48 protein-coding genes (1 of these 48 running past the window's edge) are annotated in these 57473 nt (G+C 67.0%); 20 read left to right on the top strand and 28 right to left on the bottom strand.

The annotated features are described in order from the left end of the window. Positions 1 to 226 precede the first annotated feature (226 nt). Positions 227 to 1690 (top strand): ribonuclease G, encoded by a 1464-nt coding sequence (gene rng / locus L540_RS02235; protein WP_032964397.1) that lies wholly within the window; start codon positions 227 to 229, stop codon positions 1688 to 1690. A gap of 15 nt (positions 1691 to 1705) precedes the next feature. Here the strand turns inward: rng and L540_RS22055 are convergent, their stop codons facing one another. The 3 genes from L540_RS22055 to msbA all read right to left on the bottom strand — a co-directional run bounded on the left by L540_RS22055 (position 1706) and on the right by msbA (position 6890). After that, a complete protein-coding gene (locus L540_RS22055; RefSeq protein ID WP_257784712.1) occupies positions 1706 to 1837 on the bottom strand; it encodes a hypothetical protein in 132 nt (43 codons plus the stop codon). 183 nt (positions 1838 to 2020) lie between these two features. Then, positions 2021 to 4771 (bottom strand): autotransporter family protein, encoded by a 2751-nt coding sequence (locus L540_RS02240; protein WP_043213024.1) that lies wholly within the window; start codon positions 4769 to 4771, stop codon positions 2021 to 2023. 343 nt (positions 4772 to 5114) lie between these two features. After that, the gene (msbA, locus tag L540_RS02245) at positions 5115 to 6890 is read right to left on the bottom strand and encodes a lipid A export permease/ATP-binding protein MsbA (protein ID WP_109842447.1); all 1776 of its coding nucleotides are present in this window, start codon (positions 6888 to 6890) and stop codon (positions 5115 to 5117) included. Between the two features lie 94 nt (positions 6891 to 6984). Between msbA and L540_RS02250 the strand changes: the two genes are divergently transcribed. From L540_RS02250 to L540_RS02260, 3 genes are read left to right on the top strand one after another with little or no spacing between them, the layout of a single operon-like run. Beyond that, on the top strand, positions 6985 to 7941 hold the full coding sequence (locus tag L540_RS02250; protein ID WP_109842448.1) for a glycosyltransferase family 9 protein: 957 nt from the start codon (positions 6985 to 6987) through the stop codon (positions 7939 to 7941). A gap of 12 nt (positions 7942 to 7953) precedes the next feature. Continuing rightward, positions 7954 to 8718, top strand: a complete 765-nt coding sequence (locus L540_RS02255; protein WP_043213017.1) for a YdcF family protein — start codon at positions 7954 to 7956, stop codon at positions 8716 to 8718. A 13-nt stretch (positions 8719 to 8731) separates the two neighbouring features. Beyond that, positions 8732 to 8989, top strand: a complete 258-nt coding sequence (locus tag L540_RS02260; RefSeq protein ID WP_043213013.1) for a zinc/iron-chelating domain-containing protein — start codon at positions 8732 to 8734, stop codon at positions 8987 to 8989. Here the strand turns inward: L540_RS02260 and L540_RS02265 are convergent. Genes L540_RS02265 through dnaE form a run of 7 tightly spaced genes read right to left on the bottom strand, consistent with a single transcriptional unit; the run spans position 8986 to position 18207 of the window. Next, positions 8986 to 10149 carry a glycosyltransferase family 4 protein gene (locus L540_RS02265; RefSeq protein WP_043213011.1) on the bottom strand — a complete coding sequence of 388 codons (1164 nt, stop codon included), beginning with the start codon at positions 10147 to 10149 and terminating at the stop codon, positions 8986 to 8988. The genes L540_RS02260 and L540_RS02265 overlap by 4 nt on opposite strands. Further along, positions 10124 to 10852, bottom strand: coding sequence for a polysaccharide deacetylase family protein (locus tag L540_RS02270; RefSeq protein WP_109842449.1), 729 nt, complete (start codon positions 10850 to 10852; stop codon positions 10124 to 10126). Before L540_RS02270 ends, L540_RS02265 begins: the two co-directional genes overlap by 26 nt. A 48-nt stretch (positions 10853 to 10900) precedes the next feature. Continuing rightward, the gene (locus tag L540_RS02275) at positions 10901 to 12016 is read right to left on the bottom strand and encodes a glycosyltransferase family 4 protein (protein WP_043213009.1); all 1116 of its coding nucleotides are present in this window, start codon (positions 12014 to 12016) and stop codon (positions 10901 to 10903) included. Then, entirely contained in the window at positions 12013 to 12771 is a 759-nt protein-coding gene (locus L540_RS02280; protein WP_043213008.1) for a glycosyltransferase family 2 protein, read from the bottom strand. Before L540_RS02280 ends, L540_RS02275 begins: the two co-directional genes overlap by 4 nt. Beyond that, positions 12768 to 13619 (bottom strand): polysaccharide deacetylase family protein, encoded by an 852-nt coding sequence (locus L540_RS02285; protein ID WP_043213005.1) that lies wholly within the window; start codon positions 13617 to 13619, stop codon positions 12768 to 12770. The genes L540_RS02280 and L540_RS02285 overlap by 4 nt, the downstream gene beginning before the upstream one ends. Then, positions 13616 to 14716, bottom strand: a complete 1101-nt coding sequence (locus L540_RS02290) for a glycosyltransferase family 4 protein (protein WP_043213002.1) — start codon at positions 14714 to 14716, stop codon at positions 13616 to 13618. Before L540_RS02290 ends, L540_RS02285 begins: the two co-directional genes overlap by 4 nt. Next, positions 14716 to 18207 (bottom strand): DNA polymerase III subunit alpha, encoded by a 3492-nt coding sequence (dnaE, locus tag L540_RS02295; protein WP_043213000.1) that lies wholly within the window; start codon positions 18205 to 18207, stop codon positions 14716 to 14718. The genes L540_RS02290 and dnaE overlap by 1 nt, the downstream gene beginning before the upstream one ends. Before the next feature lie 138 nt (positions 18208 to 18345). Here dnaE and lpxO point away from each other — a divergent pair, with 138 nt between their 5' ends. Next, positions 18346 to 19245, top strand: coding sequence for a lipid A hydroxylase LpxO (gene lpxO, locus L540_RS02300; RefSeq protein WP_043212997.1), 900 nt, complete (start codon positions 18346 to 18348; stop codon positions 19243 to 19245). A gap of 19 nt (positions 19246 to 19264) precedes the next feature. On the opposite strand, the gene hrpA is transcribed toward lpxO, so the two are convergent. Then, on the bottom strand, positions 19265 to 23155 hold the full coding sequence (gene hrpA, locus L540_RS02305) for an ATP-dependent RNA helicase HrpA (RefSeq protein ID WP_043212994.1): 3891 nt from the start codon (positions 23153 to 23155) through the stop codon (positions 19265 to 19267). Between the two features lie 186 nt (positions 23156 to 23341). Here hrpA and argA point away from each other — a divergent pair, with 186 nt between their 5' ends. Both argA and L540_RS02315 read left to right on the top strand, forming a co-directional pair. Beyond that, the gene (argA, locus tag L540_RS02310) at positions 23342 to 24697 is read left to right on the top strand and encodes an amino-acid N-acetyltransferase (protein ID WP_043212992.1); all 1356 of its coding nucleotides are present in this window, start codon (positions 23342 to 23344) and stop codon (positions 24695 to 24697) included. Between the two features lie 101 nt (positions 24698 to 24798). Then, positions 24799 to 25071 (top strand): oxidative damage protection protein, encoded by a 273-nt coding sequence (locus tag L540_RS02315; RefSeq protein WP_029577326.1) that lies wholly within the window; start codon positions 24799 to 24801, stop codon positions 25069 to 25071. 84 nt (positions 25072 to 25155) lie between these two features. Here the strand turns inward: L540_RS02315 and phoU are convergent, their stop codons facing one another. The 4 genes from phoU to L540_RS02335 all read right to left on the bottom strand — a co-directional run bounded on the left by phoU (position 25156) and on the right by L540_RS02335 (position 29662). Next, positions 25156 to 25905 carry a phosphate signaling complex protein PhoU gene (phoU, locus tag L540_RS02320; RefSeq protein WP_043212990.1) on the bottom strand — a complete coding sequence of 250 codons (750 nt, stop codon included), beginning with the start codon at positions 25903 to 25905 and terminating at the stop codon, positions 25156 to 25158. 151 nt (positions 25906 to 26056) lie between these two features. Next, positions 26057 to 26731, bottom strand: coding sequence for a ribose-5-phosphate isomerase RpiA (gene rpiA / locus L540_RS02325; protein ID WP_043212988.1), 675 nt, complete (start codon positions 26729 to 26731; stop codon positions 26057 to 26059). 47 nt (positions 26732 to 26778) lie between these two features. Then, positions 26779 to 28410, bottom strand: a complete 1632-nt coding sequence (locus tag L540_RS02330) for an isovaleryl-CoA dehydrogenase (RefSeq protein ID WP_043212985.1) — start codon at positions 28408 to 28410, stop codon at positions 26779 to 26781. Positions 28411 to 28441: 31 nt separating this feature from the next. Continuing rightward, positions 28442 to 29662, bottom strand: a complete 1221-nt coding sequence (locus tag L540_RS02335; RefSeq protein WP_082149525.1) for a DNA recombination protein RmuC — start codon at positions 29660 to 29662, stop codon at positions 28442 to 28444. A 222-nt stretch (positions 29663 to 29884) separates the two neighbouring features. Between L540_RS02335 and L540_RS02340 the strand changes: the two genes are divergently transcribed. Then, a complete protein-coding gene (locus tag L540_RS02340) occupies positions 29885 to 30583 on the top strand; it encodes a PhoP regulatory network YrbL family protein (protein WP_043212981.1) in 699 nt (232 codons plus the stop codon). Here L540_RS02340 and L540_RS02345 read toward each other — a convergent pair whose 3' ends face one another. The 9 genes from L540_RS02345 to L540_RS02385 form a co-directional block, all read right to left on the bottom strand. After that, positions 30584 to 31288 (bottom strand): DNA-3-methyladenine glycosylase, encoded by a 705-nt coding sequence (locus L540_RS02345; RefSeq protein ID WP_043212980.1) that lies wholly within the window; start codon positions 31286 to 31288, stop codon positions 30584 to 30586. A 1-nt stretch (position 31289) separates the two neighbouring features. Beyond that, entirely contained in the window at positions 31290 to 31640 is a 351-nt protein-coding gene (locus L540_RS02350; RefSeq protein WP_043212978.1) for an arsenate reductase, read from the bottom strand. Then, positions 31637 to 32443, bottom strand: coding sequence for an ABC transporter permease subunit (locus tag L540_RS02355; protein ID WP_043212975.1), 807 nt, complete (start codon positions 32441 to 32443; stop codon positions 31637 to 31639). The genes L540_RS02350 and L540_RS02355 overlap by 4 nt, the downstream gene beginning before the upstream one ends. Continuing rightward, complete coding sequence (locus L540_RS02360; RefSeq protein ID WP_043212974.1) at positions 32440 to 33348, bottom strand: ABC transporter permease subunit; 909 nt, start codon at positions 33346 to 33348, stop codon at positions 32440 to 32442. Before L540_RS02360 ends, L540_RS02355 begins: the two co-directional genes overlap by 4 nt. Beyond that, positions 33345 to 34472 carry an ABC transporter ATP-binding protein gene (locus L540_RS02365; protein WP_043212972.1) on the bottom strand — a complete coding sequence of 376 codons (1128 nt, stop codon included), beginning with the start codon at positions 34470 to 34472 and terminating at the stop codon, positions 33345 to 33347. Before L540_RS02365 ends, L540_RS02360 begins: the two co-directional genes overlap by 4 nt. Before the next feature lie 6 nt (positions 34473 to 34478). Next, positions 34479 to 35579 (bottom strand): polyamine ABC transporter substrate-binding protein, encoded by a 1101-nt coding sequence (locus L540_RS02370; protein ID WP_043212970.1) that lies wholly within the window; start codon positions 35577 to 35579, stop codon positions 34479 to 34481. Positions 35580 to 35718: 139 nt separating this feature from the next. Beyond that, positions 35719 to 36423: a 3-deoxy-D-manno-octulosonic acid kinase gene (locus tag L540_RS02375; RefSeq protein WP_043212968.1), complete on the bottom strand. Its 705-nt coding sequence runs from the start codon at positions 36421 to 36423 to the stop codon at positions 35719 to 35721. After that, complete coding sequence (locus tag L540_RS02380; RefSeq protein ID WP_043213104.1) at positions 36413 to 36838, bottom strand: group II truncated hemoglobin; 426 nt, start codon at positions 36836 to 36838, stop codon at positions 36413 to 36415. The genes L540_RS02375 and L540_RS02380 overlap by 11 nt, the downstream gene beginning before the upstream one ends. Continuing rightward, positions 36838 to 39366 carry an ABC transporter permease gene (locus tag L540_RS02385; RefSeq protein ID WP_109842450.1) on the bottom strand — a complete coding sequence of 843 codons (2529 nt, stop codon included), beginning with the start codon at positions 39364 to 39366 and terminating at the stop codon, positions 36838 to 36840. Before L540_RS02385 ends, L540_RS02380 begins: the two co-directional genes overlap by 1 nt. Before the next feature lie 114 nt (positions 39367 to 39480). On the opposite strand from L540_RS02385, the gene L540_RS02390 reads away from it, so the two are divergent. The 3 genes from L540_RS02390 to L540_RS02400 all read left to right on the top strand — a co-directional run bounded on the left by L540_RS02390 (position 39481) and on the right by L540_RS02400 (position 42333). Then, positions 39481 to 40455, top strand: a complete 975-nt coding sequence (locus L540_RS02390) for a TRAP transporter substrate-binding protein (RefSeq protein ID WP_043212966.1) — start codon at positions 39481 to 39483, stop codon at positions 40453 to 40455. 61 nt (positions 40456 to 40516) lie between these two features. Then, on the top strand, positions 40517 to 41017 hold the full coding sequence (locus tag L540_RS02395) for a TRAP transporter small permease (protein WP_043212964.1): 501 nt from the start codon (positions 40517 to 40519) through the stop codon (positions 41015 to 41017). 38 nt (positions 41018 to 41055) lie between these two features. Continuing rightward, a complete protein-coding gene (locus L540_RS02400; protein ID WP_043212962.1) occupies positions 41056 to 42333 on the top strand; it encodes a TRAP transporter large permease in 1278 nt (425 codons plus the stop codon). Positions 42334 to 42399: 66 nt separating this feature from the next. Here the strand turns inward: L540_RS02400 and L540_RS02405 are convergent, their stop codons facing one another. Further along, on the bottom strand, positions 42400 to 43029 hold the full coding sequence (locus tag L540_RS02405; protein ID WP_043212960.1) for a GntR family transcriptional regulator: 630 nt from the start codon (positions 43027 to 43029) through the stop codon (positions 42400 to 42402). A gap of 206 nt (positions 43030 to 43235) precedes the next feature. Between L540_RS02405 and L540_RS02410 the strand changes: the two genes are divergently transcribed. Together L540_RS02410 and ggt are read left to right on the top strand one after the other, a co-directional pair. After that, positions 43236 to 44210, top strand: coding sequence for a Bug family tripartite tricarboxylate transporter substrate binding protein (locus L540_RS02410; protein WP_043212959.1), 975 nt, complete (start codon positions 43236 to 43238; stop codon positions 44208 to 44210). Positions 44211 to 44228: 18 nt separating this feature from the next. Then, on the top strand, positions 44229 to 45824 hold the full coding sequence (ggt, locus tag L540_RS02415) for a gamma-glutamyltransferase (protein ID WP_043212956.1): 1596 nt from the start codon (positions 44229 to 44231) through the stop codon (positions 45822 to 45824). A 75-nt stretch (positions 45825 to 45899) separates the two neighbouring features. Here the strand turns inward: ggt and L540_RS02420 are convergent, their stop codons facing one another. Together L540_RS02420 and L540_RS02425 are read right to left on the bottom strand one after the other, a co-directional pair. Further along, a complete protein-coding gene (locus L540_RS02420) occupies positions 45900 to 46799 on the bottom strand; it encodes a response regulator transcription factor (RefSeq protein WP_043213098.1) in 900 nt (299 codons plus the stop codon). Further along, positions 46786 to 50178, bottom strand: a complete 3393-nt coding sequence (locus L540_RS02425; protein WP_043212954.1) for an ATP-binding protein — start codon at positions 50176 to 50178, stop codon at positions 46786 to 46788. The genes L540_RS02420 and L540_RS02425 overlap by 14 nt, the downstream gene beginning before the upstream one ends. A 217-nt stretch (positions 50179 to 50395) precedes the next feature. Here L540_RS02425 and urtA point away from each other — a divergent pair, with 217 nt between their 5' ends. From urtA to L540_RS02460, 7 genes are read left to right on the top strand one after another with little or no spacing between them, the layout of a single operon-like run. Continuing rightward, positions 50396 to 51640, top strand: coding sequence for an urea ABC transporter substrate-binding protein (gene urtA / locus L540_RS02430; RefSeq protein ID WP_043212952.1), 1245 nt, complete (start codon positions 50396 to 50398; stop codon positions 51638 to 51640). A gap of 50 nt (positions 51641 to 51690) precedes the next feature. Then, entirely contained in the window at positions 51691 to 52608 is a 918-nt protein-coding gene (gene urtB, locus L540_RS02435) for an urea ABC transporter permease subunit UrtB (protein ID WP_043212951.1), read from the top strand. A gap of 11 nt (positions 52609 to 52619) precedes the next feature. Continuing rightward, positions 52620 to 53741 (top strand): urea ABC transporter permease subunit UrtC, encoded by a 1122-nt coding sequence (urtC, locus tag L540_RS02440; RefSeq protein WP_048025791.1) that lies wholly within the window; start codon positions 52620 to 52622, stop codon positions 53739 to 53741. After that, on the top strand, positions 53738 to 54481 hold the full coding sequence (gene urtD, locus L540_RS02445) for an urea ABC transporter ATP-binding protein UrtD (protein ID WP_043212949.1): 744 nt from the start codon (positions 53738 to 53740) through the stop codon (positions 54479 to 54481). The genes urtC and urtD overlap by 4 nt, the downstream gene beginning before the upstream one ends. Positions 54482 to 54495: 14 nt before the next feature. Beyond that, on the top strand, positions 54496 to 55188 hold the full coding sequence (gene urtE / locus L540_RS02450; RefSeq protein WP_043212947.1) for an urea ABC transporter ATP-binding subunit UrtE: 693 nt from the start codon (positions 54496 to 54498) through the stop codon (positions 55186 to 55188). A gap of 23 nt (positions 55189 to 55211) precedes the next feature. Beyond that, positions 55212 to 56441, top strand: coding sequence for a formamidase (gene fmdA, locus L540_RS02455; RefSeq protein ID WP_043212946.1), 1230 nt, complete (start codon positions 55212 to 55214; stop codon positions 56439 to 56441). 10 nt (positions 56442 to 56451) lie between these two features. After that, entirely contained in the window at positions 56452 to 56784 is a 333-nt protein-coding gene (locus L540_RS02460; RefSeq protein WP_043212945.1) for a zinc ribbon domain-containing protein, read from the top strand. A gap of 78 nt (positions 56785 to 56862) precedes the next feature. Here L540_RS02460 and paaK read toward each other — a convergent pair whose 3' ends face one another. Then, positions 56863 to 57473, bottom strand: partial view of a phenylacetate--CoA ligase PaaK gene (paaK, locus tag L540_RS02465; RefSeq protein WP_043212944.1) — the final stretch only. Its footprint extends 706 nt past the window's final position; 611 of the gene's 1317 nt are visible here — the last part of the coding sequence; the start codon falls outside the window, past its right edge — the gene reads right to left on this strand; the stop codon is at positions 56863 to 56865.

A 57473-nucleotide genomic window follows, 5' to 3' on the forward strand; every position in this document is an offset into this window, starting at 1 on the left:
CTACCGCGCCGCGTCTGCGTTGCTGTCTGTGTTGCGAGGGGGCGAACTATAGCACAGTTTTTTTGCGTGTGTCGTAAGCGGGGGCGAAAGCCGCGCATTTTCTTCTTGGGGCGGCCCGCCATGCTGGCGCTGGCCCGCGGATATCCCCTGCGCGGCAGGGGCGAACGCCAGCGCCAGCCCGACTTACGATACCCTAGCGCATCACTATATATAGACACGGACAACAATGACTGAAGACATTCTGATCAACGTCACGCCTTTCGAGACCCGTGTTGCCATCGTCGCCCAGGGCGCGGTGCAGGAGTTGCACGTCGAGCGCAGCATCCAGCGCGGCCACGTCGGCAATATCTATCTGGGCCGGGTGGTCCGGGTGCTGCCGGGGATGCAGAGTGCCTTTATCGATATCGGGCTGGAGCGCGCGGCCTTCATCCATATCGCCGACCTGAGGGAAAACCGCCAGGAGCGCAGCCAGGGGCTCACCCCCACCCCCATAGAGAAACTGCTGTTCGAGGGCCAGACCTTGATGGTCCAGGTCATCAAGGATCCGCTGGGCACCAAGGGCGCCCGGCTGTCGACCCAGATCAGCATCGCCGGGCGCATGCTGGTCTATCTTCCGCACGACCCGCATATCGGCATCTCCCAGAAAATTGATTCCGAGAGCGAACGCACGCAGTTGCGCGAGCGCCTGCAGGCGCTGGTGCCGGCCGAGGAAAAAGGCGGCTTTATTGTCCGCACCCAGGCCGAAGGCGCCACCGACGAAGAGCTGACGGCCGACCTGGAGTATCTGCGCAAGCTCTGGAGCAGCGTGCAGGCCGCCGCCCGCAGCCAGCCCGCGCCCACGGTGCTGCACCAGGACCTGACACTGGCGCAACGGGTGTTGCGCGATATGGTGGGCCCCTATACAGGCGTCATCCAGGTGGATTCCCGCAGCACCACGGCGGCGCTGCAGGAGTGGGCCAAGATCTACACCCCCTCCGTGATGCCCCGCATCCGCCATTACAGCGGCGAGCGTCCCCTCTTTGACACGGCCAGCGTGGATGAGGAGATCGCGCGCGCGCTGTCGCGCCGCGTGGACCTGAAATCCGGCGGCTATCTGATCGTGGACCAGACCGAGGCGCTGACCACGGTGGACGTCAATACGGGCGGATTCGTGGGCGGGCGCAATTTCGACGACACCATCTTCAAGACCAATCTGGAAGCGGCCCAGGCCATCGCCCGCCAGCTGCGCCTGCGCAACCTGGGCGGCATCGTCATCCTCGATTTCATTGACATGGAGGACAGCGAACACCGCGACACCGTCCTGGGCGAGCTGAAGAAGGCCCTGTCACGCGACCGCACGCGCATGACGGTCAATGGATTTACGCAATTGGGGCTGGTCGAAATGACCCGCAAGCGCACGCGGGACTCCCTGGCGCATCAGCTCTGTGAGCCCTGCCCCATGTGCCAGGCGCGCGGCAATGTCCGCACGGCGCGCACCGTCTGCTATGAAATCCTGCGCGAAATCCTGCGCGAGGCCCGGCAGTTCAACCCTAAGGAGTTTCGCGTCCTGGCCTCGCAAAGCGTGGTGGATTTGTTCCTGGAGGAAGAGAGCCAGCATCTGGCCATGCTGGGCGACTTCGTGGGCAAGCCGATTTCGCTGGAAGTGGAAGGCGCCTACTCTCAGGAGCAATACGACATCATCCTGATCTGATCCGCCCGGCCGGCGCTAGCGTTCGCAGGTCCAGACGACGCTGTCTGTCCAGGACCCGCCGGCATCCAGGCAAAGGTCGATGGCATATTGCCGCGCCAGCCAGATGCCGGCCGCCACGCCCAGGATGAACACCAGCAGAATAAGCAAGCCCCGAATCCACTTGCCCCAGCCGCAGCGCGCCTGTCCCATTGTGCTTATCTCCCTGACAAATGGCGCTATTGTGCGGACACAAGGCGGGCGGATGCCGGCAGGCGGACCACTCTCGGACCAAGCTGGTCCCAGGGCATGAAAAAGCCGCCCTTCCGGGCGGCTTGTGCTGCGAGCCACGGGCTACCAGGTGTACTTCACCCCGGCCCGGGCGACGTACTGGTGGTAGTCCTGCGAGCCCCAGCTGCCGCCCACATTGGCCCAGCCGGTCCAACCCTTGGTGAAGTTGGCGTGCAGGCCCAGCTTGAGTTCGTAGCGGTCCTTGGGATAGAGCTCATCGACCCGCGTGCCATCGAACTTCACGGCGCCGTCCGTGCCCACATGCCACCAGTTCAGCGTGGCAAAGGGCTGCAGCTGCCGGCCATTGCCCAGGTCAAAGGTCCGGTAGGCGCGCACGCCCAGGCGCGTGATGGCGCCATCGGAGGTCCCGCCCGAGATCTTGGTCCCGGCTGGATCCGTGACATCATCGGTCTTGACGCTGGCGTAGATCACCTGCGCCTGCGGCTCCACCACCCAGCTGGCCGGCAGGCCAAAGGCGTAGCCCGCCTCGGCCGAGGCCGCCCAGCCATGCGAGTCATAGCTGGTCGATCCCAGGTCCTCGCCATCGACATGGTTGTTGAACCAGCCATATTGCAGCCAGGTATCCACATAGGCGCCCAGCTTGCTCTCGTTGTTCTGGAACCAGGTGCCGTACAGGCCCAGCCCATAGCCATCGGCCTTGCCATGGACATGGGCGGCGTTGCCCTCGGCGCTGGCCCGGCTGCGCGAGTTGGCATAGGTCATCATGCCACCGAGGTGCAAGCGGTCCGCCTCGGAGAACAAACTCCATTGCGCCACGTCGCCGCCGCCCTGGATCTGGAAGGTGTCGGAACTGACATCGAGCTGCCGGTCGTTGCTCTTGCTCCCCTCCCAGCGACCCGTCATCCGCAGCCACAGCGCCCCGCGCCGCGCTCCTTCGCGCGCATCGTCCGTGCTCTCGATGAATTGCGGCTCGCCCAGACGGTCATGCAGACTGTGCACAAACATCTGGCTCGCAAACCCCTGGTTGGCCAGATAGGCGCCCACCTCGGGACGGAAGAGCGGACGGCCCCCCTCGCCCTGGGTGCGCAGATACCAGTCGTCGCCCGCGCCCTGCTGATCACCCCGGTACAGCCGGTACTCATACGGGCCGCCCACCACCCGGCCATCGAGCGCGAACGCCCCGGCCGCCGTCGTGCCGCCGTTTTGCACCTGCACCACACGGATGCCATTGCCCGAGGTGTTGGCCCCCGGCCCGCCGCTATTGACCACTTGCAGCCGCGTCTGGCCGCTGGCCGTGCCCCCATCAATGACGATCCGGTCGGTCGGCGAATCGCTGCCCCCCAGATAGGTGTTCAGCCCGATGACGCCATTGCTGCCCGACAAGGACTGGACCGTCAGCGTCTTGTGAGCGCCGGCCGCCGGCGGCGAAAAACGCGCCGCGCTGTCGTTCAAGGCCAGTTGGGTCAGCGTCGAGTCGCCCGTGATCTGCCAGCTCGAGCCATTGTTCAGCGTCACATTGGACGTGCTGCCCGCTTGCAGCAGGGCCTGGCCCGCGAACTGCGACTGGCTGGCCACCAGGTTGAGCGTGCCTGCCGTGCCGGCGTCGTCCGGTCCCACGCGAAAAGCCACGCCCGAAGCATTGGTCAGCGAGACGCCCGTCAGATTGACCTGGGCCGTGCCGCCCTCGATCACGATGCCGTCGCCCGAGCTGGCCAGCGTGCCTCCCGTCACCGTGAACGAGGAAGCCGTGTCGGCCGCCGCGGCCAGGGAAAGAATGGCCGCCACCTGCCCCGCGCCGCTGACCTGAAGCTGGCTGTTGTTGCTCAGCACGATATCGCCGCCATCGAAGGTCGACAAGCCAAAGGCGTCGGCGTCGCCTGCGATCGACAGCTGGCTGGCGCCCAGAAAGCGCACCGCGCCGCCATCGAAAACGACCAGGCCATAGGCCGTGCCGCTGCCGCTGACGCTGGCATTGACCGCGCCATTGGCGACAATCTCGCCGCCCCCTTGCGCGCCGGCGACCGTGCCATTGTTACCCTGCATCGATATCGTGCCTGTCATGCCCGCCAGATCGACACGCGAGCCGGCTCCGCCGGCATACGCCATCATCGCTTCCTTGGCCACGATCGCGATATCGCTCTGGCCACTTACCGTCAGGGTGCCGCCGCCCCACGATGACAGCGCATATTGCTGGTTGCCAAAGCCGCCAGCCCGCCCATCCATGCGTATCACCACGCGCTCGGCGCTCATGGTGCCGCCCTTATGGGTCACCAGGCCCCAGCCCTGGAAGCCATCGCTATAGGTGTTGACTGTCGTCAGCCCGGTCAGGCCGATGGAGGAGTTCGTATAGGCATACACCCCATACGGTTCATCGGAGGTGGCATTGACCGTCAGATTGTCGGCGGTAATGGATGGCCGCACGCCGCTTGCGCTGGCAACTTCGGCGAACAGACCGGTTGCGCCGATAATGCCCGACGCTGCGCCATAGCTCTCGACATTGATAATCGAACCCGAGCCCAGGTCGATGACGCCGCCGTTCTGGGCGGTAATGGCGCCCAGACCGCCTGCGGTCAGATTGGTGGCCGTAATACCGCCGCCGCCCGTCACCAAAATGGTGCGGCTATTCGTGCCGACCATGCCGTTGGCCTGGAAGACCGGCGTTGTATAGCCGCTGGCGGTATATGAAGTGCCGGAAGGAACTGTCGTCGCGGGCCAATCGCCGTTCACCGTGGCGGCGGCCGCCGGCACCGCGGCGCGAGGCGGCAGCGGCACGACAAACTGGGCTTGGGCACAGAAAGAAAAACTGGCGGCGGAAAATACCAGGACCTGCCGGGACACGCGGAGTCTCACCATTATTGGCTCCTGAGCAATATGGGAACAACGACATACGGGTCATGCGGGCCGGAGCCCCAAAGCGGCAAGCGCCGTGAATACGGCGCCATCATCGCAAAAATGCGAGTATTTAGTACAACTTATCGAAGAAAATACTGCGCCACAACATATTCCAGATAATCTGGTCTATTTTGTGGTTTAAATCCAAATAAGCGCCACCGCCGAGGCCGCGCAAAAAAAAGCGCCGCCCACGCGGGCGACGCCGGAATTTCCGCCAGGACCTGCCGGGCGGCCTCTCTCTGCAAGGAGGGCCAGTGTATCGGGCCTGGCTGCAACCAGGCATGAAGCTGTGTAAGCGTAAAGCTCAGTCTTCGCGGAACTGCATGTTGTACAGCGTGGCGTACAGGCCGCCGGCGGCCAGGAGCTCGGCATGCGGCCCCTGCTCGACGATGCGCCCGGCGTCCAGCACGATGATGCGGTCGGCATTCTGGACGGTGGACAGGCGGTGGGCGATCACCAGCGTGGTGCGGCCGCGCATCAGGCGCTCCAGCGAGCTTTGCACCTGGCGCTCGGATTCGTTATCCAGCGCCGAGGTCGCTTCATCCAGGATGAGGATGGGCGCGTTCTTGATGAGCGCGCGCGCGATGGCCAGGCGCTGGCGCTGGCCGCCCGACAGGCGGGCGGCATTTTCACCCACGGGCGTGTGCATGCCCTTGGGCAGGCCGTCGACGAACTCCAGCAGATTGGCCGCGGCCAGGGCGTCGCGCACGCGCTGGTCGTCGGCCTTGCCGAGCGCGCCATAGCCCACGTTGGCGGCAATGGTGTCGTCGAACAGCACGACATCCTGGCTGACCAGCGACAGGTGCGAGCGCAGGCTGCGCAGCTGGACCTCGTTGATGGGCACATCATCGACCAGGATGCTGCCCTCGGTGGGCAACACAAAGCGCGGCAGCATGTTGACCAGCGTGGTCTTGCCGCTGCCCGAGCGGCCGACCAGGGCCACGGTCTGGCCCGGCTCGACCGTGAAGGAAACTCCGGCGACGGTGTCGCGCTCGGCATCGGGGAAGCGGTGGCCGACCTGGCGGAATTCGATCTTGCCTCGCACCGGCTCGGGCAGCTGGCGCTGGCCGTCGTCCACCTCGGGCAACTGGTCGACGAGGGTGAAGACGCTCTCGGCCGACACCAGCATCTTCTGCATCTTGCTGGCCAGGTTGGTCAGCCGCTTGATGGGGTCGAAGATCTGGGCCAGGGCGCTCATGAAAGCGGCGAACGCGCCCGCCGTCAGCGCGCCGGCATTGGCCTGCCCCAGGGCCACGGCGATCACGGCGGCCACGGCCACGGCGATGCAGACCTGGGTCAAGGGCGTCAGGGCGGCGTCGGCCACGGCGGTGCGCATCGCAAAGCGGCGCAGCCGCGCATTGACGTAGGCAAAGCGGCCGCGCTCGGCTTCATAGCCGTCAAAGAGCTTGATGACGCGCTGGCCGTCTATGCCTTCGCTCACCACGCGGGTGAGCTCGGCGTTCATGTTGACGGTTTCGCGGTTGATGCGGCGCAGGCGGCGGGCGAAAGAGCGCGCGATCCAGACCGAGACCGGCATCACCACCAGGATGATGACCGTCAGCAGCCATGACATATACAGCAGCACGCAGATCAGCGAAATCACCACCAGGGTTTCGCGCACCAGCACGGTGATGACGTCCGTGGCATATCCGGTCACGTTGCCGGCGTCGATGGTGAAACGATTGAGCAGCCGCCCGGTGTCGCCGCGCTTGAAATCGGCATCCGGCAGCCCGAGCAGGCGCTCGAACATATCGCGCCGTATGCCCAGCAGCACATTATTGGCCACCCAGGCGAGCAGATAATCGCTGAAGAAATTGCACACGCCGCGGATAAAGATCAGCCCCACCACCGCCAGCGGCACGGACCAGATATATTGCGGTTTGTCGCCCGCGAAGCCGCCGTCGATCAGCGGTTTCATGATGACGGCGAGTGTCGGCTGCGTGGCCGCGGCGCCCGCCATCAGCAGGACGGCCAGCAGCAGCCCCTTCCAGTAGGAGCCGACCCGGCTATAGATGCGCTGCCACAGCACGGCTTTGACCGGTTCGTTGCCGGCTGTTGCGTCACGTACGCCAGAAGTCAAGGGTGCACTCGCTTTAATACAATCATGCCGGGATTGTACCCGCCGCCACCGGCTCCCTTGAATGAAATACGCCCGCCAGGGCCATCGAGTCTCCATGTCCGCACTATCCACCCTCTACGTCCGCGTGCCCAACTGGGTGGGCGATGTCTGCATGAGCCTGCCCAGCCTGCGCCTGCTGCAGGCCAGCGGCCTGCCCCTGGTCATCTGCGCCCGCCCCTGGGCCCGGGACCTGCTCGACGGCCTGCCCAAGGCGGATTTCCTGCCCATGACGGGCAAATGGCGCAGCGACCGCGCCACGGTGGCCCGCCATCGCCAGGGACAGGCTCGCGGCCTGCTGCTGCCGGATTCGCTGTCCAGCGCGGCGGTTTTCCGCCTGGCCGGGGTGCCCAGCGCCGGCTACCGCGACGATGGACGCAGCCTCCTGCTGCGCTGGCCGATCAACAAGCCGGCCCAGGCCATGCACGCTGTGCAGTCCTGGTACTACCTGACCCGCCAGGCTCTGAAAGCCTGGGGCCTACCCGAAGGCGCGGCCGAGCCCGGCCCCTCGCTGGACCTGCCGCTGACCGAGCGCCACCGCAATGAATGCGAGGCGGCGCTGGCCCAGGCCGGCCTGGGCCAGCGCCCTTTTGTGCTGATCGCGCCCACGGCGACCGGCCTGCACAAGGGCAAGGTCAAGGTCTGGCCGCAATTCGACGCCCTGACCCGCGCCTTGCAGGCCCGGGGCCATACCGTGGTAATGTGCCCACCTGCGCCGGAAGTCGAGGAAGCCCGCCGCAATGCCCCGACAGCGTCCCTGCTGCCGCCCCTGGGCCTGGGCGCCTTCGCCTGCCTGACCGCTCGCGCGTCCCTGGTGATATGCAATGATTCGGGCGTCTCGCACGTCGCCGCGGCCGCCGGCGCGCGCGAACTGACCCTCTTCGGCGTCACCCGCCGCGAACGGACCGGCCCCTGGTCCCCGCGCGCGGTCTGCCTGGGCGCCGAGGGCGCCTGGCCCAGCCTGGCCGAGGTCGAGGACGCGGCGCAGGCGCAATTGCAGGGCCGCCCCGAGTAGCAATGTTTGGATATGACGATCAATAGTTACCTGACCAACCTCATCATTCCGCTGAACCTCTGCGTCACCCTGGTGGTGCTGGGCCTGGTGCTGGGCCTGTTGCGCTGGCGCAAGACCGCCGGCGCGCTGATTGCCGCCGGCCTGATCTGGGTCTTCGCCTGGTCCCTGCCGGCCACCTCGCTGTGGCTGGGCGGGTCGCTGGAAAAGCGCTATCCCCATCTGGCGCCGCAGACCGCCCCGACGGCCGACGCCATCGTCGTGCTGGGCGGCAACACCGCCAACGGGCGGGCCAATTGGTTCCTGCCTTACGAAAAAGAAACGGCGGTGGTGCGCGTGGACGTCGCCACCGACCTCTATCTGGCCGGCCGCGCGCCCAGGGTGGTGCTCTCGGGCGGCGCCCTGGAAGGCAATGTGAGCGAAGCGCAAGGCATGGCGCACCGCATGCGCCAGCGCGGCGTGCCGGATTCGGCCCTGGTGCTGGAGAACGCCAGCCGCAACACCTATGAAAACGCCGCCCTGACCGAGGATACGCTGCGCGCCAACCATATCGACAAGGTGCTGCTGGTGACCTCGGCGCTGCACATGCCCCGGGCCATGGCCGCCTTCTCCAAGCAGGGCGTGGAAGTCATTGCCGCGCCGGCGCCGCCGCAGATCGTGCTGCCGGCGGGCGGCGAGGTCTCCCCGTGGCTGCCCGATACCCGCACCCTGGACGCCAGCCGCTCCATCATCAAGGAATACGCGGGCCTGCTGGTGTACTGGCTGCGCGGCTGGGTCTAGGCGGGCCGGGACCATGGAATGCCGTCCGGGCTGCGCCGCCTGCTGCATCGCGCCGTCGATTTCCAGCCCCATCCCCGGCATGCCCGGGGGCAAGCCGGCGGGGGTGCCCTGCGTCCAGCTCGATGAGGCGCTGCGCTGCCGGATCTTCGGCCGCCCGGAACGGCCGCAAGTCTGCGGGTCGCTGCCGCCCAGCGCGGAGATGTGCGGCGACAGCCGTGAACAGGCGCTGCGCTGGCTGGGCCGCGTCGAACGGCTGACGTCGCCCGGCTAGGAAGCGCTCCCGGCGCTCTCGCCGGCCAGGATGCCGGCGTACAGGGCTTCGTAACGGGCCGCCACGGCCTCCCAGCTCTGCTGCCTGGCCAGGGCCCTTCCGCCCTCGATGAGGCGGGCGCGCAGGCCGGCGTCATCGCCCAGGGCCTGGATGGCCCGGGCCAGGCCCGCGCCGTCGCGCGGGTCGTCCAGGATGAGCGCATCCGCGCCGTCCTTGAGATAGCGCGCAAAACCGCAATAGGCGGGCGGGCTGATCACCACCGGCAGGCTGTGCGCCATGGCTTCCAGGGGCGCCATGCCGAAGCTGTCGTTAAGCGTGGGATGCACGTAGATATCGGCCGCCTCGTAGTAGCGGTCGACCTGGGGCGTGGGCGGCACCAGGCAGGTCCGCGCCGCCATGCCGCTGGCCTCGACCGCCTGGCGCGCAGGCGCATCGGCCCCCACGACCAGCAGGCGATAGTCGTCCGGCAAGGCCGCCAGCGCCTGGAGCAAGGCCGGCAGCCCCTTGCGCAAGGGGTTGCGCGCCACCAGCAGGCAGACCATATGGCGCCCGGCCAGTCCCAGTTCGCCGCGGGTGGCCTGGCGCCGCGCGCCATCGACCGGCCCGGCGGCGTGCACGCCCGGCAATATCGTGCTGACGGGCAGCTGCGGGCCATAGGCCTGATGCAGTTGTTCGACGATGAGCTGGGAGACCGCCACCACGCGCCGGCCGGGCGCTTGCGCCACGCGCGCGCGCTCCAGCCACAGATAGGTGGCCAGACGCGGGCTGAGCCAGGCTGCCAGGCGCCGGAGGGGGCCCGCGCCGTGCAGGCGGTTGTAGCGCACCGGCGTGACGTGCATGACCTGCACCTGCCCGGCCCAGCCGTTCATGTGGGAATGGACGATGTCAAAGCGCCCGCCGCGCGTCAGCCGCCAGGCGCGCCAGGCAAAATACAGGACGCGCATCCAGCTGGGCAGGCGCGGGCTGGCGCCCACGGGCAGATAGGCCAGCCGCAGATCGCTGTCGTAGTCGCGCGCCACCACGGTGATGTCATGGCGCGCCGACAGCACGCGCATGAGTTCGACGCCATAGGCTTCGGCGCCGCCAAAGCCCTTGCCGAAGCGGTCCACCAGCAGCGCGATGCGCAGGCGCCGATCAACGGCGGCGGCGGCGCTCTTCATAGCGGGTCAGGGTCTTGAGCAGAAAACTCAGCAGGTGCGTCGAACGCGATACGGTCACCCGCGGCAGACCGAAGGGATCATCGGCGGCGCTGGCCAGGCCGCGCACCGTCAGCGTGGCGTTGTCATAACCCGCCTCGCGCGCCATGGCCATATGTTCGGGGCCATGGTCGCCATAGGGATAGCAGAACGCCGTCACCGGGGCGCCCAGCGCCTGTTCCAGTTCGTCCTTGGATTGGCGGATCTGGCGGCGGGCCTCGTCGGCCGGCAGCCGCGGCAGATGGACGTGGTCCAGCGTGTGGGAGCCGACTTCATTGCCGGCCTCATGCCACTGGCGCATCTCGGCCGCGCTCATCAGGCCCGAATAGGGAATGCCCTTCTCGGCATCCCAGACATTGCTGCCGTCCAATTGGCGGGCGACAAAGTAATTCGTGCCGGTGAAGCCCAGCTCGGCCAGCACGGGCGCGGCGTTCTCGAGCACATTGCGGTAGCCATCGTCGAACGTCACCCCAAAGACCTTGCCGGTCTTCTCGCCGCGCAGATAGGGCATGAGGTCGCGCATCGACAGACCGCGATAGCCCAGGCGGTGCATCCACGTCATCTGGCTGCGGAAGCGGGCCGGATGCACCGTGAGGCCGCGATACGGCGTGCCGCTGGGCGCGGGGATGCCGATCTGGTGGTACATGAGGATGGGGATGGAATTCATGGCCGGAATTATAGAGCGGCCGCCCTGGCCCCGGGCAAGCCGGCCGCGTCAGCGCGCGGCCAGGGCCTGGGTGTAGACATCCAGGGTGGCCTGGGCGAAATCGTGCAGGTTGAACTCGCGCACGGCTTTCTCGCGGGCCGCCAGCCCCATGCGGCGCAGCGTTTCCGGGTCGGCCAGCATGCCGCGCAGGACGGCCGCGATGGCCGCCACGTCCCGGGCCGGAACGACCCAGCCATCCTGGCCCGGCGTGATGTTCTCGGGCAGGCCGCCGGCGTCGCTGGCCAGCACCGGACGCCCGATGGCCATCATTTCGCGGCAGGCGAAGGACAGCGCCTCGCGGTAGGACAGGACAAAGCCGACGTGGCAGGAAGCCAGCGCCGCCCGGACATCGTCCAGCAGACCGGGAAAGACCATCTGGTCCTGCATGCCCGCATCGCGCACCCGGGCCAGCTTGGCCTCGTTGGGCGGATCGCCCGCCACCAGGATGCGCACGCGGGCGCGCAACTCGGGCGGCAGGCTGCCGGCCGCGTCGACCAGGTCCAGCCAGCCTTTGTCGAAATCCGTGCCGCCGGCGCTGCCAAGCAGGAGCTTGCCCTGCCAGTCGGCGCCAAAGAACAGCGCGCGCAGCTTGTCCTGGCTCTCGGGCGCGGGCGGCGCGTAGAAATGCGTGTCGATGCCGTGGCGGATGGTGGTGATGGGCAGCTTGCCATAGGGCGAGGCCTGGACCAGGCCGCGCACATAATCGCTCACGGCGATGACGTGGTCGGTCGCCAGCCGGGCGCGCAAGACATTGCCCAGGCTGCCCAGCGGATGATCGTTATGCTTGGTGAAGATAATGCGCGGGCGGCGCCGCATGCCCAGGGTCGCCAGCATCACCAGCTTGTGGTCGGCGCTGCCATTGCAATGGATGACGTCGAATTTTTCCTGGGTGATCAGGCGCTTGAGGCGCTGGCGCCCGGCAAACCAGGATGACAGCCGGGTGGTGAAATCCATGGGCGCCACGCGCACCCGGCCGATGGCCTGCGCGTAGCGCAGGAGCCGGCTGGCCGGGGGGCTGGCCACGACGATATCGTGGTCCGCGGCCAGCGCGCGGGCCAGATTGATGATGTAGGTGACGTGCCCGCCGCCGTTGCGGGGATGGAAATTGGTATAGAGGATTTTCACTTCGGCGGCTCGGGCTCGGATTTCAGCATCAGCTTGGCATAACGGAAAAAGCTGCCGGCCGCCGCGGTCACGGCCAGCACCAGCCCGTGGCGGCCGTCGAGAAAGCCGCGCCGGATGAGATAGATGCGCACAAAGGTCCAGAAGCTGTGACCCAGGGCGGTGAACACATTGGCCCGCCTGCCCTTGGCGTGCATCATCGCGGCCGCGTCGGAAGAATAGCGGTTGATCTTGGTGATCAGGGCGTCGAAATCGGGATAGGGATAGTGCAGCAGGTGCGGGCCCAGGCGGGCGCTGCGCCCGCTGTCGGGCACGACGCGCTCGTGCACGGCCGCATCCGTGAAGCGCGCGGCGCCGCGCTTCCAGAGGCGCAGCACGTAGTCGGGCCACCAGCCGCTGTGGCGGATGAAGCGGCCGCAGAACCAGGACAGGCGGGGCATTTCCCAGGCGTCGGCGCGCGGGTCTTCCATGGCGCCGCGTATGGCCTGGGCCAGCTCGGGCGTGACGCGCTCATCGGCATCGATGGACAGCACCCAGTCGCCGGTGGCCAGGTCCAGGGCGCGGTTTTTCTGCGGACCGAAACCCGGCCAGTCCGGCGTGACCTCCACGCGGGCGCCGAAATCGCGCGCCAGGGCCACGGTGTTGTCGGTACTGCCGGAGTCCACGACGATGAACTCGTCGGCAAAGGCGACGGACTCCAGGCAGCCCAGGATGTTGGCGGCCTCGTTCTTGGTGATAATGATGACCGATAGCGTCATGCCCGCCTCCTGAGCCGCTTCTTGAAACCTTTCCAGGCGTGATACAGCGGCCCGACCAGCGGATCGCGCGACTGCCAGATGCGCCGGTTGAGCCAGCCGCCGGCGCGGTTGCGCACGGCGAAGCGATAGATGTGCGCCGGATCCGAGCCGGGGCGGTTCTGGCCCAGCGGATCGGTGGTGTAAAGGTGCCGGAAGCCCGCCTCGCGCGCGGCCTGGACATAATCGGCGTCGAAATAGCCCTGGGGCCAGCAGAGATGATCGCTCACGCCGCCCAGCTGCCCGATGAGCGCGGCTCGGGAATCGGCGAGCTCCTGGGCGATATGGCGCCGCTTGGCCGCCGCATCGGCGCCGCAGACCTTGTCCCAGCGCGTGTGCGTATGGGTATGCGAGTGGAACTCGAACGTGCCGGCCTCGATCATGGCCCGGACCTCGCTCCAGCGCAGCATGACTTCGTCGGCCCGGCCCTCGGCGACCAGGCGCTTGGACGTTTCGTGGTCCACATCGGCCGGCAAGGGCAGGCCCTGGCCGGCGCAGGGCCGCGCCGGCCCGTCGCCGATCAGGCTGGTAATCAGGAAGATCACCGCGCGCATCCCATGGCGCTGCAAAATGGGATGGGCGTGCACCCAGTTGTTCAGATAGCCGTCGTCGAAGGTGATCAGCACCGATTTCTCGGGCGCCGGGGCGCCGGCCAGATAGGCGGCGAACTCGGCGGCCGACAGGGACTGGTAGCCGGCGCGGGCCAGGGCGGCGATCTGGGCTTCGAAGACTTGCGGCGTGGCGGCGATCATGCCGCCGGCCGGCGTGATGTGGTGATACATCAGCACCGGGACATTGGGTGCGTTTTTCATTGTCTGCGTTCCGTCAGCCACTTGCGATAGATGGCTTCGGTGTTTTCGGCCAGGCGCTCGGGCGAGAACACGCCTTCTTCGCGGATCATGCGCCAGCCGGCCTGTCCCATGCGCCGGCGCAGGCCGGGGTCGTCGATCAGGCGGCGCAAGGCCTCGGTCAGGGCCGCGCCGTCCTTGGGCGGCACGAGGATGCCGGTGACGCCGTCGCGCATCATTTCGGATACCCCGCCCACATTGGTCCCGACGACCGGCAGGCCGCTGGCCTCGGCCTCGACATAGACCGTGCCGGAGGCCTCCTGCTGCGTCGCCAGGGCAAAAATGTCGAAACCCGCCAGCAGATTGGGGACATCGCGCCGCGTGCCCATCAGGTGCACGCGCGATTGCAGCCCGCGCTCGGCGATATAGGCCTGGGTCTGCTCGAAGACGGGCGAGCCGCCGCCGACAAAGACCAGGTGCAGCTTGTCGTTGCCAGCCAGCAGCGGCGCCATGGCATCGATCAGGTCTTTATGGCCCTTGCTGGCCCGCATCACGGCCACGCAGCCGACGATCAGGTCGTCGTCGGCCAGGCCCAGCTCGCCGCGCAGCGTCGAGTGCTCGACGGGCGGCGGCAGGACGATGGGCGAATACAGCGTGGCGATATGGTCTTGCGGCACCCCGCGGGCGATCAGGCCGTCGCGCACATGGTCGCTGACCGTGGTCACGCGATGCGGCAGGCCGGTATAGCTCCAGAGCGATCCCACTTTGTTGGACAGATGGCGCGTGCGCACGATGAGCGGCGTGCCGGCCAGGCGGCCGGCCGCGGCGGCGATCACGGTATCGCGGCGGCTGTGGGTGTTGAGCACGTCGTAGCGACCCCGCTTGAGCAGGCCGCGCAGGGCCAGCACCCCCTTGAGGTAGTTGAGCGGGCCATCCATATAAAGCGTATGCACGGTGAAGCCGGCGTCCCGCAGGCGCTCGCCCAGCTGCGCATCGGGCTGGACAATGGCCTCCATGTGGTGGCCGCGCTCGCGCATGGCCTGCATCTCCTTGAAGATGCGGCCCTCCTGGCCGCCGAAGCTGGTGGCGGCCTCGGAGTGGACAATACGCAGCGGCTGCATCAGTAGCTGACCTCCACGCCTTCGGGTTTGGCCCAGAGCGCGAGGTTCTCGAGCAGGGTGTCGGCCATGCGCACGCGCCACTCCTCGCCCAGCCGCACGGTGCACAGGAAGTTGTCCTTGCGGTAGATGACGTCCACGGGCACGCCGGGCACGCCGTTTTCGGGCTCGGCCCGGAAGGGGTTGAGCAGCTGCCGCAGGCGGGCGGCATCGGCCTGGCCGTTCAGGGTGATGCGCAGGGCGCGCGCGCGCGCTTCGCGCGCCAATTGCAGGTCAAAGAGGTTTTCGGCCACGATGCGCATGCCGCCCGAATACTCGTCGTTGCTGACCTTGCCCTGCACGATGAGCAGCTGGTCTTCCTTCAGGCGGTTGCGGTGCTTCTCGAAGAGTTCGTTGAACACCGAGATCTCGACCTGGGCCGTGCCGTCATCGAGCACGGCAAACACCATTTTGCCGCGCCGGGTCATCATGACGCGCACGCTGGCCAGCACGCCGCACATCCATTGCAGGTCGCGCTGCGGCTCGATGCGCGCCAGCGGCATGGGCACGATGCGGCGGACCTCGTCGCGCCAGGCGTCAAAGAGATGGCCGCTGAAGTAATACCCCAGGGCGGCTTTTTCTTCGGTCAGGCGCGTGTGCAGATTCCAGGGCGCGACCTTGGCGAGCTCGCCGGCCACCACGTCGCCGCTGTCGTCGCCGAACAGCGAAGCCTGGTTGGCGCTGCGCGCGGCCTGCTCGGCGGCCTCCATGGCGGTGCCCACCGAGGCCAGCATGGCGGCGCGGTTGGCTTCGATGGTGTCGAAGGCGCCGGCGCGGATCAGGGCCTCGATGGTGCGGCGGTTGACCGCATGCTTGCTGACGCGGCGGCAGAAATCGAAGAGGTTGGCGAAGGGGCCGCCCTCTTCGCGGGCGCGCAGGATTTCCTCGACGGCGCCCTGCCCCGTGCCCTTGACCGCCCCCAGGCCGTAGCGCATGGTGCGCGGCGGCTTGCCGCGGGCGGTGTGGGCATCCTCGACGGGCGCGAAGCGGTAGCCCGAGGCATTGACGTCGGGCGGCAGGACCTCCACGCCATTGTCCTGCGCATCGCGGCAGAAAATCTGCACCTTGTCGGTGTCGTCCATATCGGAGGACAAGGTGGCGGCCAGGAACTCGGCCGGGTGGTAGGCCTTCAGCCAGGCGGTCTGGTAGGCGATGAGGGCATAGGCGGCCGAGTGCGACTTGTTAAAGCCATAACCGGCGAATTTTTCCATCAGGTCGAACAGCTTGACCGCCAGGTCCGGATCGTGGCCTTTTTCTTGCGCGCCCTTCTGGAAGAGCTCGCGGTGCTTGGCCATCTCCTCGGGCTTCTTCTTGCCCATGGCGCGGCGCAGCAGGTCGGCGCCGCCCAGCGAATAGCCCCCGATGATCTGCGAGATCAGCATCACCTGTTCTTGGTAGACGATGACCCCGTAAGTGCTCTTGAGCGTGCCTTCCAGGTCGGGATGGAAGTAGTCGACCGCGGCGCGGCCGTGCTTGCGGTTGACGAAGTCGTCCACCATGCCGGATTCGAGCGGGCCCGGACGATACAGGGCCAGCATGGCGATGATGTCTTCGAAGGTATTGGGCCGCAGCTTCTTGAGCAGCTCTTTCATGCCGCGCGATTCCAGCTGGAACACGGCGGTGGTGTTGGCGTCGCACAGCACCTTGTAGGCGGCCGGGTCGTCCAGCGACAGCGCCATGATGTCGAAATCGCGCTTGTCGGCGTTGAACTGGCGCACATAGCGCACCGCCCAGTCCAGGATGGTCAGGTTGCGCAGGCCGAGGAAGTCGAACTTCACCAAGCCGGCGGCTTCGACGTCATCCTTGTCGAACTGCGAGACCGCGCTGTTTTCCTGGCCGGGCTGGCAATACAGCGGGCAGAAGTCGGTCAGCTTGCCGGGCGCGATGAGCACGCCGCCGGCGTGCATGCCGATGTTGCGGGTCAGGCCCTCGAGCGGCCGGGCCAGGTCCACCAGCGCGCGGACTTCTTCTTCCTGTTCGTAGCGCTCCTTGAAGGCCGGTTCGTCCTTGAGGGTGCGCTCCAGCGTCCAGGGATCGGCCGGATTGAAGGGAATGAGCTTGGACAGGCCGTCGCAGAACATATAAGGCATGTCCAGCACCCGGCCGGCATCGCGCACCACGGCCTTGGCGCCCAGGGTGCCGAAGGTGGCGATCTGGCTGACGGCCGCGCGGCCGTATTTGGTCTTGACGTATTCGATGACCCGTTCGCGGTTGTCCTGGCAGAAATCGATATCGAAGTCGGGCATGGATACCCGCTCCGGATTCAGGAAGCGCTCGAACAGCAGGTCGTAGCGGATGGGGTCCAGGTCGGTGATGCCCAGCGCATAGGCCACCAGCGAACCGGCGCCCGAGCCCCGGCCCGGCCCGACGGGCACGCCGTTGTTCTTGCCCCAGTTGATGAAGTCCTGCACGATCAGGAAGTAGCCGGGAAAGCCCATCTGGATGATGGTCTTGCACTCCCAGCGCAGGCGTTTGTAATAGCTGTCGCGCTGCCGGTCGCGCTCGGCCGGGTCGGGATAGAGGAAGGCCAGGCGCTTCTCCAGGCCTTCTTCGGACAGCTGCACCAGGTAGTCGTCCAGCGTCACGCCGTCGGGCGTCGGGAAGATGGGCAGGCGCGGCTTGCCCAGCACCAGCGAGAGATTGCAGCGCTTGGCGATCTCCAGGGTGTTGGCGAGCGCCGAGGGCACGTCGGCGAAGCGCTTGTGCATCTCCTCCGAGCTTTGCAGGTATTGCTGGGACGTGAAACGCTTGACGCGGCGCGGATCGGCCAGGATCTCGCCCTCGGCGATGCACACGCGCGCCTCATGCGCCTGGAATTCTTCGCGGTCCAGGAATTGCACCGGATGGGTCGCCACCACGGGCAGCCCGGCCTCGGCGGCCAGCCGCATCGCGGCCTGGGTATAGGCTTCGTCGCCGTCCATGCCGGCGCGCTGCAGCTCGATATAGAAGGCGCCGGGAAACATCGCCCCCCATTGCCGCGCCAGCGCCAGGGCGCCCGCGGTATTGCCCGCCTCCAGCGCATGGCCGATGTCGCCGGCCCGGCCGCCCGACAGGACGATCAGGCCGTCCTGGCCTTGGAGCCATTCGCGCCGCAGTTCAGCCCGTCCCTTGTACTGGTTGACCAGGAAAGACTGCGACAGCAGCTCGCACAGATTGAGATAGCCCTGATGGTTGCGCACCAGGATGAGGGCGCGGAAGGGCTTGTCACGGTCCTCGTCGTTGCTCAGCCACACATCGCAGCCGGCGATGGGCTTGATCCCGGCGCCCCGGGCGCTTTTGTAGAACTTGATCAGGCCGAAAATATTCGACAGATCGGTCAGGGCGACCGCCGGCTGGCCGAGCTTGGCCACGCGCTTGATCAGGTCGGAAATGCGCACAATCCCGTCCACGACCGAAAACTCGGAGTGAACGCGCAGATGTACAAAAGGGGGCGGGTTTGTTACGGCTTCGGACATGGCACGATTGTACCTGGGCAAACCCATCCGGCGGCCCTGCCGGCGCCTGCTTTCCGGGCGATGGAGATTTGTCAAAACAGCCCGGGGCGGGATATGGGACAATCCTTCCCATCACTCCGTCAGGTAATCCGTCCCCAAATGAAATGGCTGCTTCCCGGCCTCTGGCTGGCTTCCATCCTGTTCGCGCATTTCCGTGGCCGCGTGCGTCTGCCGCTGTCGCGCCAGTTCCTGGATCATTCCGTCATCCTGGCGCCGGTCAATGCCTTCATGGTGCTGTGCTCGCGCGTGCCGACCACGCCCTATCTCACCAGCCGCGAGATCCCCGAACTCCAGGTGCTGGACGACAACTGGGAAATGATCCGCGACGAAGCCCTGAAGATGGCCGAGCTGCAGCGCATCCGGGCCGCCGAGAAGCACGACGACATCGGCTTCAATTCCTTCTTCAAGTATGGCTGGAAGCGCTTTTACCTGAAGTGGTATGACGCCCGCCATCCCTCGGCCGAAGAGCTCTGCCCCAAGACGGTGGCCCTGCTCAAGGGCCTGCCCAAGGTGAAGGCCGCCATGTTCGCCGAGCTGCCGCCGGGGGGCAAGCTCAACGCCCACCGCGACCCTTTCGCCGGCTCGCTGCGCTACCACCTGGGCCTGGCCACGCCCAACGATGACCGCTGCTACATCGTGGTCGACGGCGATTCCTACAGCTGGCGCGATGGCGAGAGCGTGGTGTTCGACGAGACCTATGTGCACGAGGCGCACAACAAGAGCGAAGCCAACCGCATCATCCTGTTCTGCGACGTCGAGCGCCCCCTCAAATGGGGCTGGGCCGAGGCTTTCAACCGCTGGTTCGGCCGCAAGGTCATGTCGGCGGCCAGTTCGCCCAATGACGCCGGCGACCAGACCGGCGCCATCAACAAGCTCACCCATGCGCACTGGAAGCTCGACCAGAAGCGCAAGCAGTTCAAGGCCTGGAACCGGACTGTCTACAAGGCGACCAAATGGGGCTTGATCGCCCTGCTCGTGCTGGCCTTCCTGGCCTGGTAGATCTCCCAGGAGCCCCGCCCTAGCGCCGCATGGATTCCCAGGTTTTCATGAGGCGCTTGACCGACACCGGCATGGGCGTGCGCAGCTCCTGGGCAAAAAGCGCCACGCGCAACTCTTCAAGCAGCCAGCGGAATTCATCCAGGCGCGGGTCGGGCGCGCCCTTGAGCGCCGAACGCGCGCGCTGGTATTGCGTCAGAAGCGGCGCCATCTCGGCGACCAGGCGCGCATCGCGGGCCGGATCGGCGCGCAGTTTGTCGATGCGGGCGACGGCGGCCTTCAGGTAGCGCGGGTAGTGCGCCAGCTGGGCATAGGGGATGTCGCGCACGAACCACTTGGGCATGAGCGCGCCGATCTGCTGCTGCAGGTCGGCATAGGCGGCCGCATGCGGCTTGGCCTGGGGCAGCTTGCGCTGCAGGGCCGCATACTCGGTCAGGATGGCCATGGACAAGCGCGCCACCTCCTGGGCCAGCAAGCCTAGCCGGCCCTTGCCATCCTGGCGCCGGGCCTCGAACTGCTGCTCATTGACCGGCCAGGGCTCGCCCAGGCAGGCCTGGGCGAGCGCGCAATCGATGATCTGGTCCCTGAGCTCGTCCTGCGTGCCGAGCGTCATGTAGAACATGCTCATCTTGGTGAGGTCGGTCAGGTTTTTTTCGAGAAACTTGACCTGCTCGCGCAGACCGATGCGGAACAGGCGCAGCAGGCCGGCCCGATGGTGGCGCCGCGCCTCCTCCGGATCGTCGAAGACATCCAGGTCGCAATGCCCGCCGCGGTCCACCAGGGCCGGGTAACCGATGACGGACTGGCCGCCGCGCCGGATTTCCATGATCTCCGGCAAGGGGCCGAAGGTCCAGGCGGTGAGGTTCTCGTGCGCCAGCGCCTGGGCCACCTCGCTGTCCCGCGCGGCCAGCTGCTGGAAGGTCGCCTGGGCCTGCTTGCCCAGGTCGGCCTTGAGCTGGGCCAGATTGCGGCCGGCGGCCAGCATGCGGCCATGCTCGTCCACCACCTTGAAGTTCATGAATAGGTGGGCCGGCAGGGTCTCGAGCTTGAAGTCGCTGGCAAGCGGACGCACCTGCACCTGTTTCCACATATCGTCGATCAGCGCATCGACCAGGCCCATGCCGGGATCGGCGGCGCGCTCGAACCAGCGGTCGTAGAAGCCGGCCGCGTAGTCGGGCAGCGGCACGCAATGGCGGCGCAGTTTTTGGGGCAGCGATTTCAGCAGCAGATGCACTTTTTCCTTGAGCATGCCGGGCACCAGCCATTCGCAGCGCTGGGCGTCGATCTGGTTCAAGGCGAACAGCGGCAGCGACAGCGTCACGCCGTCGCGCGGCGAGCCCGGCTCGAAATGGTAGTCCAGGGCCATGCTCACGCCCTGCCACTCGACCTTCTTGGGAAAGACCTCGGTGGTCACGCCGGCGGCCTCGTGCCGCATCAGCTCTTCGCGGGTGAGCATCAGCCGCGCGGCCGCCTCCTTGTCCAGACCGGCGACCCATTTTTCCAGGGTGGCGGTCTGCGACATGCCGGCCGGGATCTGGCGGTCATAGAAGGCGTAGATCAGCTCGTCGTCGACCAGGATGTCCGGACGGCGGGTCTGGTGCTCGAGCTTCTCGATGCCGGCGATGAGCTTGCGGTTGTGGGCCACGAAAGCCAGGCGCGTGTCGATCTCGCCCGGCACCAGGGCCTGGCGGATGAAAAGCTCGCGCGCATGCTCGGGGTTGATGCGGCCGTATTGCACGCGGCGGCCGCTGTAGATGGCCAGGCCGTAGAGCGTGGCGCGCTCATTGGCCACGACCTGCCCGGCTTTTTTCTCCCAGCGCGGATCGGACCAGTTGCGGCGCAGCAGGTGGGCGGCCACGCGCTCGATCCAGACCGGCTCGATGCGGGCCACGCAGCGCGCATAGAGCCGGGTGGTTTCGACCAGTTCGGCCGCCATGATCCAGCGACCGGCCTTCTTGGCCAGCCGGGAGCCGGGATGAATGTGGAAGCGGATGTCGCGCGCGCCCAGGTAGTTGCCGCCCTCTTCGCTCTTGAAGCCGATATTGCCCAGCAGGCCGGTCAGGAGCGCCAGGTGCAGCTGCTCATAGGTGGCGTCGGTCTGGTTCAGGCGCCAGCCCTGCTCGCCCACCAGCGCGGCCAGCTGGGTGTGCACGTCATGCCATTCGCGCAGGCGTATGGGCGAGAGGTAGTTCTGGCGCAGCAAGGCCACCAGCTTGCGCTGCGACGCCTTGTGCTGGACCTGCTCGCCGTACCAGCGCCAGAGCTTCAGGAAGGACAGGAACTCGGATTTGTCATCGGCGAACTTGGCGTGCGCCGCCTCGGAGGCTTCGCGCTCCTGCATGGGGCGGTCGCGCGGATCCTGCACCGACAGCGCGGCGGCGATGATGAGCATTTCGCTCAGGCACTGCTGCTCGCGCGCGGCCAGGATCATGCGTCCGATGCGCGGGTCGACCGGCAGGCGCGCCAGGTCCTGGCCGGTGCGCGTCAGGGTGAACAGACGCTTGCCGTCCTCGCCCTCGTCCTCGGACATCTCGATGGCGCCCAGTTCCTGCAGCAGGTGGTAGCCGTCGGCCACCGCGCGCCCGGGCGGCGCCTCCACGAAGGGGAATTGCTCGATATCGTCGAGCTTGAGCGCCTTCATGCGCAGGATGACCGAAGCCAGCGAGGAACGCAGCACTTCGGGGTCGGTGAATGGCGCGCGCGTATTGAAATCCGTCTCGTCATAGAGGCGGATGCACAGGCCCGGGCCGACGCGGCCGCAGCGGCCGGCGCGCTGGTTGGCCGAGGCGCGGCTGATGGGCTCGATGCGCAGCTGTTCGACCTTGTTGCGCCAGGAGTAGCGCTTGATGCGCGCCAGGCCGCTGTCGACCACGAAGCGTATGCCCGGCACGGTCAGCGAGGTCTCGGCCACATTGGTCGCCAGCACGACGCGGCGGCTGTTGCCGCGGGGGTGGAAGATCTGTTCCTGCTCGGCCTGCGACAGGCGCGCATACAGGGGCAGGATCTCGGTGCCCACGGGATGGCGCTTGCGCAAGGCTTCGGCCGACTCGCGGATCTCGCGCTCGCCCGGCAGGAAGACCAGCACATCGCCCGGGCCATGGCGGGCGCATTCGTCCACCGCGTCGACGATGGCGTCGACCAGGTCGCGCTCTTCGTCGCCGGCCAGGCGTTCGCGCCCGGGGCGGGCCGGCGCGCTGGCGGCTTCGTCGGTCTGCGGCGGCTGCACCGGGCGGTAACGGACCTCGACCGGATAGAGCCGGCCGGACACTTCGATGACGGGCGCGGGCCTGCCCTGCGCGTCGGCGAAGTGGCGGGCAAAGCGCTCGGCGTCGATCGTGGCCGAGGTGATGACCACCTTCAAGTCGGGGCGGCGCGGCAGCAGCTGCCGCAGATAACCCAGCAGGAAATCGATGTTCAGGCTGCGCTCGTGCGCCTCGTCGATGATGATGGTGTCATAGCGCTTGAGCAGCGGATCGCGCTGCGACTCGGCCAGCAGGATGCCGTCGGTCATCAGCTTGATGGCCGCATTGGGCCCGGTGCGGTCATTGAAACGCACCTGGTAGCCCACCACCTCGCCCATGGGCGTGTTGAGCTCTTCGGCGATGCGCTTGGCCACCGAGGTGGCCGCCAGCCGCCGGGGCTGGGTATGGCCGATCATGGCGCGGCGGCCGCGCCCCAGCTCCAGGCAGATCTTGGGCAGCTGGGTGGTCTTGCCCGAGCCGGTCTCGCCGCTGACGATGACCACCTGGTGGCCGGCGATGGCGCCGGCGATCTCCTGGCGCCGGGCGCTGACGGGCAGGTCTTCCGGGTAGGTGATGACGGGCAGGGGTCGTTCGGGGCGGTCGGCGCGTTCCGGGCGGTCGGGCCTGGGCGCGGGCCGGCGCGCGGCGGCCGGACGGGGCGTTTCTGGCATGTGTCGGGATCCTTTGAGCCGGCATTATAAATTTGCCGCGCGGGCCCGGGCGCGCGAACGGGTTTTTCGGCCGTCCCCCCTGCGCTCCCGGCCGGGCGCGGCCCTATAATTTCGGCAGCCGCCGCGGCGGCCTGCCACACCGCCACGCGGTGCGCCGATACCTTTACCTGACCGCATACCCCCATCATGCCCGACCTGGAAGCCGACACCGTCTCAGCCCTTGAAGCGCCCGAATTCGCCCCCGCGCAGTTCGTGCGATGGTTCCGAGAGGTGGCGCCTTATGTGCATGCCTTCCGAGGCAAGACCTTCGTGGTGGCTTTTGGCGGCGAGCTGGTGCAGGCCGGCGCGCTGAACACGCTGGTGCAGGACCTGTCGCTGCTGTCGGCGCTGGGCATCCACCTGGTGCTGGTCCATGGTTCGCGCCCGCAGGTCAATGAACAGCTGCGCCTGAAGGGCTACACCCAGCAATTCGGCCGCGGCATGGAGCCCACCGATGCCGCCGCGCTGGAGTGCGCCAAGGAGGCCGCCGGCGAAATCCGCCTGGACATCGAGGCCGCCTTCAGCCAGGGCCTGCCCAATACGCCCATGTCCAACTCGCATGTGCGCGTGATCTCGGGCAACTTCGTCACGGCCCGGCCGGCCGGTGTGCTCGAAGGCGTGGACTACAAACATACCGGCCATGTCCGCAAGATCGATGTCGACGCCCTGAAGTTCGCCATCGAAAGCGGCTCCATCGTGCTGCTCTCGCCGCTGGGCTTCTCGCCGACCGGCGAGGCGTTCAACCTCGCCATGGAAGACCTGGCCACCAGCGTGGCCGTGGCCCTGCGAGCCGAGAAACTCATCTTCCTGTCCAGCTCGTCCGGCGTGCTCAACGAAGACGGCTCGGTGGACACCGAACTGGCGCGCGTGGATGCCGATGCGCTGCTGGCCGCCGGCGAGCTGGACGAGGACACGGCTTTCTTCCTGCGCCATGCCTCGCTGGCGGTCAAGCGCGGCGTGGCGCGCGCCCATGTCGTGCCCTACAGCCTGGACGGCAGCGTGCTGCTGGAGATCTTCACCCATGACGGCGTGGGCACCATGGTCGTCGAGGACACCCTGGACGATCTGCGCCCGGCCACCCTGGACGATGTCGGCGCCATCCTGAGCCTGATCGAGCCGCTGGAGGCCGACGGCACCCTGGTGGCTCGCCCGCGCGGCGTGATCGAGCGCGACGTGGAGCATTTCACGGTGCTGGAGCACGACGGCGTCATCTATGGCTGCGCCGCGCTCTACCCCTATCCGGAAGACAGCATGGCCGAAATGGCCTGCCTGATCGTCCATCCGGAATGGCAGAGCTCGGGCGAAGGCGAGATCCTGCTGCGCCATATGGAGTCGCGCGCCCGCGCCCTGGGCCTGAAACGCCTGTTCGTGCTCACCACGCGGACCTCGCACTGGTTCATGAAGCGCGGCTTCGTGCAGGGCGGCATCGCCGACCTGCCGCTGGACAAGCAGCACCATTACAACCGCTCGCGCAACAGCCTCATCTTCATCAAGAAGCTCTGAGCCCTGCCGCATAGACCCTGCGTCACGCAGGGTCTATTGGCGCCGCATGCGCGGCCAAGGCCGTTAAAATGGGCTATTCGAAACTCATCGGCAGCAGAAAAATGGCCCGTACCGTCAACTGTGTGAAACTCAAGCGCGAGGCCGAAGGCCTGGACTTCCCGCCCTACCCCGGCGAACTGGGCGCGCGCATCTGGCGCGAAGTCTCCAAGGAAGCCTGGGAAGAATGGAAGCAAGTCCAGACCCGGCTGGTCAATGAAAACCGCCTGAACCTGGCCGACGCCCGCGCCCGCAAGTATCTGCAGCAGCAGATGGAACGCTTCCTGTTCGAGGACGGCACGGTCGAAGCCCAGGGCTACGTCCCGCCCTCGGCCTGATCGGCATCCCCGGCGCGGCCCGGCAAGCACCGCGCCCAAAAAAACCCGGCACATGGCCGGGCCTGCCGCGGCTGGCCTTGGGCTTCAGCCGGCTTCCTGCTCGTTTGCCGCGCCCGCCGGCTTGGCCTCGGCCTCTTCGCCGCGGGCCAGGCGTTCGGTGTTCTTCACGCCGGTGTGACGGACATCCGCGCCCTTGACCATATAGATCACGCGCTCGGCCATGTTCTTGGCGTGGTCGCCGATGCGCTCCAGCGCGCGGGCGATGAACACCATGTCGATGGCGCGCGAGATGGTGCGCGGATCCTCCATCATGTAGGTGATGAGGTTGCGCAGCGCGCCCTTCCATTCCTTGTCGACTTCCTTGTCGCTGCGCACGACCTGGGCGGCGAGAATGGGGTCCAGGCGGGCGAAAGCGTCCAGCGCCTGGCGCAGCATATTGCCGACATTGATGGCCATGTGGCGCAGCTCGATCAGCGGGATCTGGTGCTGCGCGTTGTCGTACATGCGGCGCACGGCCGTGGCGATCTTCTCGGCTTCGTCGCCCGAGCGCTCCATGTCGGTAAGCATCTTGGAGACGGCCAGCAGCGTGCGCAGGTCGATGGCGGTGGGCTGATGGCGGGCCAGGATCAGGCTGATACGCTCGTCGATCTCGACCTCGTGGCGATTGACTTCCTTCTCGCGCTCGCGGACCTTCTCGACCAGGGACATATCCCCGGCGGCCAACGCCTCGACCGCCTCGTGGATCATGGCCTCGACCACCCCGCCCATCTGCAGAAACTGCGAACGGACGGCGCCCAGGTCGGCGTCGAACTGTTTGTTGGTGTGCTCCGTCATCCGGACTCCCTGCGATAGTGGTCTCATGGCTATGCCCCCCTTTTTGGCGCTCGAATGACGCGGGGGACCTGCCGACCCGCAAGGTTATGACCTCAGTGTGACAGGATTATGAATGCCGCCCCCTGCCAGGGCAAGGCGGCGGCATGCGGGATCAGCGCGTCAGGCGCCGGATGCCGTTCTGGGTGGCCAGCAGGGCCACATCGGCGCCATGCAGCGCGAACAAGCCGCAGGTCACCACGCCGGGAATATCGTTCACGCGGGCTTCCAGGCCCGGGGCGTCCGTGATGGACAGGCCGCGGACGTCCAGGATGATGTTGCCGTTGTCCGTGACAAAGCCCTCGCGCAGGCAGGGCTGCCCGCCCAGCGCGGCCAGGCTGCGCGCCACGGCCTCGCGGGCCATGGGAATGACTTCGACCGGCAAGGGGAAGGCGCCCAGGCGCTGGACCAGCTTGGACTCATCGGCGATGCAGATGAAACGCTCGGCGACGGAGGCCACGATTTTCTCGCGGGTCAGCGCGCCGCCGCCGCCCTTGATCATATGCAGATTGGCGTCGATCTCGTCGGCGCCGTCGACATAGATGGGCATGAACGGGACCTCGTTGAGGTCGAGCACAGGCAGGCCATGGCCGGCCAGGCGCTGGGCGCTGCGCTCGGAGCTGGCGACCGTGCCGCGCAGGCGGCCGGCGAAACGGGCCAGGCCGTCGATGAAGAGATCGGCGGTCGAGCCGGTGCCCACGCCGATGACCACATCGGGGCCGGCGACCTGCGCGACGAATTCGAGCGCCGCATCGGCGGCCTGTTGTTTGAGCTGTTGCTGAGTAAGCATGATGAAGGCGGGCGCGATGCGCCGGGATGGAAGATGCAGACCGGAATTTAGCAGATCGCCGGCCAGGCCCGCGCCAGGATGGCCGCGATCGCCGGCGCCGGCAGGTTTTCGCCATGCAGGCCCGCGGCGGCCAGGCGGGTGGCCGCGAAAGCCTGGCCCAGCGGCTGCGGCGCGTGGCGCAGCATGAGCGCGGCCTGCATCAGCCGCGCCAGGCCGCCGGCCAGGTCGCGCCCCTGTCCCTCCTCGGGCCTGGCGGCCAGCGCCAGCCAGGCCGCCAGGGCCTGGTCATAGCGCGCGTCCAGGCCGCGCGCCAGCGCCAGCTCCTGGCGCAAAACCTCCAGCGCCTGGGGCTCGCGGGCCAGGGCGCGCAGCACATCGAGGGCCATGACATTGCCCGATCCCTCCCAGATGGAATTGACGGGCGCCTCGCGATACAACCGCGCCAGGGGCCCCTCTTCCACATAGCCGTTGCCGCCCAGCGCCTCCATGGCTTCGCCCAGGGCGGCGATCGCCCGCTTGCAGACCCAGAGCTTGGCCGCCGGGGTCGCCACCCGCAGCAGGAGACGCTCGCCGCCGTCCATGGCCTGGGCCAGGCGCAGGCCCAGCAGCATGGCGGCTTCGCTCTCCAGGGCCAGGTCGGCCAGCACCGCCCGCATGATGGGCTGGTCCACCAAGGCCCGGCCGAAGGCCTGGCGCTGCTGGGCGTGATGCATGGCCTGCACCAGCCCCTGCCGCAGCAAGGCGGCGCTGCCCAGCACGCAATCCAGCCGCGTGGTGGCGGCCATCTCCAGCAGCAGCGCCATCCCCTTGCCCGGCTCGCCCAGCAGTACCGCCCAGGCGTCCTCGAACTCGACCTCGGCGCTGGCGTTGCTGCGATTGCCCAGCTTGTCTTTCAGCCGGCGCAAACGGACGGCGTTGCGCGGCCCGCCGGGAATCCAGCGCGGCATGAAGAAGCAGCTGATGCCTTCGTCGCCACGGGCCAGCACCAAGTGGGCATCGGCCTGCGGCACCGACAAAAACCATTTATGGCCGACCAGCCAATAGGGCTGTCCGCGCCCCGGCCGGCCCTGGGGCCGCGCCTGGGTGGTGATGGCCCGCAAGTCCGAGCCGCCCTGCTTTTCGGTCAGGCCCATGCCCAGCAGGGCGCTTTGCTTGGCGCCCAGGGGGGCGTCGGCGCCATCGAAACCGCGGGCCAACAGCCTGGGCAGCCAGTCGCGCGCGTAGTCGATCGCCCCGGCCGGCTCGCGCATGAGCAAGGGGATGGCCGCGTGGGTCATGGTGACGGGGCAAAGCGTGCCGGCCTCGACCTGGCCTTGCAGGAAAAAGCCCGCGGCGCGGGTCAGGTGCGCGGCGGGCCCGGGCTGGGCCCAGGAGCGGCAGTGCAGGCCGCGCTTCATGGCGCCGCTCATCAGCAGGGCCCAGGCGGGATGGAAGGCCACATGATCGATGCGGTGACCAGCGGGATCATAGGCTTGCAGCAGGGGCGAGTGGCGGTTGGCGTCGACCGCGGCGGCCAGCGTCTGGGCGCGGCCCAGCCAGGCGCCGTGCTCGGCCAGCTCCGCCGCCGGGGCGCCGGCGCGCGCGACGGCCTGCTTGAGGGCCGGGTCGGTGTCGAACAGCGAGTAGTCTTCGAGCGGGCCGACCTGATTGGTGACTTGATGCGTGGCGAAGGGCTGCATGATGTCTCCCGAAACCGCCACGGGCCTGATGCTAGCGCTCCGGGGCTGGATCTAGTGTATCGGGTTCATCGGCGAGCAGACGATCGGCCTGCTCGCCGGGCAGGGCCTCGACGGCGTTGAGATTGCGCAACATGACCCGCGTGCGGGTCTCGGTGTGGCCGATCTTGTTGCTGGCCGTTTCGAGCGATTTCTTGACGCTGGCCAGCGACTCGCCGAACTTGCCGAACTCGGTCTTGACGGCGCGCAGCACCTGCCAGACCTCGGAGGAACGCCGCTCGATGGCCAGCGTGCGGAACCCCATCTGCAGGCTGTTGAGCAGCGCGGCCAGATTGGTCGGGCCGGCCACGTTCACGCGCATGGCCTGCAGCTTGTCCACCAGGCCCGGCTGGCGCAGCACCTCGGCGTACAGACCCTCGGTGGGCAGGAACATGATGGCGAAGTCCGTCGTGTGCGGCGGCGCGACATACTTGCCAGCCACCAGCCGGCCCTGCGCCTCGACGGCACGGGCCAGGGCCGCGCCCGCCGCGCGGGCGGCCTCGTGGTCGGCGGCATCCTGCGCCGCCTGCAGCCGCTCGTATTCTTCCTTGGGGAATTTGGCGTCGATGGGCAGCCACACCGGATCGGCGTCGCGCCCCGGCAGCCGGATGGCGAATTCGACGATATCGTCGCTGCCCGGCACCGGCTTGACGTTGCGCGCGTACTGATCGGCCGTCATGCTGTCTTCGATCAGGCGCGCCAGCTGCACCTCGCCCCAGGTGCCGCGCGACTTGACGTTGGTCAGCACGCGCTTGAGGTCGCCCACCCCGGCGGCCAGCGTCTGCATTTCCCCCAGGCCCTTGTGCACGGCCTCCAGGCGCTCGGACACCAGGCGGAAGGATTCGCCCAGACGCTGCTCCAGCGTGGCGTGCAGTTTTTCGTCCACCGTGCGCCGCATTTCTTCCAGGCGCGCGCCATTGTCGGCCTGCAGCGTCTGCAGGCGCTGGTCCACGGTCTGGCGGATCTCCTGCATGCGGCGGTCATTGATTTCGACCAGGCCTTGCAAGCGTTCGCCGAACTGGCTGCCGAAACGCGCCAGCGACTCGGCGGCCTCGCGCCGGCCTTCGCGCTGGCTGTCGGCCAGGTCGGCGCGCAGACCGCGCTCGACTCTTTCGAGCGCCTCGTGCAGACCCCGCAATTGCGCGCGGCTGGCCGACGGCCGCAAGCCAGCCCACAGACCCAGCAGCGCCGCCGCGACCGCGCCGCCGGCGGCCATCCAGAGCAAGATCTCCTGTAGCGCCACTTGCTTCTCTCCCGAAAACGCGATTATAGAAAATCAGGGTCAGGTTTCAGCGTCGTGATCTACCCACACTATTCGAATATTTTTGGTCAATTTTGCAACCAGTTGAAAGTCTTTCAGGGATTTGTCAGCTTTCTTTCAGGTGCATAAGGATAAGATTCGAAAGAAATGTCCCTAATTAGCCGCGCATCAGGCTATATGCTTCTGACCTCACCATCCCTCCCTGTGCCCCAGGCCGGGGTATCGCATTTTCATGACGTTTTCGGCCCCATCGACCTGAGCCATGCCGCCCCGCTGGCCCAAGGAGGCGACCGTTACGTCTTCGAACATCCCCATGACGCCTGTCTGCTCATCAAGGTCATGGATATGCAGGCGCGCGGCGTCTACCTGGCCGAGCGGCCATTCAAGCGCTGGTACAAGCAGTTCCAGCGCGAAGGCGCCTACCGGGTCTATCTGAACGAATTCAGCGAGTATGTCAGCAGCGCGACCCGGCCTTCGGGCGTCTGGCGCCTGCCCCTGGCCCGCGTGCTGGGCGTGGCGCAGACCAGCCTGGGCCTGGGCCTGCTGGTCGAGAAAATACGCGATGCCGACGGCGGCATGGCGCCCTCGCTGCGCGACTTGGCCAGCCAGGGGCGCTACACCCGCGAACTGGCCGATCAGTTGGATCAGCTGATCGAGGACCTGGCCGACGCGCACGTCGTGATGCACGATCTGTCGCCGGGCAATATCGCCGTGGGTTACAACGCCGACGGCAAACATGGGCTGTATCTGGTGGATGGCTTCGGCGTCCTGCCGCTCATCCCCTTGCCGGGCTGGAGCCGGCGCCTGAACCGCCGGCGCATCATGAAGAAATATGCCGAAATGCGGGCCAAGCTGCCCGCCCCGCAAGCCGGCTGATCAGCCCGGCACCACCCTGCCCCGCCGGTCTATCCAGTCATAGTCCCGTCCGGCCTGCTGGCCGCGCCGCAGGGGATTGCGGGTGCAGAAGGCCGCATAGGCCGGATCCACAAAGCGATAAGGCAGGTGCTCGTCGCGCCCGGCCGGGATGCCCAGCCGGGTCGTGCGCAATATCCTGGGCACGGGCTGGCCCGCGTCCTGCACGAAGAACTGATCCGGATCGAAGCCGCGCGCATCCCATTGCGGCACCTTCAGGTCCAGCGCCCGGCACAGGAGCGTCTGGCCGGCGCAGAGTTTTTCGCGCGGGCGCGCCTGGCCGCGGGCATCGGGATTGAGGGCCTGCATCGCGGCCAGCGACGCCTCGCCGGAGACCGCATCCAGCCAGGGATAGGCCGATTTGATGAGCACGGCGTTGCCGGGGCCGTGCGCGCTGAAGTTCAGCGAATCGCCCCCGCGCGCGTAATACATGTAGATGGTGCCGCCGTCCATGAAGAGCGCGCGCCGCTTATGCGTATAGCCCAGCGAGGCATGGCTGCCCTTTTCGATTCGGTAATAGGCCTCGGTCTCGATGATGCGGGCCGACAGCCACAGCGAACCCAGGCGCCGGCGTATGACCTTGCCCAGCAGGTCGCGGGCCAGCGCTGCGGCGTCCCGGTCGAAAAAAAAGTCGGGCAGGGGCGCCATGGCGCCGGCGCCGCCCGCCATCTCAGGCGAAGCGCTCGGTGTAGCGCTTTTCGGAAAAGCCCACGCTGACCTCGCCGTCGTCGGTCACCGTCACGGGGCGGCGCACCAGCGCCGGGTACTCGGCGATCAGGCGCGTCCATTGGGCCGGCGTGGAGGCCGCTTTTTGCTCATCGGACAGCGCCCGCCAGGTCATCGAGGTGCGGTTGACGAGTTTTTCCCAGCCGCCGACCTTCTGGGCCCAGTCCTTGAGCGTGGCCGCGGGCACGGGGTGGTCGCGGTAATCGATGAAGGCATGCTTGACGCCATGCGCGTCGAGCCACTCGCGCGCCTTGACGCAGGTGCTGCATTTGTTCAGGCCATAAAGTGTGGTCATGTCTGGGTCTCCCGGCGGGCTTGCATGCGGTTGGCGATGATCACGCAGGTGCCCACGGCCAGGATGAAGAGCGTGGCCAGCGCATTGACCTCTGGCTTGAGCCCCAGACGCACGCGCGAGAACACCTCCATCGGCAGCGTGGAATACCCCGGTCCGGACAGGAAGGAAGCCAGCACCACATCGTCCAGCGACAGGGTGAAGGACAACAGCCATGCCGAGGCCAGCGCGGGCGCGATGAGCGGCAGCGTGATCGCGAAGAATACCTTGATGGGCGTGGCGCCGAGATCGAGCGCGGCCTCTTCGAGCGAGCGGTCCATGTCGCGGATGCGGGACTGGATGACCACGGCGACGAAGGCCATGCAAAGCGTCACATGCCCCACCCAAATGGTGAAGATGCCATTTTGCGCCGGCCAGCCCAGGTGTCCGCGCATCTCGACAAACATCAGCAAGAGCGAAATCCCCAGCACCACCTCGGGAATGACCAGCGGGGCGCTGAGCATGCCCACATACAGGCCGAAACCCTTGAAACGCCCCATGCGCGCCAGCACATAGCCGGCCCAGGTGCCGATGATGGTGGCCGCCGTGGCCGTGAGCGCGGCGATCTTGAAGGACAGCCAGGCCGCGCGCAGCAGCGCATCATCATTAAAGAGCGAGCCATACCACCGCAAGGAAAAACCGGTCCAGGAGGTCACGACGGGCGAGTCGTTGAACGAGAACACCATCAGGCTCAGGATGGGCACGTAGAGGAAAAAATACCCCACGCCCAGCGCCGCATAGCGCAAGGTCTTGTTCGGGCCCTTCATGCGCGGCCTCCGTTGGCGGCTTCCTGCTGCCTGACCTGGTTGTACTGGAAGATCGCCAGCGGCACGAGCAGCAGCAGCACCATCACGCATGTCACGGCCGAGGCCATGGGCCAGTCGGTATTGTTGAAGAACTCGTTCCACATGACGCGGCCCATCATGAGCGTATCGGCGCCGCCCAGCATCTCGGGAATGACGTACTCGCCCACCGCGGGGATGAAGACCAGCATGGCCCCGGCGATCACGCCGGGCCGCGACAGCGGCACGGTGACGCGCCAGAAAGCCTGCCAGGGCCGCGCGCCCAGGTCGTAGGCCGCCTCCAGCAGGCGCAGGTCCATCTTCACGAGGTTGGCGTAGAGCGGCAGGATGAAGAAAGGCAGATAGGCGTAGACCATGCCGATATAGACCGCCAGGTCGGTGCGGTAGATCTCCAGCGGCGCGGACGTCAGGCCCAGGCCCATCAGCACCTTGTTGAGCAGGCCGTCGTTGCGCAGAATGCCCACCCAGGCGTAGACGCGCAGCAGCAGCGAGGTCCAGAACGGCAGGATGACGCCCAGCAGCAGCAGGTTGCGGTAGCGCGGCGAGGTGCGCGCGATGTAATAGGCCATGGGGTAGCCGATCAGGATGCAGCACAGCGTCGTGATGGCCGCCATCTTGACCGAGTTCAGGTAGGTGGCGAAATACAGGCTGTCGGTAAAGAGCAGGATGTAGCCGCGCAGGTGCAGGCTGAACTGCACCGCCTCGTCCTTGAACTCGGCGAAAGGCGTGTAGGGCGGGATGCCGAACTGCAGCTCGGCGAAGCTGATCTTCAGGACCAGCAGGAAGGGAATCAGCAGGAAGACCACCAGCCAGACAAAGGGCGGCACGACGGCCAGGCTGCGTCCCGAAGGCAGACGCAGCCGGATCATGATGCCAGCACCGTGGCGCTGTCGGCGTCCCAGCTGACGAAGATCTCTTCGTCTATGCCCGGCGCGTCCATGTCGGACAGCTGCAGGCTGGGCACGCTGGCCTCGACGATCTTGCCCGAGTCCAGGCGGATCTGGTAGAGGCCATAACTGCCCATCCAGGCCATGTGGCTCACCATGCCATGGGCCCAGTTGTACTCGCCCGCGGGTTGCTCGCGCGAAACCACCAGGCGCTCGGGCCGGATGGAGACATGCACCTCCATGCCCAGGGGTTCGCTCACGCCGTGGTTGACGAACAGCGGCCGCGTGAGCTCCTCGCTTTCGATGGCCACATGGTCGGGTTCGTCGACCACGATGGTGCCGGTAAAGAGATTGGTCGACCCGATGAAGCCCGCCACGAACTGGGAGTTCGGGAAGTTGTAAACCTCCTGGGGCGTGCCGCACTGGATGATCTGCCCGTCGGTCATGACGGCCAGGCGGTGCGCCATGGTCATGGCCTCTTCCTGGTCGTGGGTCACCATGATGCAGGTCACGCCGACCTGCTCGAGGATCTTGACCAGCTCGATCTGGGTCTTCTGGCGGATCTGCTTGTCCAGGGCCGACATGGGCTCATCGAGCAAGAGCAGCTTGGGACGCTTGACCAGGCTGCGCGCCAGGGCGACGCGCTGCTGCTGGCCGCCCGAGAGCTGGTGCGGCTTGCGGCGCGCATAGCCGGCCATCTGGACCAGGTCCAGGGCCTCGAAGACGCGGTCGTGGATCTCGGCGCGGTCCACGCCTTCCTGTTTGAGGCCGAAAGCCACATTGGCCTCGACCGTCATGTGCGGAAAGAGCGCATACGACTGGAACATCATGTTCACGGGACGCCGGTAAGGCGGCACGCTGGTGATGTCCTCGCCATCGAGCAGGATCTGGCCCGAGGTTGCCTCCTCGAAGCCGGCCAGCATGCGCAGCAGCGTGGACTTGCCGCTCCCTGAGCTGCCCAGCAGCGCGAAGATCTCGTTGCGGCGCACGGCCAGGTTGACCGAGCGCACCGCGACAGTGTCGCCGAAGATCTTGACCACATCGACGATCTTGACGAACTCGTCCGGATCGCCGGAATGCGGCGCCGTGTAACGGCTTTCACTCATGATGGCTTATCGTCCCGACTTCAGTTCGGCCCACATGCGCGTCTGCAGGCGCTGGATGGGCAGGGGTTGGGCCTTGATCACATAGAGCGACTTGGACACCTCGGCCGAGGGATAGATCATGGGGTTGTCGGCCACTTCCTTGACCACGTGTTTGCGCGCCTCTTTGTTGGCGTTCGGGTAGAACATGGTGTTGGTGATGGCCGCATGCACCTGCGGCGTCTCGATGTAGTTGATGAAGGCGTGCGCCTCGTCGGGATGCGGCGCGTCCTTGGGGATCACCATCAGGTCGAACCAGGCCGGCGCGCCGCCCTTGGGAATGAAGTAATTGATTTCATAGGGCTTCTTGGCCTCCTGGGCACGGTGGCGCGCGATCATGACGTCGCCCGAGAAGCCGTAGACCATGCACAGATCGCCCACGGCCAGCTCATCGATATAGCCCGAGGAGCTGAACTGGCGGATATAGGGGCGGATTTTCTTGAGGACCTCGAGCGCGGCCTTGTAGTCGTCGGCCTTGTCGCTGTTGGGATCCTTGCCCAGATACTTGAGCACGGCCGGAAAGACCTGGGCGGCCTCGTCCAGCATGGAGATGCCGCATTCTTTCAGCTTGGCGGCGTTCTCGGGCTTGAACAGCATGTCCCAGTTGGCCAGATCCGCGCCCTCGCCCAGGATCTGCTTGACCTTGGTGACGTTGTAGCCCAGGCCGTTGGTGCCATAGCCCCAGGGCACCGCGTACTGGTTGCCCGGGTCCACCTGGGCCACCAGCGCCATGACGTCGGGGTCGAGATACTTGAGGTTGGGGATCTTGGATTTGTCCAGTTTCTGGAACAGCCCGCCCTCGATCTGGCGCGAAGCATAATGCGTCGACGGCACGACGATGTCGTAGCCCGACTTTCCTGTCAGCAGCTTGGCCTGCAAGGTGTCGTTGTTGTCGTAGACGTCATAGCGCACCTTGATGCCGGTTTCGCGTTCGAAACCCGGAATCGTATCGGGCGCCGTGTATTCCGCCCAGTTGTAGACATTGACGACCTTGTTCTGCGCCAGCGCGGGCGCCGCTGCCGCTGCCGCCAGCGCCAGACCCACCACACGCATTCCCGCCGAGGTTTTCATCGCGAGCCCCTTGCCGATTTCGAGAATTGCCAAAAGGCAAAATAATAAAGCCTTTTAATGGGGGGTTGGTAAGCGGCTGGCCGTCAGATCGGCGAATTTGCGCGAAGTTGGCGCAGCGCCACACCTCGGGCCGGCCGCATCAGCCGCCAGCGGCCCGGTAGGCTTGCACAATCGACTGCCAGGCCTGTTGCCCGGAGGCGCCGGCGACCTTGACGAGCGAGCGCTGCAGACGCCGCAGATTGGCCTGCCGCTGGCCGGCCGACACGCCGCCGTCGCGGCCCCGATCGAAGTCGATGAGCCAGGCGCGGCCCTCGGGGTCGAGCAGGATATTGTAGGCATTGAGGTCGGCATGCCAGACACCGGCGGCGTGCATGGCGGCGATCGCCCGGCCCGCGGCCTGGCAGGCCTCGGGCGCGAGGTCGGCGGCCAGCGGCCGCACGCCGGGCAGGCGCTCGACCAGGATGGCGGCCTGGTAGGTCAGGCCCGCGCGCCAGTACGCGGCGGCCAGCGGGGCCGGCACGGGCAGGCCGGCGGCCTTCATGCGGGCCAGCAGCCGGAACTCGCGGAAACAGCGCGTCTGCGCCTCGCCCGTCCAGACATAGGCCTGGCGCGAGAAGCGGGCGATCAGGCCGCCGCGCCGGTAGCCGCGCAACACCCCTTCCCAGCCCGGCCCCTGGACGAACCAGGCCGCCTGGCGGCCGCCTGCCTGCACGGGTTGGGCGCCGGCGCCATAGCTGGCCGGGTCGAGCACGGCCGGATCCGGCGGCGAGAGCCGCCGCGCCTCGAACAGCATGGCGCCGCCCCGGAAGGCCAGCCTGGGATAGGCCCGCGGATCAATCGGCACGGTTGCGCATCCAGTCGGCCACGCCGAAAAAAGAATGCAGCAGGCGCTCGACCAGGGCCGGTTCTATGCCCTGGTCCTGCATGGCGCGGCCCATGCAGGCTACCCACTGGTCGCGCTCGGCCTGGCCGATGGAAAACGGCAGGTGGCGGGCGCGCAGGCGCGGATGCCCGAAACGCTGGATGTAATGGTCGGGACCGCCGAAATAGCCGCAAAGAAACCAGAACAGCTTGTCGCGGGCCTGCTGCAGGCTGGGGCCATGCGCGTCGCGCAAGGCCTTGAAATCCGGTTCCAGGTCCATCAGGTCGTAGAAGCGGTCGACCAGGCCGCGCACGCCGGGCTCGCCGCCCAGCAGTTCGAATATGGTCTTGCTCGTATCGAGCGGCTCGAACACCGCCTCCACACGTGTGGTCGTCATCATGCGTCTCGCAAAGTCACCAAGGGCGGCGTGCGCAGGACGCCGCGCAAAGCCAGCGCGCCGCCCGCCCAGGCGCCGGCCATGCCGGCTGCCGCCCCCGCCCCCCAAGGCCAGAGGCTCAAGGATATGGCGAAATCAAATACCTGGGTGGACAGCACCCAGGCCACCGCCGTGGCGCCGGCGGCGGCCAGCAAGCCGGCCAGCGCGCCCACGGCCAATAGTTCCAGGCGCTGGGCGCGCGCCAGCTGCGCCCGGGTCGCGCCCAGCGCGCGCAGCACCGCGGCTTCGCGTATGCGTTCGTCGCGCGTGGCCGACAGCGCCGTGGCCAGCACCAGGACGCCCGCGCCCAGCGTAAACATAAAGAGCAATTGCACCGCCTTGACCACCTCGTTCAGCACCGTTTGCAGCTGGCCGAGGATGGCGCCCACGTCGAAGACCGTCAGATTGGGATAGTCGCGCACGAGATCGCGCAGCAGGATGACTTTCTCGGGCGGCAGGTAAAACGACGTGATCCAGCTTTGCGGCATGTCCGCCAGCGCCGGCGGCGAAAGAATGGCAAAGAAGTTCACGCGCATCGTATCCCAATCGACGCGGCGCGTGCCGGCGACGGTCACGCGCACGGCCTGCCCCGCGACATCGAAATCCAGCCTGTCGCCGGCCGCCAGCTTGAGCGATTTCGCCAGGCCGGCCTCCAGCGAGACTTCCAGGCCGGCCGGGTCCAGCCAGCGCCCGCTTTCCGTTCGGTTGCCCTCGGGCGCCGTCTCGGCATAGGAGAGGTTGAACTCGCGGTCGACCAGGCGTTTGGCTCGCGGCTCGTCATAATCGTCCGGCCCGACCGCCTTGTCGTTGACGGCGATCAAACGGCCGCGGACCATGGGCCAGAGACGGATCTGGGTCAGGCCCTCGGCCCGCAGCCGCGCGAGCACGGCTTCGCGCTGATCGGGCTGGATATTGATCAGGAAGCGGTTCGGCGCATCGGCCGGCACCGTGCGGCGCCAGCCGTCGACCAGGTCGGCGCGCGTCATCGCCAGCAGCAGCAGGGCCATCAGCCCGATGGCCAGGGCGCAGACCTGGGTAATGGTCGCCATGCGCCGGCGGACCACGCCGGCCAGCGCGAAACGCAGGGTGGGCATGCCGGCCAGGCGCGGCCGCAAGCGCGCCAGCCCCTGCACGCACAAGGCCGCCACGGCGCCAAAGACGGCGAACGCGGCCAGAAAGCCCCCGGCCACCACCGCGCCCAGGCGCAGGTCGCCGGCGAACCACCAGATCAGCAGCGCCAGCCCGCCCGCGCCCACGGCATAGCCCAGGGCGCTGCGAGCCGGCAGGCGCCCGTCTTCGCGCCGCAGCACGCGGGCCGGCGGCACATGGCGCAGGCGCGCCAGCGAAGGCAGGGCAAAACCCAGCAGCATCAGCAGGCCGGTCAGCAGGCCTTGCAGGGCCGGCAGCAGGGTCGCCGCCGGCAACTGCGTGTCGATAAGACCGGCCAGGGCGCTGACCAGCAGCTGGTGCACGCCATAACCCACCGCGCAACCGGCGCCGGCCGCCAGCAGCCCCAGGGCGGCGAATTCCACCCACAGCATGCGCGCCACCAGGGCCTGGCTGGCGCCCAGGCAACGCATGACGGCCACGCCGTCGCGATGCCGGGTCATGAAGCGCCCGGCGGCCAGCGCCACCGCCACCGCCGAGATCAGCACGGCCAGCAGGGCCACCAGGGACAGAAAGCGCTGGGCGCGGTCCAGCGTGCGCCGCATCTCGGGCCGGCCCGACTCCAGCGTGGCGATGCGCTGGCCGCGCTGCAGGTGCTGGCCCAGCCAGCCCTGGAACCGCGCCACGGCCTGGGCCTCGCCCGCGGCCAGCAGCGCATAGCCGATGCGGCTGCCCGTGGTGACCAGGCCGGTCGCGGCCAGGTCGGCGCGGCCCAGCATGACGCGCGGCGCGACATTGACGAACTGCATGCCGCGATCCGGCTCGTAGGTGAGCACGCGCGCCACGGTGAAGCGGGCGTCGCCCAGTTGCAGCGCATCGCCCGCCTTCAGGCCCAGCAGGGCCAGCAATTGCGGGTCGGCCCAGACCGTGCCCGGCGCCGGGATGCCGCGCGCCGGGGCATCCGGCTCAAAGGGCGCCGGCGCCACGCGCAGGGCGCCGCGCAAGGGGTAGCCCGGATCCACGGCCTTGACCGACACCAGCTGGGCGCTGTCCCCGGCCATCGCCATGGACGGAAACTGCAGGGTATGCGCCACGGCCAGGCCGTGCCGGGCAGCTTCGCGCTCCACCTCGGGCGGGATGGGCTCGTCGGCCTCCAGCACCAGGTCGGCGCCCAGCATCTGGGCGGCGTCGCGCTCCAGCGCGCGCGAGACCCGATCGGCCAGGAAGCCCACGCTGGTCACGGCGGCCACGGCCACCACCAGGGCCAGGGCCAGCAAACGCAGCTCGCCCGCCCGCCCGTCACGCCGCAACATCGCCAGCCCCAGTTGGAGCGCGGCGCGCCAGCCGGCCGGCGCCGTTTTTTTATCAGGGAAATCCATCATGAGTCCAAGGTGGCCAAGCGCCTGTTTGCCCAGAGAATCCCGCTATCATGCGCGGGGTATGGCCCAAAAGGCCATTCAAGGAAAGAACAAAAAACCATATTCGGAGAAGACCCCATGCGTAAGTCCTGGTTAGCCGCAGGCCTGTTTTCCGCCTGCGCCTTTGCTGTCGCCCTGCCCGCCACAGCCCAAAACACCCTCAAAATGGCCTACGCCCTGTCGACCAGCTCGCACTACGGCGCGGGCGCCGAAGCCCTGGCCAAGTCCATCGAAGCCTCCTCGCAAGGCAAGTACAAGGTCCAGCAGTTCGCCAACAGCGCGCTGGGCGGCGAGCGCGAGGTCATCGAAGGCCTGCAGATCGGCACCGTGGACCTGGCCATCGTCTCGACCGGCGCCACCCTGAATTTCGTCCCCGAGACCGGCGTCTTCGACATCCCCTTCCTGTTGCGCGACCTGCCCCACGCCCGCGCGGTCCTCGACAGCAAGATAGGCCAGGATATGCTGGCGAAGTTCCCCAACCGGGGCATCATCGCGCTGGCCTGGGGCGAACAGGGCTTTCGTCACCTGACCAATAATATCCGCCCGGTCAAGACGCCGGCCGATGCCAAGGGCCTGAAGATCCGCACCACGGAAAACCCCATCCACATCACGGCTTTCCGCCAGATCGGCATCCTGCCCACGCCCATGGCCTGGCCGGAAGTGGCCACCGCCCTGCAGCAAGGCACCATCGACGGCCAGGAGAACCCGCTGTCGGTGATCACCTCGGCCAAGCTGTCGCAGATGCAGAAATACCTGTCGCTGACCGGCCACGTCTATGGGCCGGCCCTGGTGCTGATGTCGGCCAATGTCTATAACGGCCTGTCGGCCGCCGACAAGGCCAATTTCGACAAGGCCGGCAAGGAAGCCGCCGCCGCCATGCGCGCCTACGTGGACAATATCGAGAAGACCGGCGTCGAGCAGCTCAAGAAAGAAGGCATGCAGGTCAACGAAGTCGACCGCGCCGCCTTTGCCGCCGCCGTCGAGCCGGCCTATCCGGAGTACTACAAGAAGTTCGACAAGAAGCTGATCGACGCGATCCGCGACACCAAGTAAGCCAGCCTCCCCACCAGCCGCCCTCCCAGGCGGCTGGTCTGCTTTTGCCCGGAACTCCATCATGCCTATGCTTTGCGCTGTCGAGCGCGGCCTGTTCAAACTGGTCTCCGTCCTGGCCCAGCTCCTGCTGGTGGCCTCGGCGGTCTGCGCCTTTTATCAAGTCATTGCCCGTTTCATTCTGCACTCGCCCTCCGACTGGAGCGAGGTCGCCACGCGCGCCCTGCTCATCTGGACGGTGCTGCTGGGCGTGGCCCTGGCTTTCCGCCACGGCGCCATGATCAGCGTCGAGCTGCTGCGCAATGCTCTCAAGGGCGGCGGGCGGCGCCTGCTGGAACACCTGGTCGCCCTGATATGCACGGCCTTCATGGTCGCCCTGGCCTGGATAGGCGGGCAGATGACCTGGCGCGTGCGTTTCCAGACGGTGCCCAGCCTGGATATCTCGATTTCCTGGATCTATCTCGCCATACCGGTGGGCGCCACGCTGGCGGCCCTGGCCATCATCGCGCGCTGGGCGCGCAACGAGGAAGACGACGTGCCCGTGCGCAACGACGCGCAGGGCTGATCGTTTCACTTTTTATTGCATCGTTCAGGCGGTAAACCATGTCGCAGTTGATGATAGTTTCGATGCTGATTTTCTTCGGCCTGTCGATCCCGGTGGCGGTGGCCATCGGCTTGGCGGCGCTGACCGGCATCTCCGTAGGCGGCCTGCCCTGGCTGGTCTTCGCACAGCAGATTTTCGCGGCCCTCGATAAATACCCGCTGGTCGCCATCCCCTTCTTCATCCTGGCCGGCAACCTGATGGAGGCCGGCGGCATCTCGGAGCGGATGGTCGAGTTCGCCAAGAGCATCGTCGGCGGCATCCAGGGCGGCCTGGCCTGCACCTGCGTGCTGACCTGCATGATCTTCGCCGCGGTGGCCGGCTCCAGCGTGGCGACGACCTTCGCGGTCGGCGCCATCCTGATCCCGGCCATGGTGCGGCACGGCTACCCCAAGCCTTTCGCGGCCTCGCTGCAGGCCAGCGCCGCCGAGCTGGGGGTGATCATTCCGCCATCCATCCCGATGATTCTGTTCGCCGTCTCGACCGACACCTCGACCGGCGAACTCTTCATCGCCGGCGTGATGCCCGGCATCCTGATCGGCCTGGCCCTGATGTTCTATGTCTGGCTTTATGCCAAGCGCAATGGCCTGGGCACGCGCGACGGCGAAGGCCGCCTCCCGCTGTGGCCGGCCTTCAAGCGCGCCTGGCTGGCGCTGCTGATGCCGGTCATCATCCTGGGCGGCATCTATGGCGGCGTCTTCACGCCCACCGAAGCCTCGGTGGTCGCCGTGTTCTATGCCATCGTGGTGGGCAAGTTCATCTACCGCCGCCTGAAGGTCTCCGACATCTCCCTCACCCTGCACAAATCGGTGATATCGACGGCGGTGATCATGTTCCTGATCGCCAACGCGGGCGTGTTCAGCTTCCTGCTCAACCGCGCGGGCATCCCCGACATCCTGGGCGGCTGGCTGTCGCAGCTCTTTGACAGCAAGTTCGGCTTCCTGATGGGCGTGAACGTGGCGCTGTTCATCATCGGCATGTTCGTCGAGACATCGGCTTCCATCGTCGTGCTGGCCCCGCTGCTGCTGCCGGTCGCCGTGAAGTTCGGCGTGGAGCCGGTGCACTTCGGCGTCATCATGGTCGTCAACCTGGCCCTGGGCATGGTGACCCCGCCCTTCGGCGTCAACCTCTTTGCCGCCTGCGCCGTGGCCAAGCTGTCGGTCGAACAACTGATCAAGCCGCTGGTGCCTTTTGTCGTCGTGGTGCTGATCTGCCTGATGATCATCACCTACTGGCCTGGCCTGTCGCTGGGACTGCGGGATATCGTTTACGCCAAGTAATCCTCCCGCGCATCGGACACCCGAGGCGGCGCGACACCGCCTCCGGTGTCCGCACCGGCCCATCCTTTAGGTCAGCGAATCCAACAACACCGGCACGGTGTTAAGGACATGCTGGCGCATGGCGGCCTCGCATTGCGCGGGCTCGCCGGTCTTGAGCGCCTCGATCAGCTCCTGGTGGGAGGCCCGGGCGCGCCGGCCGCGGCCGGGCTGGGCCGACCACAAACGCATATAGGGCTCCACCACCGAATGCAGTTCGGCGATCTGGCCCAGCAGGCGGGGCTGATTGCAAAAGCCGCAGAGGTATTCGTGGAATTCGCGGTGGGCCGTGGTCCAGTCCAGGTAGTCCTGCTCCATCAGGTCCAGCATGCCCGCCAGGCGGCGGATATGCTCGGGCGCCATCTGGGACACCGCGTTGCGCATGGCCAGCCCCTCCAGGACCGAACGCATTTCGAACACTTCCAGCATTTCCTGGCGGTTCAGGCCGCGCACGACGGCGCCGCGATTGGCGCGGATCTCGACCAGCCCCTCGGAGGCCAGGCGGCGCAACGCGCCGCGCACCGGCATGCGGCTGGTGCCGATCTGGCCGGCGATGGTTTCGGGCACCAGCCGCGAGCCGGGCGCGAAGCGGCCCAGCCGGATCTGCTGCTGGATGAACTGGTAGGCCTCTTCTTCGGCCGTCAGGGCGGTCTTGTGCAAGGCGTCTTGTGCGTGAGAGGAAAGGCGCAATGATATAGCGGGCGCGCCAGGATGCACCCGAGGCAAAGACTAACATAAATTGGATCCAATGATCCATAGATACAATACCTAGTGTCCCAGCCGGCGCCGAGCCGGTCTAATGCATCCCGGCCGCCACGCCAGCGGCCGCTGTCCGCATCAAACGTATCGAATACAAGGGGATCCCAATGAAACCGCGTTTCTTGAGCGCCATGCTGGCCGCTTGCACCCTGGCCTTCGCCAGCCAGGCTTCGGCACAGGACAAGGATTGGCCGCAACATCCGGTCAAGATCGTCGTGCCCTTCCAGGCGGGCTCGGCCACCGATCTGATCTCGCGCCAGCTGGGTGCGGCGCTGGCGGTCGAACTGGGCCAACCCTTCGTGATCGAAGCGCGTCCGGGCGCGGCGGCCGCCATCGGCAGCGCCGCCGTGGCGCGGGCCGAACCGGATGGCTACACCCTGCTGATGGGCGGCCCGGCCGCCCTGGTGACGAACCGCTTCCTGCAAAAGCGCCTGGCCTATGATCCCGACAAGTTCGCGCTGGTGTCCATGGTGGCCGTCACCCCGAACATCCTGCTGACCAACCCCTCGCAGCCCTTCAAGACCCTGCCCGAAATGGTGGCCTACGCCCGGGCCAATCCCGGCAAGCTGACCTACGCCTCCTTCGGCACGGGCACGACCTCCCACATGGCCGGCGAAATGCTCAAGTCGGTGGCGGGCATCGACATCCTGCACATCCCGTACAAGGGCGCGGGCGAAGCCATCCCGGCGCTGTTGAGCGGCCAGGTCTCGATGTACTTCGACACCATCATGACCGGCCTGCCCCAGGTCAAGAGCGGCAACCTGGTCGCGCTGGGCCTGTCCAACGCCCGGCGCTCGGCGCTGGCGCCCGAGATCCCCACCATTGCCGAACAGGGTTTCTCCGGCTACGACATCGCGCCCTGGTACGGTCTGGCCGCGCCCGAAGGCACGCCGCCCGCCGTGCTGGACAAACTCAATCGCGCCGTCAACAAAGTCCTGGCCGACCCCGGCCTGCGCGACAAGCTGGCCGAGGCCGGCGCCGAACCCCAGGGCGGCACGCGCGAATCCTTCGCCGATTTTGTGAAGGCCGAGATTCCGCGCACGCAGAAACTCATCGAACAAGCCGGCGTCACCGCCCAATAACTTTTCAGCCCCTGCATCATGTCTATGCCTTTTGATTGGACCTTCCCCTACGCCTCCCGAAAAATGCCGGTACTGGCGGCCAATACTGTCGCGACCAGCCAGCCGCTGGCCGCGCAGGCGGGGCTGCGCATGATGCTGGCCGGCGGCAACGCCGTCGATAGCGCCATCGCCACGGCCATTGCCCTGACCGTCGTCGAACCCGTGATGAACGGCATCGGCGGCGATATGTTCACCCTGGTCTGGCACGAAGGCCGGCTGTACGGCCTGAACTCCAGCGGCCGCTCGCCCGCGGCCTGGACGCCGGAGTATTTCGCCGGCCGCGACGCCATGCCGCCCACCGGCTGGGGCACGGTCACCGTGCCCGGCCAGGTGGCGGGCTGGAAGGCCCTGCACGAGCGCTTCGGCAAGCTGCCTTTCGCGCAGCTGTTCGAACCCGCCATCGAATACGCCGAGCGCGGTTTTGCCGTCTCGCCCACGATTGCCCGCCAATGGGCCACTCAGGCCCCCAAGCTGGCCCATGAGCCGGGCTTTGCCGAAGCCTTCCTGCCCGAGGGCCGCGCCCCCGAGGCCGGCCAATGGTGGCGCTTTCCCGAGCAGGCCAAGACCTTGCGCGAGATCGCCGAGACCGGCGGCGAGAGCTTCTACCGCGGCGCGCTGGCCGAAAAAATCGCCGCCTTCGCGCGCCAGACGGGCGGCGCGCTGACCGCCGACGACCTGGCCGCGCACCAGGCCGAGTGGGTCGAGCCGATTTCCCAGGGCTTTCGCGGCTATCGCCTGCACGAAATCCCGCCCAACGGCCAGGGCATCTCGGCCCTGATCGCCCTGGGCCTGCTGGAGCACTTCGACCTCGAATCCATGGGCCGCGACAGCGCCGACTACTACCACGTCAGCATCGAGGCCATGAAGCTGGCCTTCGCCGACCTGCACCACCATGTCGCCGACCCGGCCCACATGCGCGTCGATGCCGCCGCCCTGCTCGACCCGGCCTATCTGACCGAGCGCGCCCGCCTCATCCGCATGGACCAGGCCGCCACCCCCATGGCCGGCGCCCCCAAGACCGGCGGCACCGTTTATCTGACCGCGGCCGATGCCGGCGGCACCATGGTGTCCTTCATCCAGTCCAACTACCACGGCTTCGGCTCGGGCGTGGTCGTGCCCGGCACCGGCATCAGCCTGCACAACCGGGGCCTGAATTTCGTCCTGAAGCCGGGCCACGCCAACCAGGTCGGCCCGCGCAAAAAGCCCATGCACACCATCATCCCGGCCTTCGTCACCAAGGACGGTCAGCCGGTGATGTCCTTCGGCGTCATGGGAGGTTCGATGCAGGCCCAGGGGCATCTGCAGATGATGACCCGCCTGGCGGCCTTCGGCCAGAATCCGCAGGCCATGAGCGATGCGCCGCGTTTCCGCGTCGAGAACGGCCCGGTCGTCAACGTGGAATCGCACCTGCCCGCCGACGTGGTGCAGGCCCTGCGCGCGCGCGGCCACAACGTCGCCGTGGCGCCGGCCGACAGCCTGGAATTCGGCTCGGCCCAGTTGATTCACCGCCTGCCTGGCGGCGGCTATGTCGCCGCCTCCGACTCCCGCCGCGACGGACAGGCGGTCGGTTTCTAGTTTCGCAGCACGAGAACCTCGCCGGGTTCTTGATTTCCAGGCCGCGCTCCGCGCGGCCTCTTTTTATGCGCCGGCTCAGGCATGCAGATGCCGCACCGCCAGGGCCGCGGCCGCCGCCCGGGTCTCCACGCCGAGTTTGACGAAGATATGTTCCAGGTGTTTGTTCACCGTGCGCGGCGACATGCCCAGGATGTCGGCGATATCGCGATTCGTCTTGCCCTTGGCCAGCCATTGCAGCACATCGCCCTCGCGCGGCGTCAAGCCATAGGCGCCGGCCAGGCCATCGGCCTCGCCGCGCGCCGACTCCTCCAGAAGCAGCAGGGTCTCGCCGCGCGCGGCCGACAGACTCAGCGTCAGGCGGCCATGGGCTTTGTCGACGACCAGGGGCGCGGCGGCCGCGCCCGAGGCAAGATTGCGGGCAATCCAGCCGGCCAGCGGCGTGGGCAATTCCTGCGCGTCCTCGGCGCAATCGAAGTAGGCGGCCAGCCACAGCCGCGCCTTGCCGGTGCGCCACACCGGCGCGCCGCGGGCATCGAGCGCGACCACGGCGCGCGCGGCCGCGTCGATGAGATCAAAGGCCGTCGACAGCTTGCGCGCATTGCGCAGATGCGTCTGCAGGCGCGCGACCACCACCTCGGTATCCAGGGGCTTGGTGACATAGTCCACGCCCCCCGCCCGGAAGCCGCGCACCACATGCTCGGGCTCGGTCAGGCCCGTCATGAAAACCACCGGCACCTGGCCGGCGGCCGGATGCGCCTTGAGCCGGGCGCAGGTCTCGAAACCATCCAGGCCGGGCATGAGGGCGTCCAGCAGCACGATATCGGGCACGATGTAATCGACCCGCTCGATGGCCGAGGCGCCGTCGGTGGCGATGAGCACGCGATAGCCGGCCTCGTCCAGCGCCGTGGACAGCATTTTGAGGTTGTCCGGGGCGTCATCGACCAGCATGACGAGGTTGTTATCAGGAGAGGGCATGGTGGCGCTGTACATGATGTTTGAGCAATTGTTTGAATTCGTTGAGCTGGAACTCGCTCGCCAGGCCGCGCAGATGCGCCGTGAACGGGCGGGTATGCGGCTGGCGTGACTGGATTTCGTCCAGCTTGGCGAGGATGCCCTTGATATAGCCCATGGCGCCCAGCTCCAACAGGGTCTCGGCGTCCTCGCGGTCCAGCGCGATGCCATGCAGGTCGGGCAAGGCCGTGGCCGGCGCGGGCGGCGGCACGACCCACTGCAGCTTCAGATGGGCGCCGATGCGGCCCAGCAGGTCGTCCATGATGACCGGCTTGGCGATGAAATCGGTATAGCCGCTTTGCTGGGGCTCCTTCTGGTCCAGCCCCAGCACATTGGCCGACAGCATGAGGATGGGGGCGGCCAGGCCCTGCTCGCGCAGCAGCCGGCACACCTCCCACCCCGCCATGCCCGGCATGGACACATCCATCAGCACCAGGGCCGGCCGCAGGGTGTGGATACAGGCCAGGCAAGCCGCGCCGCTATTGGCCTCGTGCACCTCGAAACCCAGCGGCTCGAGCATGTCGCGCACCAGCCGCCGCTGCGAGGCCTGGTCATCCACCGTCAGGATGCGCAGGCGCTCGCCCAGATAACCCACGGCCGGGCCGGCCGCGCGGGCGTCGCCGCGCGGCGAGCGCACCTCGGGCAGGAAGAGCTTGAGCGTGAACACGCTGCCCTGCCCGACCGTGCTGCGCACGGTCAGTTCGCCGCCCATGATGCCGGTGAGCATGCGGCAGATGGTCAGCCCCAGCCCGGTCCCGGTATCCGCCTGCTCGGCGGCCGCCCAGCTGCGTTCAAAGGGCAGGAAAATGCGCTCCAGGTCGTCGGCCGGGATGCCCATGCCGCTGTCCTCGGCCTCGAACAGCACCATGTCGGCGGCCGCCTTCACGCGCAGGATGACATGGCCCTGCTGTGTGAACTTGACCGCATTGCTCATCAGGTTGATGAGGATTTGCCGCAGGCGTTTTTCGTCGATATGCACGATGCTGGGCAGTTCCGGCGAGGGCTCGTAGCTAAAGGCCAGCCCCTTGAGCGCGGTCTGCGGGCGGAACATCTGCACAATCTGCTCCAGGAACTCCGGCAGGCGCAGCTCGCTGGTTTCCAGCCGCAGCTTGCCGGCTTCGATGCGGGCGATATCCAGCAGGCCATCGATCAACCCGATCAGGTGCTTGCCGCTGCGGTGGATGACGTCGATGGCTTCGCGGCGCGCCGGCGGGAAGGCCGGATCGCGCTGCAGGATCTGGGCATAGCCCAGGATGCTGTTCAGGGGCGCGCGCAGCTCGTGGCTCATGCCGCTCATGAAGCGGCTCTTGGCTAGGTTGGCGCTCTCGGCGACTTCCTTGGCCCTTTGCAGCTGGGCATCGGTCTGCTGGTGGGCGGCGATTTCCCGCAGCAGCAAATGCGTCTGGCGGTCTGACTCCTCCTGGGCGACACGCCGGCTCTCATGGGTCAGCACCAGCCACCAGGCCGCCACCCCGGCGATCAGCAGCAGCGCCGCATAGAGCTTGAAAAACGTCGCGCGCAGCCCGTCCAGCGCCATCCCGGCGCGCTCATAGCCCACGGCCTCCTGGTAGTAGATCAGGCCCAGGATGATGGCCAACATCAGGCCGATGGCGGCGAGTATCACCAGATAGTGCGCCAGCCGCGTATGAAGCACGGGCGCCAGCGGCTTGGGCAGCAGGCGCGTGAGCGCGGCCAGGACCTGGTCGCGCAGCCTGGCATGGGGCTTGCAGCGGTCCTGGCAACGCGCGTCCAGCGTGCAGCACAGCGAACAGATCGCGCCGTTGTAGGCCGGGCAGTGCGCCATGTCGGGCGACTCGAAGGGATTGGCGCAGATCACGCAGACGTGGCCCGCCGCGCCTGGCGCCAGCGGCTCGGGCTGGCGCGCCAGGTTGTAGCGCCCGCGCGTGGCCCAGGCGATCAGGGGCGCGCAGGCAAAGGCCGCCACCAGCGCCACGAAGGGCGAAAGCGCCTGCGCCAGCGCCCCGGCCTGGCCGGGAAACACGCCGGCGAAGGCCAGCAGGCCCAGCGTCATGGCAATCAGCATGCTGCCCACGCCCACCGGATTGATGTCATACAGGTAGGCGCGCCGGAACTCGATGCGCGCCGGCGACAGGCCCAGGGGCTTGTTGATCACCAGATCGCCCACCAGGGCGCCTATCCAGGCCAGCGCCACATGCGAGAACACCGCCAGCACATGCTCCAGCGCGCCGAAGACGCCCATCTCCATCAGCACGATGGCGATCAGCACATTGAACACCAGCCACACCACGCGGCCGGGATGGCTGTGCGTGACGCGGGCGAAGAAATTCGACCAGGCCAGCGAACCCGCATAGGCATTGGTGACATTGATCTTGACCTGCGACACCACCACGAAGGCCGTGGCCAGCGCCAGGGCCAGGCCGGGATGCTGGACCACATAGCCATAGGCCACCAGATACATATGGGTGGGATCGGCGGCCTTGTCCACGGGCACGCCCTGCCCCAGCGCCAGATAGGCCAGAAAGGCGCCGCCCAGGATCTTGGCCGCGCCGGGCAGGATCCAGCCCGGTCCCGCGCACAGCAGCGCCGCCCACCAGCGCAGCCGGTTGGCCCGTGTCGGTTCGGGCAGAAAGCGCAGGAAATCGACCTGCTCGCCGATCTGCGTCACCAGCGAAGCGGCCACCGCCACGGCCGCGCCGAACATCAGCAGGCTGAACGAGGCGCCGCGCCCATCGACCCCGCCGAACTGCAGAAAACCGGCCAGGGCCCCCGGATCCTTGGCGAGGATGAAGCCATAGGGCAGCAAGAGCAGCAGCAGCCAGGCCGGCTGGGTCCAGGACTGCAGGCGGTTGATGAAGGTAATGCCATAGGCCACCATCGGCAGGATGACGACCGCGCACAGCAGATAGCCGATGGACAGCGGCAGGCCGGTGGCCAGCTCGATGGCCAGGGCCATGATGGCCGCCTCCAGCGCGAAGAAGATGAAGGTAAAGGAGGCGTAGATCAGCGAGGTGATGGTCGAGCCGATATAGCCGAAACCCGCGCCGCGCGTGAGCAGGTCCATGTCCAGCCCGTGGCGCGCCGCGTAGTAGGCGATGGGCAGGCCGGTCAGGAAGGTCACCAGGGCCACGGCGACGATGGCCCAGAAGGCATTGACGAAGCCATAGTTCAAGGCCAGCGCGCCGCCTATGGCCTCCAGCGCCAGGAAGGACACCGCGCCCAGGGCGGTATTGGCCACCCGGAACTCGCTCCACTTGCGAAACGACACCGGGGTGAACCGAAGGGCGTAATCCTCCAGCGTTTCGTTGGCGACCCAGGTGTTGTAGTCGCGGCGGATCTTGATGATTCGTTGCGGGGCGGACAAATCAGGCTCCGGCGATAGGGGTTGGCGAACTGGCGGTCCCGGTGTGCGTCGTTTGACGTAGTTGCCGTTGTAGCGCCCCGGGACCGGCCTGCCTCTACGTCAATCAACGTATGTTGCAACGCAGCATTCCCTCCTAGTATGCCCTCACCCCCCGGGCTGCGGCAGCTGTCCAGCATGCTCGGTTTCCCTGGTCGTGATCCATTATTAGGAGTCACCGATGTCTGGCAAACCCCCGTTCGACAACGCGCCGGCCTCGCCGTCCCGCCGCCGCGCCACCCTGGCCCTGGCCTCCCTGCCCCTGCTGGGCATGCCCATGCTCGGCCGCGCGGCCGCCAACACGACCGGCCTGGCCGTCACCGACACCGAGGTCACGGTCGGCCAGCTGCACTCGGCCACCGGCACGATGGCGATCAGCGAGACCGGCTCGATCCAGTCCGAACGCCTGGCCATCGACCAGATCAACGCCATGGGCGGCATCCTGGGCCGCAAGATCAAGGTCATCCAGGAGGATGGCGCCTCGGATTGGCCCACCTTCGCCGAAAAAGCGCGCAAGCTGCTGGTCAGCGACAAGGTGGCCACGGTGTTCGGCTGCTGGACCTCGGCCTCGCGCAAGGCCGTGCTGCCGGTGTTCGAGAAAGAGAACGGCCTGCTCTACTACCCGACCTTCTATGAAGGGCTGGAGCAGTCCAAGAATGTGTTCTATACCGGCCAGGAGGCCACGCAGCAGATCCTGTCCAGCATCGACTGGCTGGCGCGCGAGAAAAAGGCCAAGACCTTCTATCTGATCGGCTCCGACTATATCTGGCCGCGCACCTCCAACAAGATCGCCCGCAAGCACATCGAGAACGTGCTCAAGGGCGAGGTCGTCGGCGAGGAATACTACCCGCTGGGCCATACCCAGTTCGGCTCGCTCATCAACAAGATCAAGCTGAAAAAACCCGACGTGGTGTTCGCCGTTGTCGTGGGCGGCAGCAATGTGTCCTTCTACAAGCAGCTCAAGGCGGCCGGCGTCACGGCCGACAAGCAGAAGCTGCTGACGATCTCGGTGACCGAGGATGAGCTGCTGGGCATAGGCGGCGAGAACGCCGAAGGTTTCTGGTCCTGCATGAAGTACTTCCAGAGCCTGGACAACCCCAACAACAAGAAATTCGTCGAAGCCTTCAAGGCCAAGTATGGCGCCAACGCCGTCATCGGCGATGTGACGCAGGCCGCCTACCTCGGCCCCTGGCTGTGGAAGATGGCGGTCGAGAAGGCCGGCAGCTTCGACGTGGACAAGGTGGTGGCCGCCTCGGCCAACCTGGAGTTCAAGGAAGCGCCCGAGGGCTACGTCAAGGTGGATCCCAACCATCACTTGTGGAGCCGCACCCGCATCGGCCAGATCCGCAAGGACGGCCAGTTCGACGTCATCTTCGAAACGCCCGACCTCATCAAGCCCGATCCCTTCCCCAAGGGTTACCAATAAGCCATCGCGATACGCGGCGCCGGGGCGCCGCTTTCTGCCGGGAGCAATCCATGGAATCCTTTTCCGACCTGGGAGCCATTCTGCTGATGCAGGGCTTCAATGGCCTGTCGGTCTTCAGCGTGCTGCTGCTGATGGCGCTCGGGCTGGCCATCATCTTCGGCCAGATGGGCGTCATCAACATGGCCCACGGCGAGTTCCTGGCGGTGGGCGCCTATTGCACCTATCTGTGCTCCGAACTGGTGCAGCAGTACGCGCCGGGCATGATGCCGGCCTATTTCTTCTTTGCCATCGTGCTGGCCTTTGCCGTGACCTTCGGACTGGGCTGGCTGGCGGAGTGGCTGATGATCCGTCATCTCTATCGCCGCCCGCTGGACACGCTGCTGGCGACCTGGGGCCTGTCGCTGGTGCTGCAGCAATCGCTGCGCTCCATCTTCGGCCCGCGCGAGGTCAGCCCCACGCTGCCCGATTGGCTGATGGGTTCCTGGCAGCCGCTGGACGGGGTGGACATCCCCATCAACGGCCTGTTCGTCATGTCCATCAGCATCGTGCTCACCGGCGCCCTGCTGCTGGGGCTGTTCCGCTCGACCTGGGGCCTGCATGTGCGCGCCACCGTGCAAAACCGCGCCATGAGCGCGGCCGTCGGCATCGACACGCGGCGGGTCGACCGCGTGACCTTCGCGCTGGGCTGCGGCATCGCCGGCATCGCCGGCGCGGCCTTCACCACCATAGGCTCGACCGGGCCGACCAGCGGCTCGCTCTATATCGTCGACACCTTCCTGACCGTGGTCTTCGGCGGCGCGGCCAGCCTCTTCGGCACCATCGCTTCGGCCTTTGTCATCGCCCAGACCCAGTCCATCTCGGAGTTCTTCATGACCGGCTCCATGGCCAAGGTCCTCACCCTGTCGGTCGTCGTCATCATCCTGATGCTGCGTCCGCAAGGCCTGTTCAGCATCCGCGTCCGCAAGTAGGAGTCGCCATCATGCAGAAGTTCTATCGCAATGTGCTGGGCGGCGGCGGCGGCCTGGCCGGGCTGCTGATCCTGGCGGCCGTGATCTTCGTGGTCTTCCCACTGGCCCTGGACGTCTTCCGCCTGAACCTCATCGGCAAATACCTCACCTACGCCTTCGTGGCCCTGGGTCTGGTGCTGTGCTGGGGCTATGGCGGCATCCTCAGCCTGGGCCAGGGCGTCTTCTTCGGCCTGGGCGGCTATTGCATGGCCATGTTCCTGAAGCTGGAGGCCTCGACCGTCGAGGCGACCAAGATCCAGTCCACGCCCGGCATCCCGGATTTCATGGACTGGAACCAGCTCACGGCCCTGCCCTGGTTCTGGGTGCCTTTCAAGAGTTTCTGGTTCACGCTGCTGGCCATTCCCGTGGTGCCCTGCCTGCTGGCACTCATCCTGGGCATGGCGATGTTCAAGCGCCGCGTGGGCGACACCTATTTCGCCATTGTCACCCAGGCCGTCGCGCTCATCCTCTCGGTGCTCATCATCGGCCAGCAGGGCTGGACCGGCGGCGTCAACGGCATCACCGACCTCAAGACCCTGCTGGGCTGGGACATCCGCAGCGACGGCGCCAGGCTGACGCTGTACTTCGTCAATGCCGCCCTGCTGTTCGGCTGCATCCTGTTCGGGCGCTTCCTGCTGTCGTCCAAACTTGGCAAGCTGCTGGTGGCCATGCGCGACAAGGAGGAGCGCGTGCGCTTCTCGGGCTATGACGTCGCCAGTTTCAAGGTCTTCGTCTTCTGCGTGGCGGCGGTGTTCTCGGCCATAGGCGGGGCGATGTTCACCCTGCAAGTCGGCTTTATGTCGCCCTCCTTCGTCGGCATCGTGCCCTCCATCGAAATGGTGATCTTCGCCGCGGTCGGCGGCCGGCTCTCGCTGCTGGGCGCCGTCTACGGCACGCTGCTGGTCAATTTCGGCAAGAGCTATTTCTCCGAGAGCTTCCCGCAGCTGTGGCTGTTTCTCATGGGCGGGCTCTTCATCGCGGTGGTCATGGCCTTCCCGAACGGCCTGGCCGGTCTCTACAACCAGTACATCAAGCCCCGGCTCAAGCGCAAGGTCTCGCGCGACCCGGCCGACGGCGCCACGGAGGCCGCATGAGCACCACGGAATTCGCCCTCTATATCGAAGGCCTGACGGTCTCCTTCAATGGCTTTGTCGCCGTCAACGACCTCAACCTGTATGTGGACCAGGGCGAGCTGCGCGTCATCATCGGCCCCAATGGCGCGGGCAAGACCACGCTGCTGGACCTGATCTGCGGCCGCACCCGCGCCACGGGGGGCTCGATCCGCTTCAAGGACACCGAGCTCACCCGCCTGGCCGAGTACGAGATCGTGCGCGCCGGCGTGGGCCGCAAATTCCAGACGCCGTCCATCTACGAAACCCTTTCGGTGCGCGAGAACCTGGAAGTCTCCTATCCGCGCGGCCGCGACGTGCTGGGCGCGCTGACCTTCAAGCGCACCGCCGACGTGATCGAGCGTGTCGAACAGGTGGCCGAGGAGATCTTTCTCGCTCCGCTGCTGGACCGTCCGGCCGAACTGCTGTCGCACGGCCAGAAGCAATGGCTGGAGATCGGCATGCTGCTCATGCAGGAGCCCGAACTCATGATGCTGGACGAGCCGGTCGCCGGCATGAGCGTCTCGGAGCGCGAACGCACGGCCGAACTGCTGGGCCGCATCAGCCGCGACCGATCGATGATCGTCATCGAGCACGACATGGAGTTCGTCAAGAACATCGCGCACAAGGTCACCGTGCTGCACCAGGGCAAGGTCCTGGCCGAGGGCAGCATGGACAAAGTGCAATCCGACCCGCGCGTGGTCGAAGTCTATCTGGGCCACTGAGGCCGGGAGGCAATATGTTCAATATCGCTGGCCTGGTATCGGGCTATGGCCAAAGCCGGGTGATCCATGGCGTGGACCTGACGGTGGCGCAGGGCGAGATCGTCGCCGTGATGGGCCGCAACGGCATGGGCAAGACGACGCTGTTCAAGACCCTGATGGGCCTGCTGCCCGCCATGCAGGGCGCCATCACGCTGGACGGCGCGCCGCTGGCGCGCCTGGAAAGCCATCAGCGCGTGCGCAGCGGCGTGGCCTATGTGCCGCAAGGCCGCATGATCTTCCCCACGCTGACGGTCGAGGAAAACATTCGCACCGGGCTGCGCGGACGGGCGCTGCGCGACCCGGTGCCCGAGGAAATCTATGCCCTCTTCCCGGTGCTGTACGACATGCGCCGGCGGCGCGGCGGCGACCTGTCGGGCGGCCAGCAGCAGCAGCTGGCCATCGCCCGGGCCCTGGTCACCAATCCGCGCGTGCTGCTGCTGGACGAGCCCACCGAGGGCATACAGCCCTCGGTCATCAAGGACATCGCGCGCAGCCTGCTCGAAATCCGCAAGCTGCGCGACCTGGCCATCATCGTCTCCGAACAAGTCCTGAGTTTCACCTTGCAGATCGCCGACCGGCTGATCGTGATCGACAAAGGCCGCTTCGTCCACGAAGACCTGCGCGAACACGTCGACGAACAGACGATCAGCAAATACCTGTCTGTCTGAACTTCCCTCCGAAGGAGCAAGCCATGCCCGAAACCCTGATCAAAGTCGATCTGGCGCAATCGCCCTACGAAAACGACGGCATCCACAACCGCTGGCACCCCGACATCCCCATGGCCGTCTGGGTCAAGCCGGGCGACGACTTCGTGCTCGAAACCTACGACTGGACCGGCGGCGCGATCAAGAACGACGACGACGCCTCCGATGTGCGCGACGTCGACCTCTCCACGGTGCACTTCCTGTCCGGTCCGGTGGGCGTCGAGGGCGCCGAGCCGGGCGATCTGCTGGTGGTCGACCTGCTGGACATCGGCGCCAAGGACGACAGCTTGTGGGGCTTCAACGGCTTTTTCAGCAAGAAAAACGGCGGCGGCTTCCTGACCGAGCACTTCCCCCTGGCGCAGAAATCGATCTGGGACTTCGAGGGCATGTTCACCTCCTCGCGCCACATCCCCGGCGTGCGCTTCGCCGGCCTCATCCACCCCGGCCTGATCGGCTGCCTGCCGGACCAGGCGCTGCTGGACAAATGGAACCAGCGCGAACAGGCCCTGATCGACAGCGATCCCGAGCGCGTGCCGCCGCTGGCCAACCCGCCCGCGGCCAAGACCGCCCACATGGGCAAACTCAAGGGCGCCGAGCGCGAACGCGCCGCGGCCACCGGGGCGCGCACGGTGCCGCCGCGCGAACATGGCGGCAACTGCGACATCAAGGATCTGTCGCGCGGCTCGCGCGTCTTCTTCCCGGTCTATGTGGCCGGCGGCGGCCTGTCGGTCGGCGATCTGCATTTCTCGCAGGGTGACGGCGAGATCACCTTCTGCGGCGCCATCGAAATGGCCGGCTGGGTGCATATGCGCGTCTCCCTCATCAAGGGCGGCATGGACAAGTACGGCATCCGCAATCCCATCTTCAAGCCCAGCCCCATCACCCCCAACTACAAGGACTACCTGATCTTCGAGGGCATCTCGGTCGACGAAGGCGGCAAGCAGCACTATCTGGACGTGCACATCGCCTATCGCCAGGCCTGCCTGAACGCCATCGAATACCTGAAGAAATTCGGCTATTCGGGCGCCCAGGCCTACTCCATCCTGGGCACCGCGCCCGTGCAAGGCCATATCAGCGGCGTGGTGGACATTCCCAACGCCTGCGCCACGCTGTGGCTGCCGACCGAGATCTTCGAGTTCGACATCCAGCCCAGCGCCAGCGGCCCGGTCAAGCACCTCAAGGGCAATATCGACATGCCCATCGCCCCGGACCGCTAAGGAGCGCGCCATGCCCCTGTACGACTATCGCTGCGCCGATTGCGGCGCGTTCTCGGTACTGCGGCCGCTGGCGCAGTGGCGCGACCCCGCGCCCTGCCCCGACTGCGGCAGCGCCTGCGAACGCTATGTCAGCGGCGCGCCGGCGGTATCGGCCTTGTCCTCGGCCATCAACCGCGCCCGGGCCGTCAACGAACGCGCCGCCCACGAACCGCGCAGCAGCCGCGCGGGCCATGGCATGGGCTGCGGCTGCTGCGGCGGCGCCAAGTCTCCGGGGCGCACCCGCCAAACCGCCGACGGCGGCAAGACCTTCGCCGGCGCGCGGCCCTGGATGATCAGCCACTGATCACCACGCGGGCGCCCCTCCGGGGCGCCTGCGCGCCAGGCGGGCGCGGCGCGGGGCAAGCCCTGCCGCCGCCAGGCGTCAGCCCTTGGGACGCTTGTCGATGACGCGGCGCGCCTTGCCGGTCAGGGTGCGTTCGACGAAGCCGGCATCGGCCACCTGGATGCGGGCGCTCACGCCGATATAGGACTTCACGGCGTGCTGCAGCTGCTTGCCCACGGCGGCGCGATCGCTTTCCGACAGACTGCCGAACTCGGGACGCAGTTCGGTGAGGATCTCCAGCTCGTCCAGATTGCCGCTGCGCGTCAAGACCAGCTGGTAGTGCGGCGCCAGCTGCGTGATCTTGAGCACCAGTTCCTCGACCTGGGTCGGGAAGAGATTGACCCCGCGCACGATGAGCATGTCGTCGCTGCGGCCGGTGATCTTGCCGATGCGGCGCATGCTGCGCGAAGTCGGCGGCAGCAGCCGCGTCAGGTCGCGCGTGCGGTAGCGGATGATGGGCATGGCTTCCTTGGTGAGCGAGGTGAACACCAGTTCGCCGGACTCGCCCTCGGCCACGGGCACGCCCGTGTCGGGGTTGATGATCTCGGCGTAAAAGTGGTCTTCCCACACCACGGGGCCGTCCTTGGTCTCGACGCATTCGCTGGCCACGCCCGGCCCCATCACTTCCGACAGGCCATAGATGTCCACGG

Origin of the sequence: Bordetella pseudohinzii (assembly GCF_000657795.2) — a bacterium.
In the GTDB taxonomy this organism is placed as follows: Bacteria; Pseudomonadota; Gammaproteobacteria; order Burkholderiales; family Burkholderiaceae_B; genus Bordetella; species Bordetella pseudohinzii.

Excerpts from the sequence above, each read along its gene's own strand:
- rng (WP_032964397.1), top strand. The coding sequence starts at position 227 with ATGACTGAAGACATTCTGATCAACGTCACGCCTTTCGAGACCCGTGTT.
- L540_RS02240 (WP_043213024.1), bottom strand. The coding sequence starts at position 4,771 with ATGGTGAGACTCCGCGTGTCCCGGCAGGTCCTGGTATTTTCCGCCGCC.
- L540_RS02250 (WP_109842448.1), top strand. The coding sequence starts at position 6,985 with ATGTCCGCACTATCCACCCTCTACGTCCGCGTGCCCAACTGGGTGGGC.
- L540_RS02255 (WP_043213017.1), top strand. The coding sequence starts at position 7,954 with ATGACGATCAATAGTTACCTGACCAACCTCATCATTCCGCTGAACCTC.
- L540_RS02260 (WP_043213013.1), top strand. The coding sequence starts at position 8,732 with ATGGAATGCCGTCCGGGCTGCGCCGCCTGCTGCATCGCGCCGTCGATT.
- L540_RS02265 (WP_043213011.1), bottom strand. The coding sequence starts at position 10,149 with ATGAAGAGCGCCGCCGCCGCCGTTGATCGGCGCCTGCGCATCGCGCTG.
- L540_RS02270 (WP_109842449.1), bottom strand. The coding sequence starts at position 10,852 with ATGAATTCCATCCCCATCCTCATGTACCACCAGATCGGCATCCCCGCG.
- L540_RS02280 (WP_043213008.1), bottom strand. The coding sequence starts at position 12,771 with ATGACGCTATCGGTCATCATTATCACCAAGAACGAGGCCGCCAACATC.
- L540_RS02285 (WP_043213005.1), bottom strand. The coding sequence starts at position 13,619 with ATGAAAAACGCACCCAATGTCCCGGTGCTGATGTATCACCACATCACG.
- L540_RS02290 (WP_043213002.1), bottom strand. The coding sequence starts at position 14,716 with ATGCAGCCGCTGCGTATTGTCCACTCCGAGGCCGCCACCAGCTTCGGC.
- dnaE (WP_043213000.1), bottom strand. The coding sequence starts at position 18,207 with ATGTCCGAAGCCGTAACAAACCCGCCCCCTTTTGTACATCTGCGCGTT.
- lpxO (WP_043212997.1), top strand. The coding sequence starts at position 18,346 with ATGAAATGGCTGCTTCCCGGCCTCTGGCTGGCTTCCATCCTGTTCGCG.
- hrpA (WP_043212994.1), bottom strand. The coding sequence starts at position 23,155 with ATGCCAGAAACGCCCCGTCCGGCCGCCGCGCGCCGGCCCGCGCCCAGG.
- argA (WP_043212992.1), top strand. The coding sequence starts at position 23,342 with ATGCCCGACCTGGAAGCCGACACCGTCTCAGCCCTTGAAGCGCCCGAA.
- L540_RS02315 (WP_029577326.1), top strand. The coding sequence starts at position 24,799 with ATGGCCCGTACCGTCAACTGTGTGAAACTCAAGCGCGAGGCCGAAGGC.
- phoU (WP_043212990.1), bottom strand. The coding sequence starts at position 25,905 with ATGACGGAGCACACCAACAAACAGTTCGACGCCGACCTGGGCGCCGTC.
- rpiA (WP_043212988.1), bottom strand. The coding sequence starts at position 26,731 with ATGCTTACTCAGCAACAGCTCAAACAACAGGCCGCCGATGCGGCGCTC.
- L540_RS02330 (WP_043212985.1), bottom strand. The coding sequence starts at position 28,410 with ATGCAGCCCTTCGCCACGCATCAAGTCACCAATCAGGTCGGCCCGCTC.
- L540_RS02335 (WP_082149525.1), bottom strand. The coding sequence starts at position 29,662 with ATGGCCGCCGGCGGCGCGGTCGCGGCGGCGCTGCTGGGTCTGTGGGCT.
- L540_RS02340 (WP_043212981.1), top strand. The coding sequence starts at position 29,885 with ATGCTTCTGACCTCACCATCCCTCCCTGTGCCCCAGGCCGGGGTATCG.
- L540_RS02345 (WP_043212980.1), bottom strand. The coding sequence starts at position 31,288 with ATGGCGGGCGGCGCCGGCGCCATGGCGCCCCTGCCCGACTTTTTTTTC.
- L540_RS02350 (WP_043212978.1), bottom strand. The coding sequence starts at position 31,640 with ATGACCACACTTTATGGCCTGAACAAATGCAGCACCTGCGTCAAGGCG.
- L540_RS02355 (WP_043212975.1), bottom strand. The coding sequence starts at position 32,443 with ATGAAGGGCCCGAACAAGACCTTGCGCTATGCGGCGCTGGGCGTGGGG.
- L540_RS02360 (WP_043212974.1), bottom strand. The coding sequence starts at position 33,348 with ATGATCCGGCTGCGTCTGCCTTCGGGACGCAGCCTGGCCGTCGTGCCG.
- L540_RS02365 (WP_043212972.1), bottom strand. The coding sequence starts at position 34,472 with ATGAGTGAAAGCCGTTACACGGCGCCGCATTCCGGCGATCCGGACGAG.
- L540_RS02370 (WP_043212970.1), bottom strand. The coding sequence starts at position 35,579 with ATGAAAACCTCGGCGGGAATGCGTGTGGTGGGTCTGGCGCTGGCGGCA.
- L540_RS02380 (WP_043213104.1), bottom strand. The coding sequence starts at position 36,838 with ATGACGACCACACGTGTGGAGGCGGTGTTCGAGCCGCTCGATACGAGC.
- L540_RS02385 (WP_109842450.1), bottom strand. The coding sequence starts at position 39,366 with ATGATGGATTTCCCTGATAAAAAAACGGCGCCGGCCGGCTGGCGCGCC.
- L540_RS02390 (WP_043212966.1), top strand. The coding sequence starts at position 39,481 with ATGCGTAAGTCCTGGTTAGCCGCAGGCCTGTTTTCCGCCTGCGCCTTT.
- L540_RS02395 (WP_043212964.1), top strand. The coding sequence starts at position 40,517 with ATGCCTATGCTTTGCGCTGTCGAGCGCGGCCTGTTCAAACTGGTCTCC.
- L540_RS02400 (WP_043212962.1), top strand. The coding sequence starts at position 41,056 with ATGTCGCAGTTGATGATAGTTTCGATGCTGATTTTCTTCGGCCTGTCG.
- L540_RS02410 (WP_043212959.1), top strand. The coding sequence starts at position 43,236 with ATGAAACCGCGTTTCTTGAGCGCCATGCTGGCCGCTTGCACCCTGGCC.
- ggt (WP_043212956.1), top strand. The coding sequence starts at position 44,229 with ATGTCTATGCCTTTTGATTGGACCTTCCCCTACGCCTCCCGAAAAATG.
- L540_RS02420 (WP_043213098.1), bottom strand. The coding sequence starts at position 46,799 with ATGCCCTCTCCTGATAACAACCTCGTCATGCTGGTCGATGACGCCCCG.
- urtA (WP_043212952.1), top strand. The coding sequence starts at position 50,396 with ATGTCTGGCAAACCCCCGTTCGACAACGCGCCGGCCTCGCCGTCCCGC.
- urtB (WP_043212951.1), top strand. The coding sequence starts at position 51,691 with ATGGAATCCTTTTCCGACCTGGGAGCCATTCTGCTGATGCAGGGCTTC.
- urtC (WP_048025791.1), top strand. The coding sequence starts at position 52,620 with ATGCAGAAGTTCTATCGCAATGTGCTGGGCGGCGGCGGCGGCCTGGCC.
- urtD (WP_043212949.1), top strand. The coding sequence starts at position 53,738 with ATGAGCACCACGGAATTCGCCCTCTATATCGAAGGCCTGACGGTCTCC.
- urtE (WP_043212947.1), top strand. The coding sequence starts at position 54,496 with ATGTTCAATATCGCTGGCCTGGTATCGGGCTATGGCCAAAGCCGGGTG.
- fmdA (WP_043212946.1), top strand. The coding sequence starts at position 55,212 with ATGCCCGAAACCCTGATCAAAGTCGATCTGGCGCAATCGCCCTACGAA.
- L540_RS02460 (WP_043212945.1), top strand. The coding sequence starts at position 56,452 with ATGCCCCTGTACGACTATCGCTGCGCCGATTGCGGCGCGTTCTCGGTA.